The sequence below is a fragment of the Clostridium sp. MCC344 genome (assembly GCF_018785365.1).
In the GTDB taxonomy this organism is placed as follows: Bacteria; Bacillota; Clostridia; order Lachnospirales; family Lachnospiraceae; genus Pilosibacter.
The window spans coordinates 173,015-230,685 of sequence record NZ_WQPQ01000013.1 but is presented as its reverse complement, the minus strand read 5'-3'; the positions used below and the strand labels follow the sequence as shown (position 1 = coordinate 230,685).

43 protein-coding genes, 1 pseudogene and 1 riboswitch (2 of these 45 running past the window's edge) are annotated in these 57,671 nt (G+C 48.2%); of the genes and pseudogenes, 39 read left to right on the top strand and 5 right to left on the bottom strand.

The window, feature by feature from the left end:
- The 4 genes from mfd to GPK90_RS03370 all read left to right on the top strand — a co-directional run.
- On the top strand, positions 1-1,723 hold the 3' portion of the coding sequence (gene mfd, locus GPK90_RS03390) for a transcription-repair coupling factor (protein WP_252197336.1). 2,030 nt of this gene lie to the left of the window's left edge; 1,723 of the gene's 3,753 nt are visible here — the last part of the coding sequence; its start codon lies off the left edge, out of view; it ends in the stop codon at positions 1,721-1,723.
- Positions 1,724-1,882: 159 nt separating this feature from the next.
- A complete protein-coding gene (locus tag GPK90_RS03385; RefSeq protein WP_215702160.1) occupies positions 1,883-4,939 on the top strand; it encodes a metallophosphoesterase in 3,057 nt (1,018 codons plus the stop codon).
- 43 nt (positions 4,940-4,982) lie between these two features.
- Positions 4,983-5,858: a DUF3990 domain-containing protein gene (locus GPK90_RS03375; protein ID WP_252197335.1), complete on the top strand. Its 876-nt coding sequence runs from the start codon at positions 4,983-4,985 to the stop codon at positions 5,856-5,858.
- Positions 5,858-6,274 (top strand): hypothetical protein, encoded by a 417-nt coding sequence (locus GPK90_RS03370; RefSeq protein WP_215702159.1) that lies wholly within the window; start codon positions 5,858-5,860, stop codon positions 6,272-6,274. The genes GPK90_RS03375 and GPK90_RS03370 overlap by 1 nt, the downstream gene beginning before the upstream one ends.
- Positions 6,275-6,412: 138 nt before the next feature.
- Here the strand turns inward: GPK90_RS03370 and GPK90_RS03365 are convergent, their stop codons facing one another.
- The gene (locus GPK90_RS03365; RefSeq protein WP_215702158.1) at positions 6,413-7,249 is read right to left on the bottom strand and encodes a radical SAM protein; all 837 of its coding nucleotides are present in this window, start codon (positions 7,247-7,249) and stop codon (positions 6,413-6,415) included.
- A gap of 173 nt (positions 7,250-7,422) precedes the next feature.
- On the bottom strand, positions 7,423-9,726 hold the full coding sequence (gene pflB, locus GPK90_RS03360; RefSeq protein ID WP_215702157.1) for a formate C-acetyltransferase: 2,304 nt from the start codon (positions 9,724-9,726) through the stop codon (positions 7,423-7,425).
- A gap of 509 nt (positions 9,727-10,235) precedes the next feature.
- Positions 10,236-10,314, bottom strand: a riboswitch (ZMP/ZTP riboswitch).
- 202 nt (positions 10,315-10,516) lie between these two features.
- Here pflB and GPK90_RS03355 point away from each other — a divergent pair.
- The 10 genes from GPK90_RS03355 to GPK90_RS03310 all read left to right on the top strand — a co-directional run bounded on the left by GPK90_RS03355 (position 10,517) and on the right by GPK90_RS03310 (position 23,226).
- Positions 10,517-12,124: a response regulator gene (locus tag GPK90_RS03355; RefSeq protein ID WP_215702156.1), complete on the top strand. Its 1,608-nt coding sequence runs from the start codon at positions 10,517-10,519 to the stop codon at positions 12,122-12,124.
- Positions 12,124-13,200, top strand: coding sequence for a sensor histidine kinase (locus tag GPK90_RS03350; RefSeq protein ID WP_215702155.1), 1,077 nt, complete (start codon positions 12,124-12,126; stop codon positions 13,198-13,200). The genes GPK90_RS03355 and GPK90_RS03350 overlap by 1 nt, the downstream gene beginning before the upstream one ends.
- Positions 13,197-14,645, top strand: coding sequence for an ATP-binding cassette domain-containing protein (locus GPK90_RS03345; protein WP_252197334.1), 1,449 nt, complete (start codon positions 13,197-13,199; stop codon positions 14,643-14,645). Before GPK90_RS03350 ends, GPK90_RS03345 begins: the two co-directional genes overlap by 4 nt.
- A 118-nt stretch (positions 14,646-14,763) precedes the next feature.
- Complete coding sequence (locus GPK90_RS03340) at positions 14,764-15,627, top strand: ROK family protein (protein ID WP_215702153.1); 864 nt, start codon at positions 14,764-14,766, stop codon at positions 15,625-15,627.
- Between the two features lie 182 nt (positions 15,628-15,809).
- Positions 15,810-17,318: a sugar ABC transporter ATP-binding protein gene (locus tag GPK90_RS03335; RefSeq protein WP_142411937.1), complete on the top strand. Its 1,509-nt coding sequence runs from the start codon at positions 15,810-15,812 to the stop codon at positions 17,316-17,318.
- Positions 17,319-17,332: 14 nt separating this feature from the next.
- A complete protein-coding gene (locus GPK90_RS03330; RefSeq protein WP_142411936.1) occupies positions 17,333-18,349 on the top strand; it encodes an ABC transporter permease in 1,017 nt (338 codons plus the stop codon).
- Between the two features lie 164 nt (positions 18,350-18,513).
- Positions 18,514-20,352 carry a substrate-binding domain-containing protein gene (locus GPK90_RS19495; protein ID WP_142411935.1) on the top strand — a complete coding sequence of 613 codons (1,839 nt, stop codon included), beginning with the start codon at positions 18,514-18,516 and terminating at the stop codon, positions 20,350-20,352.
- A gap of 184 nt (positions 20,353-20,536) precedes the next feature.
- Positions 20,537-21,223 (top strand): D-lyxose/D-mannose family sugar isomerase, encoded by a 687-nt coding sequence (locus GPK90_RS03320; RefSeq protein ID WP_215702152.1) that lies wholly within the window; start codon positions 20,537-20,539, stop codon positions 21,221-21,223.
- Complete coding sequence (locus GPK90_RS03315; RefSeq protein ID WP_215702151.1) at positions 21,224-22,270, top strand: aldose 1-epimerase family protein; 1,047 nt, start codon at positions 21,224-21,226, stop codon at positions 22,268-22,270. It begins immediately after the preceding gene.
- Entirely contained in the window at positions 22,258-23,226 is a 969-nt protein-coding gene (locus tag GPK90_RS03310; RefSeq protein WP_215702150.1) for a carbohydrate kinase family protein, read from the top strand. Before GPK90_RS03315 ends, GPK90_RS03310 begins: the two co-directional genes overlap by 13 nt.
- A 345-nt stretch (positions 23,227-23,571) precedes the next feature.
- Here the strand turns inward: GPK90_RS03310 and GPK90_RS03305 are convergent, their stop codons facing one another.
- Positions 23,572-24,462 (bottom strand): AraC family transcriptional regulator, encoded by an 891-nt coding sequence (locus GPK90_RS03305; RefSeq protein WP_215702149.1) that lies wholly within the window; start codon positions 24,460-24,462, stop codon positions 23,572-23,574.
- A gap of 223 nt (positions 24,463-24,685) precedes the next feature.
- Here GPK90_RS03305 and GPK90_RS03300 point away from each other — a divergent pair, with 223 nt between their 5' ends.
- From GPK90_RS03300 to GPK90_RS03285, 4 genes are all read left to right on the top strand, one after another.
- Positions 24,686-25,579: a DMT family transporter gene (locus GPK90_RS03300; protein ID WP_215702148.1), complete on the top strand. Its 894-nt coding sequence runs from the start codon at positions 24,686-24,688 to the stop codon at positions 25,577-25,579.
- 661 nt (positions 25,580-26,240) lie between these two features.
- Positions 26,241-27,638 (top strand): magnesium transporter, encoded by a 1,398-nt coding sequence (mgtE, locus tag GPK90_RS03295; RefSeq protein WP_215702147.1) that lies wholly within the window; start codon positions 26,241-26,243, stop codon positions 27,636-27,638.
- A gap of 454 nt (positions 27,639-28,092) precedes the next feature.
- Entirely contained in the window at positions 28,093-29,388 is a 1,296-nt protein-coding gene (gene eno, locus GPK90_RS03290) for a phosphopyruvate hydratase (RefSeq protein WP_118530385.1), read from the top strand.
- A 598-nt stretch (positions 29,389-29,986) separates the two neighbouring features.
- Positions 29,987-31,843, top strand: a complete 1,857-nt coding sequence (locus tag GPK90_RS03285) for a subtype A tannase (protein ID WP_215702146.1) — start codon at positions 29,987-29,989, stop codon at positions 31,841-31,843.
- A 163-nt stretch (positions 31,844-32,006) separates the two neighbouring features.
- On the opposite strand, the gene GPK90_RS03280 is transcribed toward GPK90_RS03285, so the two are convergent.
- A complete protein-coding gene (locus tag GPK90_RS03280) occupies positions 32,007-32,744 on the bottom strand; it encodes a TMEM164 family acyltransferase (RefSeq protein WP_486463660.1) in 738 nt (245 codons plus the stop codon).
- Between the two features lie 401 nt (positions 32,745-33,145).
- On the opposite strand from GPK90_RS03280, the gene GPK90_RS03275 reads away from it, so the two are divergent.
- The 13 genes and pseudogenes from GPK90_RS03275 to prfA all read left to right on the top strand — a co-directional run bounded on the left by GPK90_RS03275 (position 33,146) and on the right by prfA (position 45,657).
- On the top strand, positions 33,146-34,327 hold the full coding sequence (locus GPK90_RS03275; RefSeq protein WP_215702144.1) for an acyltransferase family protein: 1,182 nt from the start codon (positions 33,146-33,148) through the stop codon (positions 34,325-34,327).
- 604 nt (positions 34,328-34,931) lie between these two features.
- Positions 34,932-35,255 (top strand): annotated as a pseudogene (tenpIN, locus tag GPK90_RS19735) (type III toxin-antitoxin system TenpIN family toxin); the annotation flags it as partial.
- Between the two features lie 48 nt (positions 35,256-35,303).
- Positions 35,304-35,735 (top strand): C-GCAxxG-C-C family (seleno)protein, encoded by a 432-nt coding sequence (locus GPK90_RS03270; protein ID WP_215702143.1) that lies wholly within the window; start codon positions 35,304-35,306, stop codon positions 35,733-35,735.
- 288 nt (positions 35,736-36,023) lie between these two features.
- Positions 36,024-36,917 carry a LysR family transcriptional regulator gene (locus tag GPK90_RS03265; RefSeq protein ID WP_215702142.1) on the top strand — a complete coding sequence of 298 codons (894 nt, stop codon included), beginning with the start codon at positions 36,024-36,026 and terminating at the stop codon, positions 36,915-36,917.
- 217 nt (positions 36,918-37,134) lie between these two features.
- Positions 37,135-38,160, top strand: coding sequence for a FecCD family ABC transporter permease (locus tag GPK90_RS03260; RefSeq protein ID WP_118600149.1), 1,026 nt, complete (start codon positions 37,135-37,137; stop codon positions 38,158-38,160).
- Positions 38,157-38,981 carry an ABC transporter ATP-binding protein gene (locus GPK90_RS03255; protein ID WP_215702141.1) on the top strand — a complete coding sequence of 275 codons (825 nt, stop codon included), beginning with the start codon at positions 38,157-38,159 and terminating at the stop codon, positions 38,979-38,981. The genes GPK90_RS03260 and GPK90_RS03255 overlap by 4 nt, the downstream gene beginning before the upstream one ends.
- The gene (locus GPK90_RS03250) at positions 38,978-39,925 is read left to right on the top strand and encodes an aldo/keto reductase (RefSeq protein ID WP_118600147.1); all 948 of its coding nucleotides are present in this window, start codon (positions 38,978-38,980) and stop codon (positions 39,923-39,925) included. Before GPK90_RS03255 ends, GPK90_RS03250 begins: the two co-directional genes overlap by 4 nt.
- A 54-nt stretch (positions 39,926-39,979) precedes the next feature.
- Positions 39,980-41,095 carry an ABC transporter substrate-binding protein gene (locus tag GPK90_RS03245; protein WP_215702140.1) on the top strand — a complete coding sequence of 372 codons (1,116 nt, stop codon included), beginning with the start codon at positions 39,980-39,982 and terminating at the stop codon, positions 41,093-41,095.
- Between the two features lie 35 nt (positions 41,096-41,130).
- Positions 41,131-41,643 (top strand): hypothetical protein, encoded by a 513-nt coding sequence (locus GPK90_RS03240; protein ID WP_215702139.1) that lies wholly within the window; start codon positions 41,131-41,133, stop codon positions 41,641-41,643.
- A gap of 284 nt (positions 41,644-41,927) precedes the next feature.
- Positions 41,928-42,137 carry a 50S ribosomal protein L31 gene (rpmE, locus tag GPK90_RS03235; protein WP_015552500.1) on the top strand — a complete coding sequence of 70 codons (210 nt, stop codon included), beginning with the start codon at positions 41,928-41,930 and terminating at the stop codon, positions 42,135-42,137.
- 260 nt (positions 42,138-42,397) lie between these two features.
- The gene (locus tag GPK90_RS03230) at positions 42,398-43,399 is read left to right on the top strand and encodes a DUF1385 domain-containing protein (RefSeq protein ID WP_118530175.1); all 1,002 of its coding nucleotides are present in this window, start codon (positions 42,398-42,400) and stop codon (positions 43,397-43,399) included.
- Positions 43,396-44,571 carry a HemK/PrmC family methyltransferase gene (locus GPK90_RS03225; protein ID WP_252197333.1) on the top strand — a complete coding sequence of 392 codons (1,176 nt, stop codon included), beginning with the start codon at positions 43,396-43,398 and terminating at the stop codon, positions 44,569-44,571. The genes GPK90_RS03230 and GPK90_RS03225 overlap by 4 nt, the downstream gene beginning before the upstream one ends.
- Positions 44,572-44,583: 12 nt before the next feature.
- Complete coding sequence (gene prfA / locus GPK90_RS03220; RefSeq protein ID WP_118530173.1) at positions 44,584-45,657, top strand: peptide chain release factor 1; 1,074 nt, start codon at positions 44,584-44,586, stop codon at positions 45,655-45,657.
- Between the two features lie 222 nt (positions 45,658-45,879).
- On the opposite strand, the gene GPK90_RS03215 is transcribed toward prfA, so the two are convergent.
- Positions 45,880-47,217: an MATE family efflux transporter gene (locus GPK90_RS03215; RefSeq protein WP_215702138.1), complete on the bottom strand. Its 1,338-nt coding sequence runs from the start codon at positions 47,215-47,217 to the stop codon at positions 45,880-45,882.
- A 511-nt stretch (positions 47,218-47,728) separates the two neighbouring features.
- On the opposite strand from GPK90_RS03215, the gene rfbA reads away from it, so the two are divergent.
- The 8 genes from rfbA to uvrA all read left to right on the top strand — a co-directional run.
- Positions 47,729-48,631, top strand: a complete 903-nt coding sequence (gene rfbA, locus GPK90_RS03210) for a glucose-1-phosphate thymidylyltransferase RfbA (RefSeq protein ID WP_015552504.1) — start codon at positions 47,729-47,731, stop codon at positions 48,629-48,631.
- A gap of 162 nt (positions 48,632-48,793) precedes the next feature.
- Complete coding sequence (gene rfbB / locus GPK90_RS03205; RefSeq protein ID WP_117483303.1) at positions 48,794-49,831, top strand: dTDP-glucose 4,6-dehydratase; 1,038 nt, start codon at positions 48,794-48,796, stop codon at positions 49,829-49,831.
- A gap of 73 nt (positions 49,832-49,904) precedes the next feature.
- Positions 49,905-50,753 (top strand): dTDP-4-dehydrorhamnose reductase, encoded by an 849-nt coding sequence (gene rfbD, locus GPK90_RS03200; RefSeq protein ID WP_117483302.1) that lies wholly within the window; start codon positions 49,905-49,907, stop codon positions 50,751-50,753.
- A gap of 271 nt (positions 50,754-51,024) precedes the next feature.
- Entirely contained in the window at positions 51,025-52,383 is a 1,359-nt protein-coding gene (glmM, locus tag GPK90_RS03195; protein ID WP_215702137.1) for a phosphoglucosamine mutase, read from the top strand.
- Positions 52,384-52,863: 480 nt separating this feature from the next.
- Positions 52,864-54,537, top strand: a complete 1,674-nt coding sequence (gene leuA, locus GPK90_RS03190) for a 2-isopropylmalate synthase (protein WP_015552509.1) — start codon at positions 52,864-52,866, stop codon at positions 54,535-54,537.
- A gap of 337 nt (positions 54,538-54,874) precedes the next feature.
- Positions 54,875-56,119 (top strand): hypothetical protein, encoded by a 1,245-nt coding sequence (locus tag GPK90_RS03185; protein WP_215702136.1) that lies wholly within the window; start codon positions 54,875-54,877, stop codon positions 56,117-56,119.
- Positions 56,120-56,225: 106 nt separating this feature from the next.
- Positions 56,226-56,717, top strand: a complete 492-nt coding sequence (locus GPK90_RS03180) for a hypothetical protein (protein ID WP_215702135.1) — start codon at positions 56,226-56,228, stop codon at positions 56,715-56,717.
- 280 nt (positions 56,718-56,997) lie between these two features.
- On the top strand, positions 56,998-57,671 hold the beginning of the coding sequence (gene uvrA, locus GPK90_RS03175; protein ID WP_215702134.1) for an excinuclease ABC subunit UvrA. The gene runs 2,176 nt beyond the window's last position; only the first 674 of its 2,850 coding nucleotides appear in the window; the start codon lies at positions 56,998-57,000; the stop codon falls past the right edge of the window.

Sequence of the window (57,671 nt, the reverse complement as noted above, 5' to 3'; positions counted from 1 at the left end):
GGAAGGATTCCAGTACGGGCCGGATACGGTGTGGCAGAAGGAATTCGAGGAGATGTTCCCCTATGATGAGACGGACGATCAGCTCACTGCGATCGACGATACGAAGCGGGACATGGAGAGCAAGAAGATCATGGACCGCCTGATCTGCGGGGATGTGGGATACGGAAAGACGGAGATCGCACTCCGCGCGGCGTTCAAGGCGGTGCAGGAAGGAAAACAGGTCGTGTACCTGGTCCCGACAACGATCCTGGCGCAGCAGATCTACAATACGTTCGTCCAGAGAATGAAGGATTTCCCGGTCCGCGTGGACATGATGTCGCGGTTCCGGACGCCCGGAGAGATGAAAAAGACGATCGAAGGTCTGAAAAAAGGATATGTGGACATCGTGGTCGGCACGCACCGGGTGCTTTCCAAGGATGTGCAGTTCAAGAGTCTGGGACTTCTGATCGTCGATGAGGAGCAGCGGTTCGGCGTGACACACAAGGAGAAGATCAAGCAGATGAAGCAGAACGTGGATGTTCTGACTCTGACGGCGACGCCGATCCCGAGAACGCTGCACATGAGTCTCATCGGGATCCGCGATATGAGTGTTCTCGAGGAGCCGCCGGTGGACCGTGTTCCGATCCAGACGTACGTCATGGAGTACAACGACGAGATGATCCGCGAGGCGATCCACAGAGAGTTAGGACGCGGCGGGCAGGTGTACTATGTATACAATCGTGTCAACAACATCGACGAGGTGGCAAACCATGTGGCGTCGCTCGTTCCGGAGGCAAATGTGGCATTCGCTCATGGTCAGATGAATGAGCACCAGCTCGAGAAGATCATGCTGGATTTCATCAACGGTGATATCGATGTGCTCGTCTCCACGACGATCATCGAGACGGGACTCGATATCCCGAATGCCAACACGATGATCATTCAGGATGCGGACCGGCTGGGCCTCTCCCAGCTTTACCAGATCCGCGGGCGGATCGGGCGTTCGAACCGGACATCCTATGCGTTCCTCATGTACAAGCGCGATAAGATGCTGAAGGAGGACGCGGAAAAGCGTCTCCAGGCGATCCGCGAGTTTACAGAGCTCGGCTCCGGCATCAAGATCGCGATGCGGGACCTTGAGATCCGCGGTGCGGGAAACATCCTCGGTGCGGAGCAGCACGGACACATGGAGGCGGTCGGATACGACCTCTACTGCAAGATGCTCAATGAGGCAGTCATCGCTCTGAAGGGCGGACAGGAGGAAGAGGAGACGTTTGAGACGGTCGTGGACTGCGATATCGACGCGTTTATTCCGGATGGATATATCAAGAATGAGTATCTGAAACTGGATGTGTATAAGAGAATTTCCGCCATCGAGACGGACGACGAGTACATGGATATGCAGGATGAACTGATCGACCGCTTCGGCGATATCCCGAAATCTGTGGATAACCTGCTGCGTGTAGCGGAATTAAAAGCCCTGGCCCACCGCGCCTACGTGACCGAGGTGGACATCAACACCCAGGAGATCCGCATTGAACTTTACCCGAAGGCAAAGCTCGATGTCACCGGGATTCCGGCCCTCATCGCCGGGTACAAGACCGCTCTTCGCTTTGCACAGGGCGAAAAGCCAGTGCTGTTCTATCAGGATAAGGGAAAGAAGTATAAGGATTGCGAGCCGATGATGGAGAAGGCGAAGGAATTGCTTGGGAAGCTGGGGGAGTTGGCTGAGAGCAGGAAATAAAAGCATATGATATTAATAGCGCATTATACATAAGCAGGAAAATGAATGTAATGCGCTATTTTTATGGATAAATCCTCTTTATGTTACGGGACAGGTTAGTGTATAATATAAATGTAAGCGAACAATTTGACGAGTATGATCTAAAAGAGGTGTTTCAATTTGAAAAAGCAATCAAGTTCAGATATATTATTAAATGAAAAATGTGATAAGAGAAAAGAAATTGAAAGCATCATAGGAAAATTGAAATATAGTGAATTATCAATAAATGAAATTCCATTTGAATATCAACAGAATATGGATATTATTAGAGAAGAAAGAAAACTCAATTTAAGAAGATCTGGTAGACGCGGATTTGATGTTATTAGACAAGTGTTCTTTGTCAAAGAATGGGAAAATACAGGCGACAATGGAGATGAACTTCATCAAGATGAAAAATTGTTTGGTTCATTTGAAGAATTTTATAACTTTTTAGATGGTGATGTGTACGATAACGCTTGTTACTATCAATATAAATTTCCGAAAGATATTTTGAAGAAATATCACTTAAATATAGAAAAACTAAAAAGTAAGATATGCTTTCAAACTGAAACGATTGATGATTATGCGGAGCTTGTATTACAAAGAGATATTGATGAATATAACAGATGTGAAAAAAATAAAAGAGAAGTTAAACAATGGATAAATACCTTCAATGATTGCACTAATTACGATGAGTTGAAAGTTGTATGTAAAGAATATGAAAAAACAGCATTGTCTCAGAACCTGTTGATTTACTTTTTCTTTTATCAATATGCTTATTGCAACCAATATAGTAAGTCAAAAATGAGAATACTTATGAAGTATTTATCGGATGACTGTTATATTGATTTTAATACAGTTCAAGGATTATGCTTTATTTTTGACCCTAAGGATGTGATTGCAGAATATAATTATTCTCAGGGTACGGAAGTCACTAATGCAAAACATAAAAAGCAATTAAAAGAATTTGTAAAAGATATCAATGATAATAACATTGAAAAAGATATTAAATGCATTTTTGACAATTTTACACACTATTATTATGAAATAACATGTATTAGTAGATATACAAATAGTAATAGTGGACAACGTTTAGAAAAGGGATATCCGATTTATATATGCCGCGCTTTTGAAAAATTTAATGATTTTATTAACTATAGAAATGGAGATTTGAGAAATTGTGATTTATCAAATGCATTTGAATTGAATGAAGAATTTGATAAATATAAAATAGATATAACAACAAAACTACCGATGAAAAACAAAAATGTAAGTTACAAAATAAATAAGATATATAAAGATGGATATTTCTGGGTTGAACAAACTTGGTATAATACTGCCAAACAAGTGGTTAAAGAAAGGACCCATAAATTTAAATATTTCTTTGATTTTGTATATTTTCTCAAAGGAAATTTATCAAATGCCAATCTTATTTTATGTATTGGATTAAAATACTTGAATGATATATCGAATTTAAATTTACATGATGCCCAGATGACTAGTGAACTTTGTGATAAATTTAAAATTCCATATGATGAATTTAAATATAATAAGAATGTTATTAGAAGTTTCTCTGAGGTTGTGAAAAATGAAAAGGATACAGCGTTAATACTACAGACATCGAGAGATGAGTTTATAGGAACTGAGAATTTCTATTTAGGTAAAAGCAGAAGAATTAGTTATATTTCGGATTTACATTTGATGCATAAAATTATGGATGCGAAGTGCAGATCAAAGGAAGACGTTATTTATTTAGTGCAAAAAATTATTGATAGAATATTGTGTGAAAGTAGTGAACTAACACTTATTGGAGGAGACGTCTCTGCAGAATTTTCTGTATTCGAATTATTTGTAAGGATGTTAAGAAAAAATATAGTTGATAAACACATGGGGAAACAGTTCATATTTATTCTTGGTAATCATGAACTGTGGGAATTCCCAAATTTCACATTGGACAAAATTGTAGAAAAATATAGAAAACTATTAAAAGAAAATAATATGTATTTATTACATAATGAATTATTTTATAGAAATGAGCATGCTGATGCGAAAATTATATCCTATAATGAGCTATGCCAAATGAGGAATACTGATATTTCAGAAATGCTTCGATGGGCAAGATTAGTTATATTAGGTGGAATTGGATTCTCTGGATATAATGAGAAGTTTAATGCCAATATCGGATTATATAGAAACACGATTGATAGAACTGTAGAAATTAAAGAAAGTAAAAAATTTGAAAGTTTATATAATAAGTTGATCAATATTCTTAATGATAAGAATACTATCATATTGACTCATATGCCTAAAGAGGACTGGTCAATGAATAGTGATTACCATGGCAAGTTTGTATACGTAAGTGGTCATACGCACAAAAATATATTTTTTGATGACGGAGAACAAAGAATATATGCGGATAATCAAATTGGATATAATAATCAGGATGTACATTTAAAGAATTTCTTGATAGATAATGACTATGATTGCTTTTCGAGTTATAAAGATGGGATTTATAAAATTACAAGTCAAGAATATCAAGATTTTATGCATGGAAAGAATATTCAAATGACCTTTACAAGGGATATTTATGTACTTTATATGCTGAAGAAAAATAATTATTATTGCTTTATTCATAAATCAAAGAAGAATCAATTATGTATTTTGAATGGTGGAGCATTAAAGAAATTATGGATAAATGATATACAATATTTCTTTAGTAACATGGATCGAGTGATTAAAATCATCAAGGAACCTTTAGATAAATATACACGTTATCAAGAAAAAATCGCAGAGAAAATTAAAAAAATTGGTGGTAGTGGAAATATTCATGGATGCATTATAGATATTGATTTTTTTAATCATGTGTATATCAATCCAAATGATATGAAAATTACAGGATATCGGGCATCTGATATGGTTAATAAAATAGTGTATCCTAATGTAGTGGCTTTGTTAAAGGCTGAGTGTCCTGTATTGTATAGTAATTATGTAAAAATTATAGAAGAAGATAAAAACAATTTATTAGTTCCAGATATAAAACATAATGAGGTATCAGAATTACCCCTAAAATATTTAGAAACGGATATTTATCGTGTTTCGAGAGAAGTAAAAAAGATGCAAAGAATAAACGACAATATATTGACTGCATGGTATGAAGTGGATTCCGGTAGATACATTGACATAGAATATAATATTTGATATATTTAATTATATATATAATGTTATATTTTGGAGAAATAGCATGAAAAATTTGATAAAAAAAATTAGGCTTTATTTGAACATGAGTCAAACCGAGTTCGCAGAACATATGAATGTGTCTTTTGCAACAGTGAACCGTTGGGAAAATGGTCGGGCTGTTCCTAATAAACTGGCGCAGATGAGATTGTTTGAGTTGTGTAAGGCACAGGCAGTTCCAGTTTATGATATGACGTTGGAGAAAATTACGGAAGCGGCAAAAAAAATAGAAGTTGTTAAAGGAATGGTGCTGCTTTATCATGGATCGAAATCCGGTATAGAGGGAATGATCGAACCGAAAAGCCGGAAGCAATGTGATTTTGGCAGAGGTTTTTATGTGGGAACGGATCCAAGTCAGGCACTGACGTTGATTTGTGACTATGAAAAATCAAAATTTTATATTGTCTCTGTCGATACGAATAAACTTGAAATGTTAACGATACCAGCAGATATTGAGTGGGCAATGCTTGTAGCATATAACAGGGGAAGAATGGAGAGTATAAAGGGTACTGAATTTTATAACAAGTATCGAAATATGGCAGCAGGAAAAGATCTGCTTATTGGAAGCATTGCGAATGACAGAATGTTTTATGTGATTGATAATTTCTTTATTGGAAATATCACAGATGCAGCATTGGTGCACAGCCTTTCTGCATTGCAATTAGGAAGTCAGTATGTTGCTGTCTCGCAGCGAGGATGTGATGCAATTCATATCGAAGCGGAAATAGAACTTTCATATTTAGAGAGGGCATTTATTAAGGAAGTTGCTGAGGAAAATCGTGCAAGGGGAGTTTCTCTTGCGAACGATATCTGCAAGAACTACCGCCGTGAAGGTTTATTTTTTGATGAGATTCTGGATAATGCAAAAACCGGAGGAAGATAATGAATGAGATAGCTTTGAAACTTTGTGATATACAGGGAAGACTTTTTGAACTGTCGGCGGATCATAATTACGGCAGCATGGAGTTTATTAAACTGTTTATGAATTCTGAGACGGCAAAAGCATTAGATTCCGAGTATAATCGTATGCAATGGGCAGGAGAAGAATATCTTTTAGATGAGGTTATCGGAAATTCCAAGACAGAAAGCTTGATTGGCGGAGAAGTATTTTCAAAAGATGTCCTGTATTGGATCGGTTATATTTATCGTTATTGGCATTATTACAGCGGTGAGGACAGCAAAAAGATATATAAACAAGCAGCAGTCGAAGTTATGAAACGAAATTATATGATGTTTCATACGATGGATCCGGTTCTTGCGATTGAGGATTTAAAAGAAATTTATAATCAGAAAAGATAAAAGAAACACGTACTGATTGAAGTAAGGTAGAATCAACTTCGGGCAGTACGTGTTTTACTTATGTGAGCAATAGTCAAAGATTGTGTTTGCATGAGAACCTGACGTTGACAGGTATCGGTGGTGCTGGGCTGGCAAAATCTATTTCTGGCACCCAAGTATCTCTTCCGCCCGCTTCACAGATTCCGCAGTCGGCGGATCCACATCTTTTAAGGTATACGGGATCCCGAGGGACTCCCATTTGTAGATGCCGAGTGTATGGTACGGAAGAACTTCCACTTTTTTTACATTGGACAGTGTATCTAAAAACGCACGGATGCCGTGAAGATTCTCATTGTCATCGGTCACGCCGGGGACGAGGACGTGGCGGATCCACATGGGTTTGCCGATCTCATTCAGGTATCTGGCGAAAGCCAGAATATTTTCGTTGGAATGGCCGGTGAGAGCGCGGTGCTTTTCCGGATCGATGTGTTTTAAGTCCAGCATGACAAGATCGGTATTTTCCATGAGATTGGTGAGCTTTGAGAAAAATGGATCTTCTCTTGTAAACGGCTGTCCCGCGGTGTCAAGCACTGTGCCGACGCCGTTTTCTTTTGCAAGACGGAAAAGTTCATTCATGAAATCGATCTGTAAGAGCGGTTCGCCTCCACTGACCGTGATGCCGCCCTCTTTGCCCCAGTAGCGCTTGTAGCGGAGCGCCTGTCTGATCAGGGCAGAGGGGGTCATTTCCTTATAATTACAGACGGAGGAAGGTGCGGCGCTGTCAGAAGCTGTATTTTGGACAGTATTCGCATGAGCTGCGTTTTCGGAGGTCTGTGGTCCGGAAATGGCAGCAGTGTTTGCCAGCTTCCACGTATCCGGATTATGACAGTACCGGCACCGCATATGGCAGCCCTGAAGAAAAGTCACAAAGCGGACGCCGGGTCCGTCTACGGAACCAAAACTGTCGATGGAGTGAATGTAGCCTGTTGTTTCCATATAAAAGTTTCCCTTCTCCCGGAATCTGCCGGGGATAAAAATAAAGATAAAATGAGCAGTGCGGTGCAAAAGTGCAAACATTAAAACCCTAATGCCAAGCCAGAAAAAACCTTCATAATTTAGACTCAGCCGGGAACAAACAACATTCCCGGCTGATTTTTAAATGGATAAATTTACATTGCCTCGTGGCAGGTTCTTGCGATGACATCCAGCTGCTGCTCTCTTGTCAGATCAATAAATTTAACCGCATACCCGGAAACACGGATCGTGAAGTTCGCATACTCCGGTTTCTCCGGATGTTCCATCGCGTCTTTTAACTTATCAAGACCGAAGACATTCACGTTGAGATGATGAGCGCCCTGGTCAAAGTATCCGTCGAGAACATGAACCAGGTTGTTCTTTCTCTCGTCCTCGGAATGGCCGAGTGCACCAGGAGCGATCGTCTCGGTGTTGGAGATTCCGTCGAGTGCGTACTCATACGGAAGCTTTGCGACGGAGTTTAAGGAAGCGAGAAGACCATTCTGCTCCGCACCGTAGGACGGGGTAGCGCCCGGGGCAAACGGAGTGAACGCTGCACGTCCGTCTGGAAGAGCGCCTGTCGCCTTACCGTAAACCACGTTGGAAGTGATCGTAAGGATGGAAGTTGTCGCCTCGGAATTCCGGTAGGTATGGTACTTTTTCACTTTCTTTAAGAAAGTCTTTAACAGCCAAACTGCGATATCGTCGGCGCGGTCATCATCATTTCCGTAGCGCGGGAAGTCGCCCTCTGTGATGAAACTGGATGCCATGCCGTTCTCGTCGCGGACAACCTTGACCTTTGCGTACTTGATCGCGGAGAGGGAATCCACCACGTGGGAGAAACCTGCGATACCGGTCGCGAAGGTGCGGCGCACGTCGGTGTCGATGAGAGCCATCTCGGCTGCCTCGTAGTAATATTTATCGTGCATGTACTGGATCAGGTTCAGGATATTCACATAGATTCCTGCGAGCCAGTCCATCATGAGATCATATTTGTGCATGACCTCGTTGTAGTCGAGATACTCGGAGGTGATCGGCGCATACTCCGGACCAACCTGCATCGGTTTTCCATCCTTTGTCATGTACTTCTCGTCCTTACCGCCGTTGATTGCGTAGAGCAGGCACTTTGCAAGGTTTGCACGGGCGCCGAAGAACTGCATCTCTTTACCGGTCTGGGTAGCGGATACGCAGCAGCAGATGCTGTAGTCGTCTCCCCAGATCGGACGCATCACGTCATCGTTCTCGTACTGGATGGAGGAAGTATCCACGGAGATCTTCGCCGCGTACTTCTTAAAGTTCTCCGGAAGACGGGAAGAGTAGAGCACGGTCAGGTTCGGCTCCGGGGACGGTCCCATGTTCTCTAATGTGTGGAGGAAACGGAAGTCTGTCTTTGTGACCATGTGGCGTCCATCCTGTCCGAGACCTGCAACCTCAAGAGTCGCCCAAACCGGGTCACCGGAGAAGAGCTGGTTGTAGGACGGGATTCTCGCGAACTTCACCATACGGAATTTCATGGTCATATGGTCGATCAGTTCCTGAGCCTGGGACTCGGTGAGAGTTCCCTCTTCCAGATCACGGTTTACATAAATATCAATAAAGGTGGAGATACGTCCAACGCTCATCGCAGCGCCGTTCTGGGTCTTGACTGCTGCGAGGTAGCCGAAGTACAGCCACTGGATTGCCTCTTTTGCGTTTGTCGCTGGGCCGGAGATATCGTAGCCGTAGATCTTTGCCATCTCCTTCATGCCCTTTAATGCACGGATCTGCTCCGCGATCTCTTCTCTCTGGCGGATGATCTCATCGTACATCGCACCGTTTCCGCAGAGATCCAGGTCTTTTTTCTTCTCCTCGATCAGGAAATCGATTCCGTAGAGAGCCACACGGCGGTAGTCGCCGACAATTCTTCCACGGCCGTAAGTGTCCGGAAGACCGGTCACGATATGGCAGTGGCGGGCAGCTTTCATCTCCGGAGTGTAGGCGTCAAAGACAGCCTGGTTGTGTGTCTTATGGTATTCGGTGAAGATTTTGTGGAATTTCTCGTTTACTTTATATCCGTAAGTCTCAGCGGCTTCCTCCGCCATCTTGATCCCGCCGTAAGGCATGAATGCACGCTTTAACGGCTTGTCCGTCTGGAGGCCGACGATGGTCTCGAGCTCTTTTAAGCTCTCGTCGATGTAGCCAGGACCGTAGGAAGTCAGGCTGGATACGACCTCAGTCTCGCACTCTAAAACGCCGCCTTTTTTGCGCTCCTCTTTCTGGAGTTCCTGAAGACGACCCCAGAGCTTATCGGTCGCCTCGGTCGGAGCGGCGAGGAAATCCTCGTTTCCGTCATACTGGGTATAGTTATTCTGGATGAATTCGCGGACATTGACCTCATCGGTCCATTTTGCACCCTGGAATCCTCTCCAGGCTTTTTTGAAAAGGTCAGCAGTACCGTTCGGGGTATTCTGTTCAGACATGATGGTTCCTCCTTATATGTTTCAATCTCATGTGCTGCGGAAATCCTGTGGTTGTCAGGGATTCCGGTTTCCCGGTCCGGGAAAAGCAGGTGATCATTCACCAGTACATTTTGTCGGATCGGATAAATTTTGAAATCTTCCGTTGTGAAGAAATGCTTTGCCATTATAACAGAGGGAAAAAAGAAAAACAATAGATTATATGAGAATGATTATCAGAATCATTTTCATAAGAAATTTTCTCATTACCTTGTATTTTTTAAAATACACGTGACTGTTCAGTACCTTCACATTTACAGGAACCTCCCCCGGAGCTTCCCTTCGGATACATGGCAGGTTACGAGCAAAAATCCATTCCAGATCGGCTTCGTCGATGGGATTTTTACCTTTAAGTCTGTGTTTTATAAGGCGGCGAGATCACTTTGGAAAATTTCGCTGTTACAGAATCACAGCGCGGTGCGAGAGACGTCGATAGACTGAAAAAGGGTAAAAAAATAACCCACAGTCTGCGCTATGATCGCCCAGACGGTCGGCTTTCTTCGATCATACTTCACGTGGTTCACCACTTATCCGTCAGTCATATGATCGGTATGACATATATATACCAGATGTTGTGGTGTGTGTCAAGTGGAAAAGAATGGTCGGACCAGATATGGGGAGAGAATGCTGGTCCTTTTTGGCAGATGTCAGCAAAAAAGCGTGAAGAGCGTCGCTCCATACCGGTTGACGGAATCATGCCCGGCGGGGTACAATAACCTTAATATGACTTTGGGGGAAACAGGGGGGAACGAGGATGTTAAAGGTACTGATCGCGGATGATGAGAGCAAGGTCTGCCAGCTGATCGAAAAGCTGGTGGACTGGGATGCTCTTGATATGGAGGTCGGAGCGGTCGCGGAGAACGGGATCGATGCGCTGGAAAAGATAAAGGAAGTTCATCCGGATATCGTGATCACGGACATCCGGATGCCGGGATATGATGGGCTGGACTTGATCCGGCTCGGAAAAGAGGAAGCTCCGAATGCGGAGTTTGTGATCATCAGCGGCTACCGCCATTTTGAGTATGCGCAGATGGCGATCCGGTACGGGGTGAATGCGTATCTCTTAAAGCCGATAAAAAAGGACGAGCTGACGGAGACATTAAAACGCCTCAGCACCCGTTTCCGGGCGCAGACGGAACAGCTGAGCCAGGAGGAGAAGACCAGACTGGCGATCAGGAGCGACGAGAAGAACCTGAGACAGGCCTTTTTACAGGATCTTGTGGGGAGAAGAAATAAGGAGACCCTGTCGCAGCCGCTTTTGGAGATCAACCGGGAATTTCACTATCGTTTTGAGCCGGGGGAATTCTGCATCGCCATCTTAAAACTGGATGGGCGTGTCTGCGATGAGGAGCAGAATGTCCAGTTTATGGCGGAGAAAGTCCAGTCTGCGGCGGAAAGATTTTTAAAAGACTATGTCATGGAGACAGAAAATACGGAGCTCAACGGATTCCATTTCTTTCTGCTGAACTATGACGCAGAGGACCGGATGCAGATCCGGAGACAGATGAAAGCCCTGCTCTCGGAGATCCGGGTCCAGGGGGACATTTTAAAGAACCTGTCGGTGACGCTGGCGCTCGGCGAGGGCGTGGGAAGTCTCCCGGAGATCGGCAGTTCCTTAAAAAATGCCAGACTCCTCATCGAGGAGCGGCTGCTCGCAGGAACGGGAAAGCTGATGGAAGGAAAGATCGAAAGCGGGGAGTCCTTCGCGGACAGTGAGATCTTTGCAAAGTTTAATGACCGGATCGCCCACACGCTGGAGAGTCTGGATTCCTTTGCAGTGCGGGAAGAACTGATCTATCTGAAGACGAAAATGCTGGCGGAGAAGGAGATCAGCGGTCATGAGATCCTTCAGATGACGAAGGAGATCTGCAACCAGTACCTGTTTTTCATGAAAAAGTACCGTCTTCCGGTGGAAGAGAACTTTATGGAGAACTTCAGCGTCAGCGCCGATAACTGTGCAGATGCGGCGGAGCTTTTCGATTATCTGACGAGACGGATCACGACTTCCTACGAGAAGGCAGCAAGGTTAAAGCGGCAGGATGAAAACCGTCCGATCCGCGTGGTGAAAAAGTATGTGGAAGAACATTTTGGAGAGCCGCTGACGCTGGAAGAACTCAGTCGGGTTGTGGATCTCTCCCCGACGTACCTCAGCACGATCTTTAAGAAGGATACGGGGATGACGTTTCTGGAATACCTCTCGAAGGTTCGCATGGACATGGCAAAAAAGCTCTTAAAGGAGACAAATGACACGGTGGCCGATATCTGCGGGAAGGTCGGCTACAGTGACGTGCGGTATTTCACAAAATCCTTTACAAAATATGCGGGCTTAAAGCCCAAGGAATACAGAAAGCTGTACTCGTGATGGAAAAGAAACATACCGATGAGAGAAATTACCTGTCCGTCCGGATCAAATGGTGCGCACTTCTCGCAGCCGGGCTGATCGGGGCATTGCTTGTGAGAATGTGGGTGGTGTGCATCCGGGAAATGCAGTCCCTGATGGTCCCGGCTGTATTTACGGCGCTTTCCGCTGCTCTGGCGGTGATCGTTTACCGGACGGTGCTGATCCCATACCGGGAGACTCGGAAGATCTATGAGCAGTTTGTCATGGGCTATGTCATGGAGGACCTTTTTAAGGTCCGCTATCCGTTTTCACCGGAGAGTGAGCAGGCAGTCCTGCGCCTGAACGAGATCATCGACCGGAACAACCTGATCGCGATCTCGAAGAAACAGGCGGAGTATCTGGCGCTTCAGAACCAGATCAATCCCCATTTCCTCTACAACACGCTGGAGGGGATCCGGAGTGAGGCGCTGATCGCGGGGCTGGACAGCATCGCGGAGATGACGGAGGCGCTGGCGACCTTCTTCCGCTACACGATCTCAAATCTGGAAAATCTCGTGACGCTGGAGGACGAACTTGCCAATATCGAGAATTATTACTATATTCAACAGTTCCGATTCGGTTCTAAACTGGACCTGAAGATCCAGTATGACCGGGATCCGGACGACGATTTCACGGAGATGGATTTTCTGCAGTGCAAACTTCCGAAGCTGACACTGCAGCCGATCGTGGAAAATTCCATCTACCACGGGATCGAGCGAAAGATCGGAAAAGGTCATCTTGTGATCCGGATCAGTGCGAGTGAGGAACGGCTCTACATCAGGATTTCCGATGATGGGCGCGGAATGACGGACGAAAAACTGAAGGAACTGAATGAAAAACTGCGCCGTCTTGATGTGGAGACAGATGTCCCGGAAAAAGAGGAGGAGAAGAAGCCGGCCCGCGGCGGGATCGCGGTGGTGAACGTGAACAGGCGGATCAAGCTCCTCTTCGGCGAGGAGTACGGAATCCATGTCTACAGCAAAGAGGGGATCGGAACTGATGTCATAGTGGAGCTTCCGCTGGTGCGCGACGGGGATCGTCAGGGAGGATGGCGATGAGAAAAGAGCTTCTTCGGATATCGCATGTTGATCTTGAACGGGACGGAGAGCTGCTCCTGGATGATCTGGAATTCCAGATGTTTGCCGGGGAGATCGTTGGCCTGGTGGCGCGGAACCGGAAAGGCCAGAAAGAGATGGTGGATCTGATCTGCCGGAACGATCCGATCAGCCTGGGATCCGTGTGGTATGACGGAAACGTTGTAAATAGCTACGCCTACAGCAGCGGGGCGTCCAATAAGGTGGCGCTCATCGAACAGAAGAGCCATCTCGTGCAGGGCTTAAGCGTTGTGGACAACCTTTTTATCCTGCGGGAAGGTTTCCGGAAATATTTTATCAATGAGCAGGTGATCTTCAGCCAGGCGATCCGCTTTTTTGAGGAAAAAGGGCTGAAAGTGGACCTGGAAAAGAGAGTGGAGAACCTGACAGAGCTTGAGAGATGCTTTGTGGAGCTCGGAAAGGCGCTGCTTTCGGGCTGTCATCTCATTATCGTGGACAACCCGGCGAACTATCTGAGCCAGTATGAGCTCTTCGAGTTCCAGCAGATGTTAAAGAAGATCCGGAAAGAGGGGATCTCCGTGCTCTATGTGGGAAACCACCACCAAGAGCTCTTTAAGATCGCGGACCGGACCGCACTTTTTTCGGACGGTCACATCTACAAGGTCTTTGAACGGGATGAGATGACGGACGAAAAGATGGCACCGTACATCTCAGAATGGAAGATCATGTCCACGGAGAATGATCAGGATGCCGAGGATGACGGGATCCTGCACTTTCACACCGTGGGAGTTGGAAATTTAAATGGTCTTCGCTTCATCCTGCACCGCGGTGAGTGTATGACGATCCTCGACAAGGAAAATAAGATCGCAGGGGACATGATGGATCTGATGACCGGAAAAAAGCGGTGCAGATCAGGATGGATCACGGTGGACCATGTGACCTACACACAGAAAAAAGCGGCGGATTATCTCGATGAGGGGATCGCCGTGATCCCGGCGGACGGGGTGAACCGGCTGCTGTTTCTGGATGAGAGCTACATGGAGAACCTGACATTTCTCCTGGACCGGAAACTCAGAAAAAGCCTGATCCCGCGGAAAATCTACAGGAGTATCCATTCAGAATATCTGCCGCTCGTGGGACCGGTGATCGATGCGCCCTGTGTGCGCGACATTCCACAGGAAGACCAGTTTGCCCTGCTCTATCATAAGATGAATCTTCTGCGCCCGCGGATCATGGTCTGCATCCAGCCGCTCGCAAAGGGCGACATGTTCTGCCGGATGAGGATCTTAAATGTGCTGCGCCAGATTCAGAAACAGGGGACGGCGATACTCATGATTACCGCGAGTATCTCCGATACGCTTGATATCTCAGACCGCCTGCTCGTCGTGGAGCAGGGGAAGGTGGCGGCAGTATATGAGAAGAGTGAGTTTAAGAGAATTGTGAGGTAGGATTGGAGCTGCCCCGTCCTGTTGTATACATCAAAATATTGTCCCCCATAACCGTAGGATTGTCCTCTGTTATGGGGGACATTTTTCATGTAAGATGGAACTAACAGGGGAGGTCTATATGAACGAGTACATAGGAATCGATATCGGCGGGACGAAAACAGCCATCGTTCGTGGAGACGAGAACGGAACAATCCTTGAAAAGAAGCGATTCGCAACGACAACGAAGGAAGAAACTCTGGAAATGATCTTTCAGAGCGTTGCGGATCTGAAAACAGATCAGACGAAAGCAATCGGCGTCAGCTGCGGCGGGCCGTTAAACAGCAGGACGGGCGTGATCCTGGGACCTCCGAATCTTCCGGGATGGGACGAAGTTCCGATCACGGATATGCTGACGGAGCGGTTCGGACTTCCGGCATATTTAAGAAATGATGCGGATGCCTGTGCCGTGGCGGAATGGCAGTTCGGAGCCGGAAAAGGCGCGGAGAACATGATCTTTCTTACCTTCGGAACCGGGATCGGCGCGGGGCTGATCTTAAACGGAAAGCTTTACGAAGGAACATGCGGGATGGCCGGGGAGATCGGTCATGTACGGCTTTTTGAGGATGGACACGTTGGCTACGGAAAGTCCGGCTCGTACGAAGGATATGTGAGCGGCGGCGGGATCGCCCAGTACGGAAAAGGAACCGCGGCGGAGCTCGGAAAGCGGGCGGAAGAAGGAGATCCGGAGGCGCAAAAGATCTGGGCGCAGACAGGAGAACATCTTGGAAGCATGCTGTCGATCCTGATCGATCTGTTAAATCCGGAGGTGATCGTCATCGGAAGTATTTTCGTCCGGGCGGAGAAGTATCTGAGAGCTTCCATGGAAGAAAAGATCCGGAAAGAGGCACTGAAATCTGGCGCAGAGATCTGCCGGATCGTTCCGGCGGGACTCGGGGAATCGATCGGAGATATCGCGGCACTCTGTGTTGCCATGAACCTGTAAAAAATGAAAATGCCGGGATTTGCGGAGAAACCACAAAAAGAATGTAACTGTCCGGAATCCCTGCAGTTACAGGAAAAACATTAGAAATATAGCCACAAAAGGATGTGCAGGACACATTTTCGCACACATAAAAAATGAACCGGGAGACCGGATCAAAATAGAACTGGAAAGCGGGGGAGAAGATGGGCGAAGTAATTGTTTCAATGAAAGACATCGTCAAGACATTCCCGGGTGTCAAAGCCCTGGATCATGTAAATTTCGAACTCCGGTCGGGAGAGGTCATGGCGCTTCTCGGGGAGAACGGAGCAGGAAAATCTACACTGATGAAGATCTTAAGCGGTGTTTATACAAAAGACAGCGGAACGATGACCATATTCGGAACGGAATATGACAATCTGACACCGAAGCAGGCACAGGCCGTCGGCGTTGCGATCATCCACCAGGAGTTAAACATGTGCCGCCACTTATCGGTTGCGGAAAATATGTTCCTCGGAAGAGAGAAGGTCAACGGGATCGTCTTAAATGACCGGGAGATGGAGGCAGAGGCGGCAAAGATCCTCGGAGATCTGAAGATCGACATCGACCCGAGACAGACCGTCGGCGATCTTCCGGTATCCAAACAGCAGATGGTCGAGATCGCGAAGGCACTTTCGATCCACGCGAAGATCCTGATCATGGATGAGCCGACTTCTTCCCTGACAGCGAAAGAGATCGAGGAGCTCTTCCGGATCATCCGCCAGTTAAAGGCAGACGGCTGCGGAATCGTCTATATCTCCCACCGCCTGGAGGAGCTGAAGGCTATCGTGGACCGGGTAACGATCATGCGTGACGGTCAGTATATCACAGACGGAAATTTCGCGGATATGACGATGGATCAGATCATCGCGAATATGGTCGGCCGTGAGATCAAAGAACAGTTCCCGAGAGTCTCCTGCCCGAAAGGAAAGAAGATCTTCGAGGTGAAAAACTTAAATGCCGGACATCTCGTCCGCGACATCAATTTCTCCCTCTATGAGGGCGAGATCGTCGGATTCGCGGGACTGATGGGAGCGGGACGTACCGAGACAACGAGAGCGATCTTCGGAGTTGACCCGAAGACCAGCGGGGAGATCTGGCTGGACGGAAAAGAAGTGAAAATCACCTGTCCGATGGACGCGATCAAAGCCGGGATCGTACTGGCGCCGGAGGACCGGAAAAAAGACGGTCTCTGCACGAAACTCAGCATCCGTCATAACCTGGCACTCCCGAACCTGGACCTCATCTGCAGCAAGCTCGGCGTGATCAGCAGTAAAAAGGAGGACGACCTCTGCGAGAAGGCGGTGAAGGACCTCCTGATCAAGACCCCGACGGTGGAGGTCAACGCGGGCAATCTTTCCGGAGGAAATCAGCAGAAAGTGGTTGTTGGAAAGTGGCTGGCGAGAAATTCCAGAGTCGTGATCTTCGATGAGCCGACACGAGGCATCGATGTAGGAGCGAAGGTCGAGATCTACAACCTGATGAACCAGTTAAAGAAGCAGGGCATTGCCGTTATGTTCGTCTCCTCAGAGATGCCGGAAGTCCTGGGGATCGCGGACCGCGTCATCGTCATGTGCGACGGAAAGATCACCGGCGAAGTCATGGCGAAGGAGACAAGCCAGAATGAGGTTCTGAAGTTCGCTACCGAATTTGAGAAGAAACAACAGGTTAGCTGAGGGAGGACAGGGGAATGAATGAAAAGAAGCACAGTACAGTAAAGCGGATCCTGGGGACACGCGGAATGGGCGCGGTCATCACGGCATTCGCGGGACTGATCATCATCTATGTAGCATTCGGTCTCATCGACCGTAAAGTATTTGCCGGACAGAACGTCATGAACCTTCTGCGTTCCATGTCAAAGTACCTTCTGATCGGCGTCGGACAGAGCTATCTTCTGATCACCGGAAACATCGATCTCTCGATCGGTTCCATGGTCGGAATGAGCGCCATGATCTCGGCAACCCTGATGGCGATGGGCGTCAATCCGTTCGTTGCGATGGCGGTTGCGATGGCGTGCTGCCTGGTTACCGGAGTGATCAACGGAATGTTAGTCGGAAAGTTCAAGCTTCCGCCGTTCATCGCGACACTCGGAACCATGTTCGTGACACGAGGCGTTGCCTACATGGTCAACAACAACCGAAACACGGACGCGATCGCGACCGGTATCGGAAAAGAGGCTGGCGATAAGTTCCAGAACTTCTTCTACTATGGAAAGACACTCGGTGTTTACAACACCTTCTGGATCGCGCTTGTGATCTTTCTGATCTTCTTCTTCCTGCTTTCCAAGACCCGCACAGGAAGACATATCTACGCGATCGGTTCCAACGTGGACGCTGCGAAATTATCCGGTGTCAATGTTGTAAATACAACAATTAAAGCGTACCTGGTCAGCGCTGTCTGCGCATGTGTCGTTGGTTACATCCTCTGCGCACAGGCCGGTATGGGCAACATGGAAGCAGGAAACATGTACGAGATGTACGGCGTTGCAGCCGGCGTTATCGGCGGCATCTCCCCGCTCGGCGGGACAGGACTTCTGCTCGGAACCTTTGCCGGTGCGGCTGTATGGCAGACACTGGAGAATGGTCTGAACATGATCGGTGCACAGGTCGGCATCCAGAGACTTGTCATCGGTATCATCGTTGTATTCTCTGTACTTCTTGATGTTGTCGTTCGTTCCGGAAACTTCGGAAAGAAAGCATCCAAATAAGACAGAAAAAAAACTGTTTTGTGTCTGCGGCATTTTGCAGCAACAGTCGGTCCGCGGTCCTGCATGAGAATAAGCAGGATGCTGGTCCGGAAATATCGTTACATGGATATCTAACTCCCATGGTATACGGGGGTTACATATAAGAAATCTTAAGGAGGATTTTTATGAAAAAGAGATTGTTCGCACTGTTAAGCTGTGCAGCCCTTGCGGCAGCCAGCATCACCGGCTGTTCCAGCCAGAAACCGGCAGAATCCGCAGCAGCCAGCGCGGAAGCCACAGAGACTACAGGAGCTCCGTCCAAGGAGGTCGGCGACTGGAAGATCGCGCTGATCACGATGGACTCCATCGACCAGCACTGGGTAACCTTAAATGAGGGCGCTCAGGAAGCTGCAAAGGAACTTGGAGTAACCGTAAGTTTCATGTCCCCGAACACAAAGGACGATGCACAGCAGATCGAGTGCGTGAACAACGCAGTTGCAGGCGGTTACCAGGCGATCATCGTAGCGGCAAACGGTCCGGATGCGATCTCTTCCGCCCTGAAGGAAGCGAAGGACGCAGGTGTTAAGATCGTTTATGTTGACTCTCCGGCAAACGTGGAGGCAGAGGCAACCTTCTCTACCGATAACGAGGCAGCTGGTGAGACAGCCGGTAAAGAGATGCTCAAAGCTCTTGAAGAGTCCGGCATCACATCCGGTAAGATCGGTATCGTAAATGTAAACGCAGCAACAGACTCCACAGTCAAGAGAGAAGCCGGATTCCGTAAGGCATTCGAAGGAAAAGGCTTTGAGCTCATGGAGACCCAGTACGGCGAAGGCGATGCAGCGAAGTCCCAGACGATCGCTGAGAACTACATCACACAGGGCGTTGTCGGCATCTTCGGCTGTAACGAAGGTTCCACGACCGGTACCGGTAATGCGATCAAGGCATCCGGCAAGACTGATATCATCGGAGTCGGTTTCGATAAATCCGATGCGATCATGAACCTCATCAACGATGGATATCTCCTCTGCACAATGGCTCAGAACCCGGATCTCATGGGTAAAGACGGTGTTGATGCAGCAGTCAGAGCTCTTCAGGGTGAGACACTCGGCGGCTTAACAACAGACACAGGCGTTTCTGTCATCAAAGCAGACAATGCGGAAGATGCAGCAGGCACAACAGATGTGACAGCAACAAAAGACTGGAAAATCGCACTGATCACAATGGACTCCATCGACCAGCACTGGGTAACCTTAAATGAGGGCGCTCAGGCAGAGGCAAAGGCACTCGGCGTTACCGTAAGCTTCATGTCCCCGAACACAAAGGACGATGCACAGCAGATCGAGTGCGTGAACAACGCAGTTGCAGGCGGCTATGAGGCGATCATCGTAGCGGCAAACGGCCCCGATGCGATCTCTTCCGCATTAAAGGAAGCCGCTTCCACAGGCGTGAAGATCGTGTATGTTGACTCTCCGGCAAACGTAGAGGCAGAGGCAACCTTCTCCACAGACAACGAGGCAGCTGGTAAGACAGCAGGCGATGAGATGATCAAGGCTCTCGAGGCAGCAGGCATCACATCCGGTAAGATCGGTATCGTAAACGTAAACGCAGCAACAGACTCCACCGTTAAGAGAGAAGCAGGCTTCCGCTCTGCATTCGAAGGAAAGGGCTATGAGCTTATGGAAACTCAGTACGGCGAAGGTGATGCAGCGAAGTCCCAGACCATCGCTGAAAACTACATCACACAGGGCGTTGTCGGCATCTTCGGCTGCAACGAAGGTTCCACGACTGGTACCGGTAATGCGATCAAGGCATCCGGAAAGACAGATATCGTAGGCGTTGGCTTCGATAAATCCGATGCGATCATGAACCTCATCAATGACGGATATCTCCTCTGCACAATGGCTCAGAACCCTGATATTATGGGTAAAGAGGGCGTAAAGGCAGCTGTCAGAGCGTTAGAGGGCGAAGAGCTCGGCGGCGCTGTCAGCGATACAGGCGTATCTGTTCTGAAGAAGAATTAAGATCAGTGGTAACTGTGAAGGTACTGAACAGTTACGATCAGTGAAAATAAACTGTAACTAACTGAAAAAATGAATTAAAATAATGGCAGTTGGAAAGAAAACGGCTGCTGGACATGCAGGATCAGGGAACGCCGGGCCGAAAGGATCGGCGTTCCCTGCATATCAAGGACAGGAGGAATTTTTCATGAAACGCAGTGAGATCAACGCAGCTTTAAAAGAAATGGAACAGATGATTAGGGAGTATCGCTTCGCGATCCCGCCATTCTGCAATTTCACACCGGAAGAGTGGAAGGAAAAAGGCCATGATTACGATGAGATCCGCGACAACATGTTAGGATGGGATATCACGGACTACGGTCTCGGGGACTTCGATAAGGTCGGATTTTCCCTGATCACGATCCGCAACGGCAACCTGAAGATGAAGGACAAATACACAAAGACATATGCGGAAAAACTCCTGTACATCAAAGAGGGACAGTACTCCCCGATGCACTTCCACTGGTCAAAGATGGAGGACATCATCAACCGCGGCGGCGGAAATGTGCTGATCCGTGTATACAATTCCACAAAGGATGAGGACCTTGATAAGGTAAATGATGTTCATGTCCATGTTGACGGAAGAGAAATGGTCGTTCCGGCAGGAACACAGGTGCGCCTGACACCCGGTGAGAGCATTTCCATATACCCATATATGTACCATGATTTTGAGGTGGAAGAGGGAAGCGGTCCGGTTCTCTTAGGTGAGGTCAGCCAGTGCAACGACGATAACGTGGATAACCGTTTCTATGAGAAGATGGGAAGATTCCCGGAGATCGAGGAGGATGAAGCACCGTATCGTCTGCTGTGCAACGAATATCCGGAGGCAAAATAGATGGCGGATCAGAGAACACTGATGGCGGTCTGCGGGAACATGGAGCAGATCGCCGGAGTCCGCCGGATCGAATTTCAGGACGGGCGGGCGTCGGGACTCCGCTGTGCGCTTGTGGAAAACGGACCGGTGGAGATGTCGTTAATGATAGATAAATGCCTGGATCCGGCGTGGATCCGGTATAAGGGGATCAATTTAAGTCTTCTCACAAAACCGGGACTTCAGGGGCGGAATCCCTACGATACGGCGGGGGATGAGGCGGTGCGCTCGATCATGGGCGGTGCGATGTTTACCTGCGGTCTCGGGAACGTCCACGGAAACCGCGTGGTGGACGGTGTGGAATATCCGACGCATGGGAGAATGCGGACGACTCCGGCTGAGAAGGTGTCCATGGACGCATTCTGGGAGAACGGAACGTATAAGATCCGGGTGTCCGGGGAGATGCGGGAGGCGCGGATCTTCGGAGAAAATCTCGTGCTGAGGAGAACAGTGGAGACGGTTTACGGAAAGCGGGAGATCGTGTTCACGGACGAGATCGAGAACCAGGGATTTGAGGAGCAGCCACTCTGTTTTCTCTATCACTGCAATGCCGGATATCCGTTTCTTGTGCCGGGGCTGCGGGTCGTGATGCCATCGATCATGACCGGACCGCGCGACGCGGCTGCAGAGGCAGGAAAAAGCCGCTGGAACGTCATGGATGAGCCGGAACCGGGAGCTCCGGAGCAGGTATTCCAGCATGAGCTGGCGGCAGATCAGAACGGAAATACGTTCGCGGCTTTCGTGAACGAGGAGCTTCAGATCGGGCTCTGCATCCGGTTTGAAAAGTCAGCGATCCCCTACCTGACCCAGTGGAAGAGCACGGCGGCCGGGGATTTTGCGATGGCGCTGGAGCCGACAAACTGCGGATTTGACGGACGGGCCGGAAAGACGCAGATCTTAAAACCATTTGAAAAACATGAGAACCGGATCCGGTTCCAGATCCTGGACGGAAAAGACGAGATAAAACGACTGGAAGATGAGTGCAGGGAGGTATTGAAATGTACGATGTGATCGCTCTTGGTGAGCTTCTGATCGATTTTGCGGCGAAGGAGACGGATGCGGACGGATATCCGACGATGAAGGCGAATCCGGGCGGAGCGCCGGGAAATTTCCTTGCGGCATTGAATAAATATGGGGCGAAGACGGCATTTCTCGGAAAAGTCGGGGATGATGCGTTCGGAAGGCTCCTCTTAAAGACATTTGAAAAAGCTGGGATCGAGACGAAGGGAATCGTGACAGATCCGTCGGTGTTTACGACGCTGGCGTTTGTGACCTTCTCTCCGGAGGGAGACCGGTCCTTCAGCTTTGCGAGAAAGCCGGGAGCGGATACGCGACTGAGCTTTGAGGAGATCGACCTGAACATGATCGATGAGTCGTCGGTCTTCCATTTCGGAACCTTAAGTCTCACGGATGATCCGGTGCGCAAGGCAACGAAAAAGTGCGTGGAATATGCGAAGGAACACGGAAAACTTATTACCTTCGATCCGAACCTCCGTCTTCCGCTCTGGGAGACGCCGGATGCGGCAAAGGAGCAGATCTTATGGGGACTCGCCCATGCCGATGTGGTGAAGATCAGTGATGAGGAAGTGGAGTTCTTATGGGGCATCACGGATGAGAAAGAGGCGGCGAAGAAGCTACTTGATGAGTTCGGGATCCGTCTCGCGATGGTCACGATGGGACCGAAAGGGGCATACCTGGCGAACCAGGATGGCGCGGCGTACGCAAAGTGCCCGGAGGTAAAACCGATCGATACGACAGGAGCCGGGGATATCTTTGGAGGAAGTGCGGTTTCAAGACTCTTAAAGACCGGGAAAGCGCCGGAAAAACTGACGGAAGAAGAACTTGCCTTTATCGGTCAGTTCGCCTGCACGGCGGCGAGTCTTTCAACAACGCAGTCGGGCGGGATCCCGAGTATTCCGGAGGAAGAGGATGTTCTGGATTACTTTTCAAAGGTAGGAATTTTCTGAACTGAAAATTCCGTACAATACAGTGGTGGTAGCAGATTTTGCCGATTCGGAATGCGAAGCATCGGCAAAATCCCGTTACAGGGCACGGACACGGAGTGCCCGTGTGCTGTAACAGTTTTGGAGAGAATGCAGGCTTAAATGGAAAGCCGCATCTATGTGACGAAGCTGGTATTTAGAGCAGTTCTGGCTGGATAGGAATCCGGAACTGCCGGGATACCGGCTTTGTTGCTTTTGGGGAATTGTTTGGGAAATGCGCCCAGAAAGACCATGTTTAGGTGGAAGGTGATTCCCGGGATTTCCGACATCATTGAAATTGTCGGAATTTTGCTGGAAGAGATCACCAACTCACTGCTTCCGGTATTTGTTTGGCGTGCATCCAACGATCTTTTTAAAGCAGCTTGTAAAATAACTCTGTGAGGAAAAGCCGGTATTCTGGGCGATCTCAGCAATTGCGAGACTGGGATCTGCCAGGAATTCCCGGCTTTTTGCGATCCTGTATTCCAGGAGATACTGAAAGGTCGTCATGCCGGTCATGCGCTTAAAAAAGCGCTCACATTCCTCCGGGCAGAGACCGATGGATGCGGCGATCTCGGACAGGGTGAGCTTTTCTGAAAAGTGTGCATGGAGAAATTCCATGGTCTTAGTGAGCCGCTCGTTTGAGGTACTGTTTCCGGGCGTGTCCGGCATCACGGAACATCTGGCAAGTTTTAGAATGTCCGGCCAGGCAGAGAGAATCTCTCCATGGAGCAGGAGTTCCCAGCCATCGAAATGTTCGCCCTCTGAGATGTTCACGATCCGTCTTACGGTCCTGGTGAGGCGGACACCGGCAGGATGGCTGGCGTCAAAGAGAAAGGCCGGAGGCAGATTTCCGGATAAAAATGGGGCAATAACAGCCTGATAGAGAGCCTGATTGTCTTCCACGGCAATCAGGCTGGGAAGAAAATCAACACAATAGTAGGCAGAATCCGGTTCGACAGGTTCTACAAAATGAGCGGACCGGCTGTTGATAAAAAATCCATTTCCTTTGCTGACAAAATAAGACTTTCCGGCAGTATGAAAACGAATTTTGCCTTTTGTGATAATACAGAGCTGGAAATCCTCATGCCAGTGCCAGCGCACAGTGGGATAATTCCGGTCTGAAAAATCGGTCATATAGACAGAGACTGGAAGCAGATCTGAAATCCGGATCGTATCTTCTTCCTGATTTTCTTTTATAGACAGTCTATTTCGGATCATAGGGAAAACCTCACGTTATAAAAAACGAGAATCTCAATATATTGATAAAATATATGGATATTTTGATATACAGAACCATTTAAACCCGATATACTGAAAAAGTCAAGTGAATCATACAATCGGTGAATGTGTGAAGAGTTACGATTGTGCCATGTGGAATTTTCAGAACAAAAATTACTGTTGATGAAAAGTAATATTACAACTAAAAAATTGGGAGGAACTTATGACAGAAACAAAGGAAAAGAACAGGCAGAAGCTGGGAATTTTCTGCTGTATTGCCGGTGGAGTCGGCTGGGGACTTTCGGGGACATGCGGGGAGGCGTTGTTTTCCCAGTATCCGATCGATACGTCCTGGGTGACGGCTGTGCGGATGACTGTGGCGGGAACGTTACTGTTACTCTTTGCGCTTGCGAAGCACAGTCTGGATTTTAAAGCGCTTGGAAAAGATAAAAAGGGGATCATGGAGATCGTTCTGTTCGCTCTGGCGGGACTTGCACTCTGTCAGTACGCGTACCTCAGTGCCATCAAATGGACAAACTCCGGAACGGCGACGGTGATCCAGAATCTCTCCATCGTATTTATCGCAGTTTATGTCTGCCTGACGACAAGAACGAAACCGGATAAGAAGACGGTATTCTGTATTCTGCTTGCACTCATCGGTGTCTGGCTCCTCGCGACAGGAGGAAAACCAGGAAATATGGAGCTGACACCGAGAGGACTCTTCTGGGGACTGATGGCGGGCATCGGCGCGGCGAGTTACTCGCTGCTTTCCAGAGCTCCGGTGGGACGTTTTGGAAGTATTCCGGTGACCGGACTTGGGATGTTGATCGGGGGAGTCGTGCTCTGGGGAATTGCCCAGGTATGGAAGGTTCCGGCTGGACTTGATGGGCGTGTGGTCCTCTATCTTGCGGTCATTGTTTTGGTCGGTACGGTCGGGGCGTTTACTTTATTTTTACAGGGAATTGCCCTGGTGGGACCGGTGAAGGCGGCGCTCTTTGCGTGTCTGGAGCCGCTGACAGCGGCAACGTTGTCGGTCGTCTGGCTGCATGCCAGTTTTACGGCGGCGGATCTGGTTGGGTTTGCGTGTATTCTGGCGACGGTGGTGTTGATGAGATAGGATATGTAGAATCAATGTACTCCTGCCCGGAAGCTCTCCGCTGGGGAATGGAAATGTGCTTTCCGGCAGGGAGGTCCTTTACATGATTTTTGCCATATTTTTACTTTACAATTCCCATAGAAAAATGTTATACTGCTGTGGGCGGAAATGGTATCCGCACACAGCAGTTTTTATGAAATTTAACGGAGGTGAATTGCATGGATAGTTGCGATAGTACAGGGCGAAGTACGAAATGCGGTGTAACATACAGACAGACGCAGAATGCGGCTATCGGTTTGCTTTTCACGGGTAGGAATTTTCTGAACTGAAAATTCCGTATGATCCGTTTTCCGGTAACTGTTCAGCAGATCCGCGCAGTGGATACGCAGACCTGCTGAATGGTTACAGATCCCGAAAGCTGGATTCCATATTGTTATGTCTTTTGAAACACCGCATGGGAACAGCCTGTCCATCACAGCGATGACGGTTGAACCCCGCCGGGGATGTCCCCCCGGGCGGTGTTCTTTTGTTGCCGGAATTATAGCGGCATGTAACCGGAGAAAGTAAAAAAGAGATGTTTCGTGAACGGAAGCAATCCGATGATTCACGAAAAAACAGCTCACTCCGGTAAAAAAAAAGACCGGATCTTTATGAAACGGTCTTAAAAGAAAAGGAGGCAGACATGGAAACAGAAGTTTTAAAAGAACAACACTACGTGGAAGAACTGGTCGATATCATCCGCAGCGGACTTCCGAAAGAGGAACTGATCGACCGGTTATCCGATTATCATGATAACGATATCGCAGATGCGCTCACAAAGCTGACGCCGGATGAGAGACGGGAATTATACCCGCTGATTGGTGTGGAGCGTGTCGCAGAGATCTTCGCATATTTGGATGATGCGGAGCCGTATTTAAAAGAACTCCCGATCGAGAGTGCCGCAAAGATCGTCTCCGAGATGGACTCCGATGATGCGGTCGATGTCCTCGAAGAGATGGATGCGACGACGAAACACAAGATCGTCGGCATGTTGGATAAGGAAGCCAGCGATGACGTCAGACTCCTGTTCTCATACGATGATGACGAGATCGGTAGCCGCATGACGACCAACTTCATCATGATCCACAACCATCTGACGATCCGCCAGGCGATGCGCGAACTGGTCGAGCAGGCGGGAGAGAACGACAATATCTCGACGATCTATGTGATCGATGAGGAAGATAAGTTTTACGGCGCGATCGATCTGAAAGATCTGATCATTGCGAGAGAGTATACGGATCTTGAGGACATTATCAGTCACTCTTACCCGTATGTCATGGACCATGAAAAGGTCAGCGACTGTATCGATAAGATCAGGGATTATGCCGAGGATTCCATTCCGGTGCTGCAGGAAAACGGAACCATTGCCGGCATCATCACCTCCCAGGACATCGTTGAGGCAGTCGATGATGAGATGGGCGATGATTACGCGAAGTTAGCCGGCTTGACCGCGGAGGAAGACTTAAATGAGACGCTGCCGCAGAGTATCAAAAAGAGACTCCCGTGGCTGATCGTGCTGTTATTCCTCGGAATGATCGTCTCCTCGGTTGTCGGCGCATTTGAGTCTGTCGTAGCCGTGATCCCGATCGTCATGTGCTTCCAGTCCCTGATCCTCGACATGGCAGGAAACGTTGGAACCCAGTCCCTGGCTGTTACGATCCGTGTCCTGATGGATGAGCAGCTCACAACAAAGCAGAAGCTGATGCTGGTTGTGAAGGAGATGAAGATTGGTTTTGCGAACGGTCTGTTCCTTGGATTTATGGCATGGATCTTCCTGGGGCTTTACATCTGCGTGATCAAGGGATATCCGATTCATCACGCGATGATGGTTTCCGGCTGTGTTGGTATTTCACTTGTGACAGCGATGGTGATCTCCAGTATGGTGGGAACATTGATCCCGATGTTATTTAAAAAGATCAATATTGATCCGGCGGTCGCTTCCGGTCCGTTGATCACGACGGTGAATGACCTTGTTGCGATCATTGTTTATTATGGTCTTGCGATGCTGTTCCTGATCGATCTGCTGCATGTGTCGGGCTGATGAAAATGTCAGAAGAAACTGTCGGCAGGTAGAATGCCGGATTGTTATAAAATATGAATATTGACGGGAAAAAGGGCTATCCTAGGAATGTAGGGTAGTCTTTTTTATATGCCGGAAAGAGTTTACAGTCAGATTTTTAGGACGGCACATCAAGAGAAAACAGGCGTGGAGAAAGTTGTTGATGTAGGATTTCAGCATGGATTTTCTGTACTTATGACAATTTTTCTCAATCTCTCCTTTTTTAGATGCGCTCCCTTGAAATGAAAAATTGAGTATGATAAAATTATAACGGTTAGTATGTACTAACCTGTGCGCGATGCAGTATTAAATGCTTCATGCAAAATTCGCAGGCTCCTGCCGTGAGCAGAAGCTGCAGACAAGATCATGTCGGTGCGTGCCCGCCTGACTTGACAGGAGAGCGGCCTTCATGAATACCCGAAAGGAGTTTATGATGATGAATTATCTGGAAATCGAGAAAGTCATTGGAAGAGAAATTTTAGATTCCCGCGGAAATCCTACGGTGGAAGCGGAAGTATATCTGGCGGACGGAACGATCGGGAGAGGAACCGCGCCGAGCGGGGCATCCACCGGTGAGTTTGAGGCGTTGGAATTAAGAGACGGCGATAAGGCACGTTACGGCGGAAAAGGCGTGACAAAGGCGGTTGAAAATATCAATACGATCATCAATGAGACACTGACAGGAATGGACGCGTCCGATATTTACGCGGTTGACCGGGCCATGATCAAGGCGGACGGAACAAAAGACAAGTCAAAGCTCGGAGCAAACGCGATCCTTGCAGTATCGATCGCATGCGCACGTGCGGCATCGATCTCCTTAGATATCCCGCTGTACAGATTCCTCGGCGGGATCAACGGAAATCGTCTTCCAGTCCCGATGATGAACATCGTGAACGGTGGCTGCCATGCACTTTCTTCCGGACTTGATGTTCAGGAATTCATGGTCATGCCGGTCGGCGCTTCGTCCTTTAAGGAGGCGCTGAGATGGTGTGCGGAGGTTTTCCATGCGCTGGCTGCGATCTTAAAAGAGCGCGGACTTGCGACATCGGTCGGCGATGAAGGCGGCTTTGCTCCGGCGTTAAAGTCCGACGAGGAAGCGATCGAGACGATTCTTGAGGCGGTAAAGAAAGCCGGATATGAGCCGGGCAGTGACTTCCGGATCGCGATGGACGCTGCTTCTTCCGAGTGGAAGACCGGAAAAGTCGGTGAGTACAAGCTCCCGAAGGCGGGAACTGTTTACACATCCGAGCAGCTCATCGAGCACTGGAAGAAGCTTGTGGAGAAGTATCCGATCGTTTCTATTGAAGATGCGCTGGATGAGGAAGACTGGGAAGGATGGAAGAAGCTGACGGCAGAACTTGGAGATAAAGTGCAGCTGGTCGGCGATGACCTCTTTGTGACGAACACGGAGCGACTTTCCAAAGGGATCAAGCTCGGCTGCGGAAATTCCATCCTGATCAAACTGAACCAGATCGGCTCGGTATCCGAGACCCTAGAAGCGATCAAGATGGCACACCGTGCCGGATACACCGCGATCGCGTCCCACCGCTCCGGTGAGACCGAGGATACAACGATCGCCGATCTGGCCGTTGCTCTCAACACCTGCCAGATCAAGACTGGTGCTCCGTCAAGATCTGAGCGTGTCGCGAAATATAACCAGCTTCTGCGGATCGAGGAAGAACTCGGTGAGAGCGCTGTTTATCCGGGAATGGACGCGTTTCATGTAGAGTAAGGAAATAGCGGAAGATATGTCTGATCCGGGCGATCTGCCCGAAATTTCATTTCATAGATTGCACAGGGAGCTCCCCGGTGGCTGATGAGGCTGCCGGGGAGTTCTTTTATTACGCGAACAACGAGCCAAAGTCCGCGGTTGCGCGAGATCTTGGCGACTGTCGCGATAACAAGGGGAAACTCGCGAAGCGTGTTTTTACTTGTTTTATAGGAAATCCAGATGGAACTTACTATGAAATAAAAGGCACTGCGTGCCTAAGATGCGCACTCGCGCGAAGATGAAGATCGTCGCAAGCGACCGCGCTCGGTGCGAGAATGTGACGCGGCACATTTTTTTTAACTTTGATACAAAAAAGACACGATTATTAGAAAATTTAACACAATATTTTCACAGGATTTTCACAAACTGCTTTTAAGCTATAAAAATAACAGAATCAGAGAATGAGATCATTGTCCTGTGAATATATTGAGCATATTGGGCGTCAGAGACGCCTGTTTGAAATTGAGCAGAGAAACGCGCGGATGTGAGAGTGTGAAGTACGTCATGATCCGGTTTCAGAAACATGGAACATAATGATGTGGGAAAAGGAGAAAAGATCATGGTGAGAGTTGGAAGAAGGATCGGGTTATTCTTAGCGGCGGCGCTGGTATTGTCCGGATGCAGCAATAATGCTGCAGGAAACGGAAGCAGCGCGGCGCAGACGGAAACGGAGACGAGTCAGGCAGCGACTGAGCGGGCCGGGGAGACGGCGGTGACATCACTGCCGCAGATCGACTCTACGAAGTGGAAATATAATTCTGACGATAAGGTGTACTGGCAGACAGGGATTTCTTACTGTGCAGATCCGGCGGATGAGAAATATGAAACGCTGGGAATTTTTGTCCCGGCGGCATATATGAATGCGAAAGATAATGGGGACGGAACCTTTACATGTACGATCAATAACCAGGCGGCAGTCAAAGGATACACAGCGGATTCCGCACCGATCGTGATCCCGGTCAACACGCCGGGATATTCCGCGATGGCAGCTCCGACAGACTATGTGGCAGATTCCGCGTCCTACACGGATGCCGGATTTATCTATGTGGCAGCAGGATGCCGCGGACGCGATGCAGGAGCTCCGGCGGGTGTGACAGATCTGAAAGCGGCGATCCGGTACATTCGCTACAATGACGGCGTGATCCCGGGCGATGTGGACCGGGTATTCTCCTTCGGAATGAGCGGCGGCGGAGCACAGAGTGCACTTTTGGGTGCAACCGGCGACAGCGAAGATTATGAGCCGTATCTGACCGTAATCGGGGCAGTTTCCGGCGTCAGTGATGCAGTGACAGGTTCCATGTGCTGGTGCCCGATCACGGAACTTGACTACGCGGATGAGGCGTATGAGTGGAACCTTGGAAATACGAGAACAGACCTCACGGAGAAGGAACAGACACTGTCGAACGGAATGGCAGAGGCATTTGCGCAGTATATCAATGATCTGGGACTCAAGGATTCTTCGGGAAATGTGCTGACATTGACGGAGTCTGAGGAGGGAATCTATCAGTCTGGCACATATTATGAGTATCTGAAAGGTGTGGTGGAGACATCACTGAATAATTTTCTGGAAGATACCACGTTCCCGTATACGGTGGAGACGAAAAAAGGACGCCAGGGCGGCGGCAGAGGTCAGGGCGGACAGAAGCCGGATGGAGCGTTGCAGGACGGAAACGGAATGCCTGATGACATGCAGAAAGGCGATGCTCCGGCAGACGGAAAACAGAGCGGCAGACCAAACGGAAATGCTGGCCAGGGAACTCCTGACTTTTACGCCATGGACGGTGTTGACCGGAATCTCTCTACCGGAGGCGTGACACTTTCTGGCACCTATGAGACAGCACAGGATTACATCGATGCTTTGAATGCGGATGGAATATGGATCAACTATGACAGTGTGGCCAACACGGCAACGATTACCAGCATCGCAGATTTTACAAACGCATGCAAACGTGCCTCTAAGGGAATCGGCGCATTTGATGCCCTGGATGAGAGCCAAGCGGAGAATACCTTATTTGGATACGGCGATGGAACGACGTCCCACTTTGACGCTACGCTGGCAGACCTTTTAAAGAATGACGAGACCTACGGCGCGGCATTCACGGAAGCAATGGAGAAGACAGATTCTGAGGGAAAGACGGTGACTGAGAGGGGAAACATGTACAATCCGCTTTATTACCTCTCAGGCTATTATGATGGTTATCAGAAATCTGCGGTTGCCGATTACTGGCGTATCCGCACCGGAATCGCCCAGAGCGATACCTCTCTCACGACAGAAGTAAATCTGGCGCTGGCGCTGAAAAATTATGGCGCAGATGTGGATTTTGCGACGATCTGGGGGGAAGGCCATACGATGGCAGAGAGTGCCGGGGACTCTGTGACGAACTTTATTGAGTGGGTTAATAAGTGCTTGAAATAAAAGTCTTAGATTAGGATATGATCAAAAAGACTGATATGTCAAACCATTATGATGGAATGAGATATCGGTCTTTTATTTTCGCAGACATGCATCAGGTAGACGCTGCCAGTGGAAGGTTCTGCATGTGATTAACAAATCAGAGCCTAAGCCAGAGGAGGGGGTGTTAGTTATAAAAGCGCGATGAAATTTTGTGCATTAGAAATCCACCAGCAATCATGGATACGACATACAGCAGATTTCCCCAGAAGATACCAGCCGTACACGCGATCTCGTGGAAAACCGGCTGCGAGGACGGATGAAATGGGGATATGTAGAACATGTCAGCGTCAGCGGTGGGACCTACGGCGATGTTGATCACGCAGGCGATTACACAGCATAGGAAAAAGAACGGAAGAATATTCATATAATCCCGCCGTTCATGTCTGGCGATGCCTGACATACAGGATAAAAGTCCAAGGAAGAGCAGAATAAAATGCCACAGGAAGCCATGGAGCGTCATCGTCCAGTACGGATGCATGAGTCCTGGCGGCACAGCCAGAGCCATGATTCCACCCAGCAGCCCGAAATCCTGAAGGAAGGTAGCGGCGCGGCGAAGTGTTTTTTCGGAGTGAAGGAGCGGTGCAGCAAGACAGATGTACATGGGAATGCTGCATAGCTGGAATGGAAAATACCACCAGTCGAAATGCCCATGAAATTCGATGACATATAAAAATGCCTGCTTATAGAGTTCCATGAGTGCGAGAAGTACTCCACAGGAAAAGAAAATATGGCGGAAATACGGTTCAGGCGATGCCATGGACCGTATTTTTTTGCCGAACAACCGCGCAAAAAAGACCGCAAATCCTGCCCCAAAGACGGTCAGCAGAATGTGAAAGGCAGAATAAGGCACCGGGGGTGTCATCGGCCATGCGGTCATGCGCAGGATGGACTGGAGAAAAATGTACATATAAGGACCTTCTTTCAAAAGGATAGTTTTGAAAAACGCGCACCGCATTCTCGTTACTTCAGTGATGAGTTAGGTGCGCTATTTATTTACTAAGACTTCCCACACCGATACGGTGTGTTGAAGCTTGAAAAATGGCTGCTTGCACATGTTTGGGCGGGGATCAGGGTTAAAATCCTCCTGCAAGCAGGCTTGTGTCGGGCTTCGGACCTTTTGCCCCTGACATCACAAATATTAATGCGAAATGAGAGATCTGTCAAACCTCACGGACGTTCAACTTGATTTTGGATTCTTTGATAGTCTGTCTGGAAATGTCATATTTTATATGATAAGATAAAAGAAAACTGCGGGGAGTGCGTATGGTGACAGGAAGTGGAGAAAAACGATTTCATGACCAGATATCATGGCTGATGTTTCTATTCAGCATATTTGTGATATGGGTCCACTCTTATAATGTGGATCTGTTTTCCGGTGGGGCGCGGGATGGGATATGGAGTCTTGCGGACCGGATCGAAAATTTCGTGTCGGTGGGACTGGGACAAATCGCCGTTCCTGGCTTTTTCCTGCTGTCCTCCTACCTGTTTTTCCGGAATTTTTCCTGGGAGAAGCTGACCGGAAAATGGAAGAGCCGGGTATTCAGCGTCCTGATCCCTTATGTAGTCTGGAATATCATCTACTATCTGGGCTATATGGCAGCATCCCGGTTTCTCGCCATACGATCCGTGGTCGGACGTGACATCATTCCATTTTCCGTGCAGGAGATCTGGCGGGCGGTCTCACAGTATGCATACGCGCCGATTTTCTGGTATCTTTATCAGCTGATCTTCCTGATCATCGTGTCACCGCTGATCTACGCACTTGTTAAGAATCGGGCGATCGGTCTTTTCTGGATCGTGGGACTTGTATTTGCAGTTCATCTCCATCTGGATATGCGCCATCCGAATACGGACGCCCTGCTTTACTATTCGGTTGCTGCATACTTTGCAGTCCATCGGCGCGGGCTGGTGGAGAGAAGTATGGAGGAAGAAGCAGCCGGGTGGGAGGAAGATCATGGAACGAAAGAAAAGAAAGCTGCTCCAGAGGACAAAGATGGAAATACAGCCAGTGTCATCCCGGACTATGTGAGAAGGCGCTGTTTTGCAGAAGGTCTGGCGGGAGTCGTGATCTCTGTATTTTGTTACCGGAGGACGATGGCACCTGAAGCAGCCGTCCTTTGGACCTGCTTTTATCGTATGGCTGTGCCGATGACGTGCTGGGCCTTTGCCTGCGGAGTGCGTCTTCCGAAGATCCGTCCATGGATGCGCCAAAGCATGTTCCTTTATGCGATCCATTATATCGTTGTACGATTCGTAAACAAAGGAATAGCTGTTGCGGCAAGACAGCTTGCCGGATCTGTATCCGCTGCGGGAATCGCGTTGATTGTTTATTTCCTGCTTCCTGCGATCGCCGTGATGGTTTCTTACATCCTCGCCAAATTCTTTGTCCGCTTCCTGCCGGGAGTGTGGAGAGTGCTGTCGGGAGGGCGAAAGTTGGAAGGATAGGGAATAAGAAATGCAGAAAATCCGTTACTGTCGGCGTACCGCATGGACAGCAGCATGTAAAATTCAAGTGTTCTTTTTTGTAAAAAATGCTAATAGTATTTCGATAAGAAATCCATTATACTATCAGTGAAAGAGTTAATCTTTCCTTCGCAGATGAGACGAGTGACGGTTCCGACTCGTCGGTAAAATAAAAAGTGACCGAACAATGAGACGAGTGACGGTTCTGACTCGTCGGTAAAATAAAAAATGACCGAGCGAAGAATCTTTGAGGGAGGAGAAATCCTCCCTTTTCTATACCAGTCTATTTTTCTTAGGGGGTTCTTACCATGAGTACATCAACTAAATTTTATATAAAGAACTATAAATGAGCAAATTTGAAAAACTGCACTATTAAGTCTATCACATGCAGACATAAAGAATACTAAGCGGACCAATGTCCATGTTACGTGCACAATAAGTTATAATTTTTGTGCACTTTTCGGTATTTGCTCATTTATAGTAAAGAAATTAAGCAAAGAATTCTATCAGAGGTATTCACCTAAAATATATGAGGAAATTTTAAGCAAAGAGGATAGACCATATTCATGGCTTCTTGTTAAACAACATGGATACTTTATATGTGTACCGTTTACGGACTGAAATACGTCATAAATATGCGTATCATTTCCAGGCATCAGAAAGATCGGGAAAGCATCATTCAGGGCTGGATTTTACAAAGTTGGTAATTGTCACCAATCAAGAATTTATAAATGAAGGTATCGTTGTTGTTGATCAGGACGAATACAAAGAAATTATATATAATATTGGAAAGATAGTAGATTCTGTGATAAAATTTGTTGATGATTATGTCGAACATATAAAAGGAATAAAAAAGCTTCATGAAAGAGAATTTGAACGTCGATATCATTTTTCATCATTAAAGTACTTTAAGAGAGAATTGGGACTCAGTCAGAAAAAAGAACCGGAGGAAGAGAATATGCTGAGAGATAACGTAAAAAAATACTATCTGGAACAGGATTATAATTGTGCGGAGGCGATCTTACGATGTATTGACGAGGAATACGGGATCGGTCTTACGGAAGACGATTTCAAGCTGGTCAGTGCGTTTGGCGGCGGAATGGGATGCGGATCATCCTGCGGCGCATTATGCGGTGCGATGGCAGCACTGGGACGGCTGACGGTAAATACCCGTGCCCATGCGACCGATGGTTTTAAGGATACGTGCGCGGACCTTGTAGAGGAATTCCGCAAGAAGCTTGGAAACACAGACTGCTCAGAGCTGGTAAAGATCTATAAGAAAGACGATGTGCGCTGTCTGGAAACCGTCTGTCTTGCAGCAGATGTATTTGAAGAGTTCTATAATACGTATATTGCAGAAAATAAGATTGGGAAAATTAAAGAAATGTGAACGGACGGAATAGGTTACTGCACACGGGTAGGAATTTTCTGAACTGAAAATTCCGTACAATACAGTGGTGGTAGTGGATTTTGCTGATTCGGAATGCGAAGCATCGGCAAAATCAGTTACTGTTTGCGCAAGGCGTGTACAGTAACCGGAATAGAACTGATATACTGTGAGAATTGTTCAGAGACTTGCAACATCAAAAACCATGTAGTATAATATATACGGTTAGCAAGAACTAACTTATATATTTTAAACATTTATAGTCCTAATAGATCAATACATGGTGAAAAAATGACATTACAACAACTGAAATACTACTGCATGGTCTGCGAATGCCACAGCATTACGCAGGCCGCGAAAAAATCTTTTGTGACGCAGCCCGCGGTCACGGCTGCGATCCGTGAACTGGAGAAGGAATATGCGGTCCGCCTGGTGGATAAGGAAGGAAAAAGTATCCGACTCACGAAGGCGGGGGAAGGATTTTACCAATATGCGTCTCAGATGCTGGATCACGCGAAGGAATTCGATGACCAAGTACATAGTATGGTAAAACTTACGAGAAATCTGCGGATCGGACTGACAAAATCTGCGGGTTCTGCCGTCTACATGGAGTATTTTTCAAATGAGGCCGAAAAGTATCAGAATGTGGAGATAAAAGTGACCGTGGATTCTACATCAGAGCTGATCGAGAAACTGCGGGACAAGAAGCTGGATGCCGTTCTGGTCCTGAATCACGGTGGAGATCCAATGGAAAATGATTTGGAATGGGCGGAACTTAAGACTACAGAAATGCTGTACTGTGTCTCGAAAAACCATGCGCTGGCACACGAAGAGCGGATCACAGTACCGATGATTGCGAAAGAAAAGATGGTATCCACAAAACACGATCATCACAAGACAGAGGCATTACGGCAGCTGTTCTTACAGGCAGGTTATGAGGAGGGGCCGCAGGTCTTATGGAGATACGATCAGCAGAGCACGGCGCTTCAGATGATCGCCGCAAATATGGCGACAGGGTACTTTCCGGCGGAGGCAATCTGTCAGAATGATGGAATCGTTGGAAAACAGCTGGAAGGCGATAAGTCTGTTCCAATCTGCATTGCCTGGACAAAAGATAGCTGGAAGCAGGAAGAAGTGCAGCAGTTTATAAAAGAAATCATGAAATTTTACGGGGCGGTCCGATAGCGGGCCGTCTTTTTTGATGCGCACTCGCGCAAAGATGTAGATTGTCGCAAGCGACCGCGCTCGGCGGAAGAATGTGCCAGGCTCATTTTTAATATATCATAGCTTTTATTTATAAATGAATAATTTAATTTATTTTACAAAATTCAGAAAATGATGTATAGTTAGCCATATCTAATTAGTCACAACTAACAGATAAGCCATGTGTAAGGAGACAACAATGGATCGAGGAATTCTGGAAAATAAAAAAAGACCGGCGATGTTCATCATGATCATCGCTCTGATCGCCCTGTTTCTGGTACTGATCTGTGTAGGACGCTATCCGATCAGTCCGTTTCGGGCATTCGAAATTATAGGGAGATCGTTCGTCGGAAAGACCGATGGAATGGATGTATACGAGTCAAGTGTGATACTGAGTATCCGTCTTCCGAGAATCCTTATGGGAATTCTGGTGGGAGCCGGGCTTTCTGTTTCCGGCGCGATTTATCAGGCCGTTTTCGGAAATCCGCTCGTAAGCCCGGATATTCTCGGAGTTTCTTCGGGAGCTGGATTTGGCGCGGCATTGGCGATCCTGTTATCGTGCGGCATGGCTGCCACACAGGTGACCGCACTCGGCTGCGGCCTTCTGGCAGTGGTGGTCGTTCTGAACCTGTCACGCATCAAGAGGCGCAGCGAACTGTTCGTGCTGGTGCTATCGGGCGTTATTGTGAAGTCCATGTTTGATGCGCTAGTTTCTTTTATCAAGTACATCGCGGATCCGGAGGACAAGCTTCCGACGATCACCATGTGGCTGATGGGAAGTCTGGCAAATGTCTCATACAGGGATGTCCTGCTCTGCGCAGCAATTGAGATTCCGTGTCTGGCAGTGGCCATGATCCTTCGCTGGAAGATGAACCTGCTTTCACTGGAACAGGAGGAAGCCAGATCTTTAGGAATCAACGTCAAAAAGCTTCGTCTCGCCGTGATCCTGATCGCGACGATCATGACTGCGGTCACCGTGTCCGTCTGCGGCATTATCGGATGGATCGGGCTGGTGATTCCCCATATTGCGCGACTTCTGATCGGAAATGACCACCGGACACTGATTCCGGCAAGTGCTCTTATGGGTTCGATCTACCTGCTGTTGATCGATACGGCAGCCAGGGCGGCAACAGCGGGAGAGGTTCCGCTATCCATTCTGACAGCGATGGTCGGCGCTCCATTTTTTGCCGTGATCCTCAGAAAAACGTCAGGAGGCAGGGAATGATACTGGAAGTAAACAATGGCAGTTTTTCTTATGGACAAAGGGAAATCTTGAGGAATGTCTCATTCTGCCTGGAGAAGCAGAAGATCATGACGATCTTAGGTCCGAACGGTGTGGGAAAAACGACTCTTCTAAAATGCATCATGGGTTTTTTGCCATGGAACAGGGGAGAGGCGCGGATCCTTGAGAAGAATTTAAACGCATATTCCGATAAAGAACTCTGGAAACAGATCAGCTATGTGCCGCAGGCAAAACGGAGCGCATTCTCCTATGGAGTTCTGGAAATGGTCGTCATGGGGCTCGACAAAGAGAACAGTTTCTTCTATACCCCGAAAAAAGATCATTTTGACCGGGCTAATGAGATGCTAAAGGAACTGGGTGTCGGAAAACTTGCTGGGAGGTACTGCAACGAACTGTCCGGCGGCGAGCTGCAGATGGTAATGCTTGCGCGGGCATTGGTCTCAGGACCGAAACTTCTGATCTTAGATGAGCCGGAGTCAAATCTGGACATGAAGAACCAGCTGCGGGTTTTGGACGCGATCTCGTATATCAATCAGGAAAAGAATACGGCCTGCATCATCAACACACATTTCCCGGCCCATGCGCTGCAGCTGTCAGATAAGACGTTGCTGCTGGGACAAAATTATCGGCAGAAGTTTGGAGACACGGCGGAGATCATTACCGAAAACAATGTGGAAGAATTTTTCCAGACGCATGCCAGAATTCTGGATTTTTCAGCGGAAGGAAGAACCTACCGAACGATCGCACCTTACCGGATCACTGACAATGACCGGGAAGATGAGGAAGAGAGGAGAGAAAAATGAAGTATACAGTTTTAGGACGTTCAGGAATTTCCGTGTCCAGAATTTCCATGGGGACCCATCATCTGAACGATCCGGCAGATATGGACAAACATGTTCAAAACTTCTTATATGCCTATAAAAAAGGAATCAATTTTTTTGAGACATCCGTCACCTACGGGGAAGGATATTCGGAACTGATACTGGGAGAGGCGGTAAAAGAAATGAAAAAGGAAGGCCGCCCGTTCTTCATCATGTCAAAGACACATGCAGGAGATCATGAAACATTTAGACGGGATCTGGAAAATTCCCTGAAACGGCTTGGTGTGGACAGCATCGATGCGTTTACCTGCCTCTGGGGCGTTAAAAGCGGCGTAGAATGGAGCGGCGCGAAGGCATATGGAGCACTCAAAGAGATGGAGAGGGCCAGAGAAGAGGGACTGATAAAACATATCGCGATCTCCGCGCATATGAAAAATCAGGAACTCGAACCGATCGTAAAAGAGTATCCCTTTGACTACAGTGTGCAGGGGTTCAATGTGGTCAACAGCGCGTACCGGGCGGACGGACTGAAAGCAACATGGGAAAGCGGGGCGGGAACCATAGCCATGAATCCGCTGGCAACGGGAGATATTCTGAAATATTCCCATATTTTTGACGCGATACGGATCCGGGAAGATCAGAGTCTCGTGCAGGCGGCTTACAGCTATGTGCTGTCGATCCCATGGGTACATTCCGTTCTGGGAACCTTTAATTCAAAGGAACAGATCGATGAGGCATTATCTGTTCTGGAAGAAGCGCCTTACAGTGAGGCGGAACTGAAAAAAGTGCAGACATGTCTGAAAGAGAGAATTAGAGGTACTTCTCTTAAAGAGCGGATCGACACTGGAAAAGGATTGCGCCAGAGACCGTATATCCTGCGGGAAGAGGCGGCAGATCTGATGGAGGTTTATCCTTTAAGTGTTTAAATAAGGTATTCATATAGCATTATAAATTTAGAAAACTAACGGAGGAATAAAGACATGAGAAAAATGATGGGATTCGTTTTAGCGGGAGCTGCTGCATTTGTGCTGACTGCCTGCAGCGGAAACAATGCCAGCCAGAGTACGGAGGCGGCTGCGACAACAGTTCCTGAGACGCAGACAGAAGCGGCAGCTGAGACGGAGAGCGGAAGCTATACAGTCACAGATGTGCGCGGAAAGGAGATCGAATTTGACGCGGTTCCGGAGCGTGTTGCCACAGTCGGCAAGCCGTTCCCGTCCATCTACTATGCGATCGAGGGCGCAACGGACAATATCGTCGGCTGCAACCCATCTTCCATCACAGCGTACAATGAAAGCGTGCTGAAGGATATGTACCCGCAGCTGGAAAATGCAGAGACAGACTGGTGCACAAAGGATTCCACCGTAAATGTTGAGGAACTCCTGAAACTGCGCCCGGATGTTGTATTCATCTATTCGACGAATGACAAGGAAATCGAGAAGATGGAAAACGCGGGACTTAAAGTTGTGGCACTTCGAAGTGCGGAACTGGACAGTGTAAAAGAAAATCTTCAGATCATTGCAGCTGTTTGCCAGAAAGAAGAGCGCGGAGAGCAGCTGGTGCAGTATATTGACGAGGGAATCGAGGAGGTCACCTCATGCCTTGCCGATGTGTCAGAAGAGGACAAACCGACAGTCGTTGAGCTTTACAGTGATATGAATGTGTCCGTAAAACAGTATGACCACTGGATGATTCCGAGTGGAGCTAAAAATCCGGCGGAAGATCTGACGGGAAAAATGGCAGAGGTTGATATGGAGCAGATGCTTTTATGGAATCCGGATATTATCTATATTGGAAACCATTCAGATCTGATGCCGTCTGATCTTCTTGAGAATAAACAGGATGGAAGAGACTGGTCCGTTATCAATGCAGTGAAGAATCATCAGGTCTATAAAATCCCGATCGGCGCTTACCGTTGGGATCCGGCAGGTGTGGAGACACCGCTCATGGTCAAGTGGGCTGCAAAGATCCAGTACCCGGATATTTTCGCTAATATGGACATGAAAGAGGAAGTGAAGGAATTCTTTGAGCTTGTTTATCAGTATGAGTTGACAGATGAACAGGTCTCTGAAATCCTGGACAACAGACAGAAATAATACATGAGGAATCTTAAGAAAAAGGAGAAATAAAAATGGAAAAGATTACAGTGCTTGAAAAGGGACAGAAACTTGAATTCAGCTTCGAGGACCTGTTAAAGTATCACGGAGTAGGATATCCGGGCGGTGTAGCACACGCGTTTCAGGTCATGCAGAGAGCGTTTCCGCTGCTTGATGACGGAAAACTTCTGGAGCGCAGGGAAATCGAGCTCGTCACCGCATTTCCGGGTCCTGGAGGACGGGATGCTTTCGAGATGGTGACCCGCTGCGTTACTGACGGACAGATCCATGTGGACAAAGATCTGCCGGAGGCAGCAGGCATTCTGGAAAGCCCCCATGGAAGATATTATTTCCGGTTCAGCTACAGAGGAAAGACGGTGGTTGTCACCATTCGCCCGGGCTTTGTACGTCAGGATTTTATTGAGATGGCAAGAAAACCAAACCGCACCGAGGAAGAAGAGGTGATCCTGGCACAGATGAAGCGGGATATGGCAAAACGTCTTCTTGATGCAAAGCCGGAAGAGGTTTATGACGCAGTGATTTTATAGGAAGGCAAAGGCTGGCTGCCGGTGGAAAACTCTGCCCGCGGTCGGCCTTAACCTGTTTTACGGGGAGATAATGGGGAAAAAGCAGGACTCGTGAGAACAATTGTGGATAATCCACTAAAATCACAAAAAATCAAGGAAAATCCACTTGCATTAGCAATATGTATATGCTATAATTATTAAGCTGTTCTGGCGGAACAGGACATATGGCTGTAAAGCTGTATTATTTTTTATTAACGTAACGTGACTGTCAGTCATGTACCAAAAATTTTAAAGAGGTGAAAATCATGAAACAGGGAATCCACCCAAATTACTATCAGGCCAAGGTCGTTTGCAACTGCGGTAATGAATTTGTAACTGGTTCTACCAAGAAAGACATTCACGTAGAAATCTGTTCCAAATGCCATTCATTCTATACTGGTCAGCAGAAGGCTGCTTCCGCTCGCGGACGTATCGAGATGTTCAACCGTAAGTATGGTATGAAAACAGACAAATAAGGTTTGATTAGTGAAAGGTTGAGCTTTTGGATAACTCTGAAAACTCAGCCTTTTTTGTCATACAGGGAATCAAGGAGAAAAAATCAACGCAAGCTTGCTTGCAGGGGATTTTTTCTCTTTGATTCCCGCACAAACATGAACAAGCAGCCATTTTTCGTAAGAAAAATGAGCGGATTGTGAATGTTTGTGGAGAATCGCGGGAGCACGCAGTGCGGAGCGATTCTGGTATGACACTATGAGACATATATGGAGGTAAAATCTTGAAATATTCCGGTATCGGGGGACAGGCAGTATTAGAAGGTATCATGATGAAGAATAAGGACAATTATGCCACGGCTGTCAGAAAGCCGGATGGTGAGATCGTCGTAAAAAAAGATACCTATGTGAGTATGACTGAAAAAGTAAAGTTTTTCTCCCTGCCGTTTGTGAGAGGAATCTTTAATTTCGCGGACTCCATGATCCTGGGAATGAGATCGTTGACTTGGTCGGCCAGCTTTTTTGAGGACGACGAGGAAGATGAGGAACCGGGAAAGTTCGAGAAATTTTTAATCGATACATTTGGCGAAAAAGTGGACAACATCGTCATGTCGGCGGTGATGGTATTCTCCGTCCTGATGGCGATTGCGATCTTTATGGTGCTTCCGCTCCTGATCGCGGGGATTTTCCGGAAATTTATCCACTCTGAGACTGTGATGGCAATCCTTGAGGGTTGTATCCGGATCGGGATCTTTATCACATATATCAAAGTGATCTCCCGGATGAATGACATCAAGCGGACGTTCATGTACCACGGGTCAGAACATAAATGCATCAACTGTCTGGAGCATGGACTCGTGCTCAACGTGGAAAACGTCAGAAAGAGCTCCAAGGAGCACAAGCGCTGCGGAACGAGCTTCCTTCTGATCGTCATGGTGATCAGTATCCTGTTTTTTATGGTGATTCGCGTGGACACGATCTGGCTGCGCATCGTCAGCCGTATCGTTCTGATCCCGGTGATCGCAGGCGTTTCCTATGAGGTTCTCCGCCTTGCGGGAACGAGCAACTCGAAGATCATGGACATCGTCAGCCGCCCGGGCATGTGGATGCAGGGACTTACGACGAAGGAGCCGGACGATTCGATGATCGAGGTGGCGATCGCTGCGGTGGAGGCAGTGTTTGACTGGAAGAAATATCTGGAAGAGAATTTCCCGGAGCAGTATCCGGACGGATACTTCGAAAAGGAAGGCCGGAGCGGAGAGAATGCGCAGGAGATCACGGCATGAGTGAGCACATAAAAAACATGGCGGACAGCTGTGGGCAGACCGCAGAAAACGAGAGCCTGGCGACGTCCCGAGATTCATTAAAAATCTGGGCTGATGTCCTGAATTACGGAAAGCAGGTTTTAAAGGACGCCGGGATCGCAGAGGCAGATCTCGACTCCTGGTACCTGTTTGAGCAGATCTTCGGGATCTCCAGGGCACAGTACTTTATGTGTGCGAGAGACCGGATCACGGATCGTGCAGCGCAGGGGAAAAGTGTGCCGGAACATAGTGCTGATCGTGTGAAATGTGGAAATAGCTCAGAAGAGAACCCGGATTCTCTGAAGCAGAAGCTGGACGCCTACGACGCAGCGTTAAAGAAGCGCGCATCCCACATCCCGCTCCAGCAGATCATCGGACAGCAGGAGTTCATGGGACTCTCATTTTTCGTGAATGAGCATGTGCTGATCCCGAGACAGGATACGGAGACACTGGTGGAGCTTGTATTGAACGAGCAGAAAGACAGGAATTGTTCCATTCTTGACATGTGTACCGGCTCCGGGTGCATTGCGATCAGCTTGAAAAAACTCGGTGGATACCGGCATGTGGAAGGTGCGGATATTTCGGAGAAAGCGCTGAAGGTCGCAAAGAAAAATGCGGAAGATATCTTAGGGATGGACAGAGATACTGAGCTGGTCAGCGTCAAAAACTGTGCTGACACTCCAGAACAAAATTGGCAAAATTTATCAGACAGTCAAAATAAATATGATAATTTTGCAAATTCCAAGTTATCTGGAGCATTAGATATAAGCAACTCTTCGGAGACAGTAAATTTCCGCCGTACGGACATGTTCCGCGCATTCCAGCCGTCGGAGAAGTTCGATGTGATCGTCTCCAACCCGCCCTACATTCCCAGCGCTGTGATCGAGGAGCTGGAACCGGAAGTGCGGGACCATGAGCCGCGGGGCGCATTGGACGGAACCGCGGACGGACTTTATTTTTACAGGATCCTGGCAGAAGAGTGCGGAAAGCATCTGACGCCGGGCGGACATGTATATTTTGAGATCGGATATGACCAGGGAGCCGCAGTGAAGGAACTGTTGGATGCCCATGGTTTTCAGGATACAAAAGTGATCAAGGATCTGCCGGGAAAGGACCGCGTCGTGTGCGGAACCTGGCAGGCTGCAGGTGTATGAGGAGGTATATCAATGTTTGACCGTTTGGATGATATGCTGCGGCATTATGAGGAACTGATGCTGGAGTTAAACAACCCGTCGGTGGCGGAGGACCAGAGAAGATTCCGCAAGCTGATGAAAGAACAGGCTGATCTGGCACCGATCGTTGATGCGTACAAGCAGTACAAGCAGGCGAAACAGGATGTCGAGGACAGCCTGGCACTTCTCGACGAGGAGAGCGACGAGGAGATGAAGGAACTTGCGAAGGAAGAGCTTGCCGACGCGAAGAAGAGGATCGAGGAGCTGGAACAAGAGTTAAAGATCCTGCTTCTCCCGAAGGACCCGAACGATGAGAAAAACGTTATTGTTGAGATCCGTGCCGGTGCAGGCGGAGACGAGGCAGCGTTATTCGCTTCCGAGTTATACCGCATGTATGTGCATTACGCGGAGAGCCAGCACTGGAAGACAGAGATGATCAACGTCAGCGAGAGCGGGATCGGCGGCATGAAGGAAGTCGAGTTCATGATCACCGGTCATGGCGCGTACTCCAAGTTAAAATACGAGAGCGGTGTTCACCGTGTACAGCGTGTCCCGGAGACCGAGTCCGGAGGAAGAATCCATACGTCCACTGCGACGGTTGCAATCATGCCGGAGGCAGAGGAGTTCGATGTTGTGATCGATGACAAAGATATCCGTATCGATGTCATGCGTGCGTCCGGTAACGGCGGACAGTGTGTCAACACCACAGACTCTGCGGTTCGTCTGACCCATATCCCGACCGGAATCGTGATCTACAGCCAGACGGAGAAGTCCCAGCTGCAGAACAAGGAGAAAGCATTCCGCTTACTGCGTTCCAAGTTATACGATATGGAGCTTGAGAGACGCCAGAATGAGGAGGCGGAGGAGCGCCGCAGCCAGATCGGTACCGGCGACCGTTCCGAGAAGATCCGTACCTACAACTTCCCGCAGGGACGTGTGACCGACCACCGGATCAAGCTGACACTCTACAAGATCGACGCAATCATGGACGGCGATCTCCAGGAGCTGATTGACAGCCTGATCGCGGCTGACCAGGCGGCGAAGCTTGCGAAGATGAGCGAGAACTAAAAAGCAGGAAATCATGCAATCGAAGATTCAGTGATCCTTCAGATATGTTGAGAATGCAAGGAAACTGAGGGAAAAATGAATCTGAGAGATAAAAAAGACTTTTCGAAAACAGGTCGTTTTATCGAACTGGATAAAACCAGGAAACGGTGAAACGAACTGATTCGAAAAGTCTTTTTTGGCTTATATGAAAGAAATCAGCCTGATTCTGAAAGATAGCCTCATTTACGAGAAAATGATCTTCTGCCACCGCCCGCTCTTATACCTGCAGAAGAAGAAGATCCCGCGCACGAGCCAGTCGATCGTCATCGCAACCCAGACACCGAAGATTCCCATATGAAACTCCATAGTCAGCAGATAGCTGAAACCGAACCGGAACACCCACATGGAGATGATGGAGAGGACCATGGTCACCTTTACATCGGCCGCGGCGCGCAGGGTGTTCGGCAGCGTGAAGGACAGCGGCCAGATTGTCACAACGCAGGCGGCATGGTACAGGATGATGTCGTTTGTGTACATCGCAGCCTCATCGGAGAGGTTGTAGATCGAAAGGATGAATGGCAGGGAAAGAATCACGATCAGGTTGGACGCGATCAGGCACAGATACTCGACGCGCATCATGTGCCTGGTATAGTACTTCACCTGCTCGAAATCACCGGCGCCGACACACTGGGCGCAGACTGTGAGGAGGGCAAAGCCGAAGGACATTCCCGGCAGGATCGCAAAGTTTGCAATATTGTTGCTGACTGCGTTTGCCGCGAGTGATGCAGTTCCGAGACCGGAGACAAGACTCAGCACGGCGATCTTTCCGAGCTGGAACATACTGTTTTCCAGACCGTTCGGGATCCCAATGTAGAGGATCTTTTTCAGCACATCCCATTTGATCTTAAACGGATACGGGTGCAGGATGTGGAGCGCATGTTCTTGGTTATTTAACAGGACAAGAATTACTACGCACGCCACGCCGCGGGATACGACCGTCGGGATCGCAACACCCTCAACGCCGCAGTGAAATCCGAAGATCAGGAGCGCGTTTCCGAACACGTTGATGGAGTTCATGAGGAGCGAAGTCTTCATCGCGATGTTGGAGTTTCCCATCGCGCGGAAGATCGCGGCTCCGGCGTTGTACATGGCGATCATCGGGATCGAGGCGAGAACGATCAGAAGATATGTGCGGCTGTCCTTCATGACTTCCGGTTCGATCTTTCCGAAAACATGGTACAGGATCACGTTCTGCCCGAGGTATCCAAGGATCATGATGAAGATCGAGAACAGGAACGTAAAGTTGAAGAGCTGGGCGGTCGCCTCACATCCGGTCTTCGGATCTTTTCTGCCGAGATACTGGCCGGCGATGACGGCGCCGCCGGTGGCGAGAGCCGTGAAGATATTGATGATGAGCAGCATGACCGTGTCGACTAAGGAAACTCCGGAGACGGCAGCTTCCCCGACACGCGCCACCATGATCGAGTCGGAAAGTCCCACGGCAACCTGAAGAAACTGATCTACGATCAGCGGGATGATCAGGCACACCAGGTCTTTTTGGCTGAAAAGACGGTTATTCATATGTAGATACATCCTCCTGAAAATAAATGAAATTGCAGAACATGGAGATCTTTCCATGTAAAGAAAAAATATAATACACGTTTTAACATATTTTTTTAAGTTATGCAATTAGGAAAAGTTCTGATTTTTAAGCGGAAGATGGGGAAAATATTGTGACTGTTCAGCAGACGGAGCAATGTATGTAAGAAGAAAATACATCGCATGATCAGGAAAAGTGTCCAGCATTTTGGGTACAGCGTGTAAAATACAAGGTGGAGAGCGAAAACATGGAAAAGTGGGCGGTTTTCTGGTGAAAAATGTGGACACAGGGCGGACTGACAATATGTTAGCGGGAGCATGGAGGACTCTCGGCGGGCTCCAAAGCACATCATTTTGTAAAAACTAACAAAAATCTTCCTGTTTTTTAAGAGATTTATAAGAGGAAGTCCCTTTAAAATATAAGTCACTTATGCTATAATGTCCCTAGTATAGGGCGTAGTGTGCCCAAAAACAGATGAGAAAAGGAGAGCATATGAAAGGAATCATACTTGCCGGCGGAAGCGGCACAAGACTGTATCCGCTCACGAAGGTAACTTCCAAACAGCTTTTACCAATTTATGATAAACCAATGATCTATTATCCGTTATCCGTACTGATGAATGCGGGAATCAGAGATATCCTCATCATCTCCACACCGGATGATACCCCGAGATTCGAGGCACTGTTAGGTGACGGAAAGCAGTTCGGCGTGAACTTATCCTACGCTGTACAGCCGAGCCCGGACGGACTTGCCCAGGCGTTTATCATCGGTGAAAAATTCATCAATGGTGACTCTGTTGCGATGATCTTAGGAGATAATATCTTCCACGGACAGGGCTTAAAGAAGCGTCTCCGCGCAGCCGCAGAGAAGGAGAAAGGCGCAACCGTATTCGGCTACTATGTAGATGATCCGGAGCGTTTCGGTATCGTTGAGTTCGATGAGACTGGAAAAGCGATCTCTATCGAGGAGAAGCCGGAGAAGCCGAAGTCCAACTACTGCGTAACCGGTCTTTATTTCTACGACAACCGCGTTGTGGAGTACGCAAAGAACTTAAAACCATCCGCAAGAGGCGAGCTTGAGATCACAGACCTGAACCGGATCTATCTTGAGAACGGGGAACTTGACGTAACCCTTTTAGGTCAGGGCTTCACATGGCTGGATACCGGTACCCACGAGTCCTTAGTTGAGGCCACAAACTTCGTCAAGACCATCGAGACCCACCAGCACAGAAAGATCGCGTGCCTGGAAGAGATCGCCTACACAAATGGCTGGATCTCCAAGGAAGAGGTTATGGCCGCATACGAGATCTACAAGAAGAACCAGTATGGCCAGTACTTAAAGGATGTTATCGACGGAAAATATATCGACAAACTGCCGGGACACGCAGATAAGTAAAACGAAAAGAAACAGCAGGATTTCAGCGCACTCACGCCCAAACACAAAGCGTTTGAGTGAAAGCTTCTGAATTGATACAGGAAAGGATGGAACATGAGCTGAGTGTATTCCTGTATGGAAATTTTGCAGTCAGAATCATGTTCATGAAGGAGAAATAAACACATGAAAATCATCGTAACAGGCGGCGCCGGATTTATCGGCGGCAACTTCATCCACCATATGGTAAACAAATACCCGGAGTACCAGATCGTAAACCTCGATCTCTTAACATATGCCGGAAACCTTGAGACATTAAAACCGGTCGAGAACAAGCCGAACTACAAGTTCGTAAAGGGTGATATCGCAGACCGCAAATTCGTATTCGACCTCTTCGAGAAAGAGAAACCGGATATCGTCGTAAACTTCGCAGCGGAGAGCCATGTAGACCGTTCCGTTGTAGATCCGGAGAGCTTTGTACGCACAAACGTTATGGGAACCACAACGCTGCTTGACGCATGCCGCACCTACGGAATCAAGCGTTACCACCAGGTTTCCACCGATGAGGTTTACGGAGACCTTCCGCTTGACCGCCCGGATCTCTTCTTCACAGAGGAGACACCGCTCCACACATCCAGCCCGTATTCTTCCTCCAAGGCAAGTGCAGACCTCTTTGTTCTCGCTTACCACAGAACATACGGACTTCCGGTGACGATCTCCCGCTGCTCCAACAACTATGGTCCGTACCACTTCCCGGAGAAGCTGATCCCGCTGATGATCAGCCGCGCTCTTGCTGATGAGGCACTTCCGGTATACGGAACAGGCGAGAATGTCCGTGACTGGCTCCACGTTTCCGACCACTGCGAGGCGATCGACCTGATCATCCACAAGGGCCGTGTCGGTGAAGTATACAACGTCGGCGGACACAACGAGCGCACAAACCTTGAGGTTGTCAAGACGATCTTAAAGGCATTAAATAAGCCGGAGAGCCTGATCAAGTTCGTAACAGACCGTCCGGGTCATGACAGACGTTATGCGATCGATCCGACAAAGCTTGAGACAGAGCTTGGCTGGAAGCCGAAATACAACTTTGATACCGGTATTCAGCAGACGATCCAGTGGTATCTGGACAACGAGGACTGGTGGAAGCATATCTTAAGCGGAGAGTACAGCAACTACTTCGACAACATGTACGGCGACCGTCTTGGAAAAGATTTAAAGTAAGTAAGATCATAAATCAGCCCTGCACCGAGGATTCTGGGGCAGGGCTGATTTTTTACGAAAGGAACAGACAGATATGAGAGTTTTAGTGACAGGCGTAAAAGGCCAGCTTGGTCATGACGTAGTAAACGAGATGGAAAAACGCGGGATCACTCCGATCGGAGTGGACCTCGCTGAGATGGATATCACCGATAAAGAGGCATGTGACCGCGTGATCACGGAGGCCAATGTCGATGCAGTGATCCACTGCGCAGCTTACACTGCTGTCGATGCGGCTGAGGACAATGTGGACGTGTGCATGAAAGTCAACGCAGGCGGAACGAGAAACATCGCGGAAGTCTGCAAAAAACTCGGCATCAAGATGATGTACATCAGCACGGACTATGTATTCGACGGACAGGGAACCCGCCCGTGGGAGCCGGATGACGAGAGACATCCACTGAATGTCTATGGACAGTCCAAATATGAGGGAGAGCTTGCAGTCGAGGAGCTGGTAGAGAAATTCTTTACCGTCCGTATCGCCTGGGTATTCGGCGTAAACGGAAAGAACTTCATTAAGACCATGCTCCGGATCGGAAAAGAGCGCGGAGCTGCTTCGGTCGTTGACGATCAGATCGGTTCCCCGACCTACACTTACGACCTCGCAAGACTTCTCGTGGATATGATCCAGACGGACAAATACGGCAGATACCATGCGACAAACGAAGGACTCTGCTCCTGGTATGAGTTCGCCTGCGAGATCTTCCGTGCAGCAGGAATGGATGTCAAGGTGACACCGGTCCACTCCGATGAGTACCCGGCTGCAAAGGCAAAACGCCCGATGAACAGCCGTATGAGCAAGGAAAAACTCACAGAGAACGGCTTTGAGCGTCTTCCGGAGTGGAAGGATGCCGTTGCAAGATATCTGAAGGAAATTACCTGGTAGGAACTGCCGTTTTGTTACAGTACACGGCACTCCATGCCCACGCACTGTAACAGGTTGTTGCCTATAAAAGGCATATGGCTGCCGGCGATGATATATTTTCGGCAGCCTGCTTATCTGAGAAATAAAACATCAGAAAAGCAAAAGACTTTTTGCTCTCAGTAGAATAATCTGTATATAGATAGAAAACTGCGGACCTTATAGAGAACCGGGATATCAGACAACGGCAATATCCGGTTCTCTATAAGGTTCGCGGGTCATGGAGGATTGAGGAATGGGAAAATATTTTGGCACCGACGGCTTCCGCGGAGAGGCGAACGTAAATCTGACCGTGGAGCATGCATATAAAGTCGGAAGATTTCTTGGATGGTATTACGGAAAACAGGCAAAGGGAGACCGCTGCAGAGTCGTGATCGGAAAAGATACAAGACGTTCCAGCTATATGTTTGAGTATTCCCTGGCAGCGGGACTCACAGCGTCCGGAGCGGACACTTATCTCTTACATGTGACGACAACTCCGAGCGTGTCTCATGTGATCCGCACGGAAGATTTCGACTGCGGGATCATGATCTCTGCCAGCCATAACCCGTACTATGACAATGGCATCAAGGTCATGAACGGAAACGGTGAAAAGCTCGAGGAGAGCGTCATCGAGGAGATCGAGAAGTACTTAGACGGTGAGATGGAAGAAATTCCGCTCGCTAAGAGAGAAAATATCGGAAGAACCCAGGATTTCGCGGCAGGAAGAAATCGTTATATCGGCTACCTGATTTCCATCGCGACAAGATCCTTTAAGGGCAAAAAGGTCGGTCTCGACTGCTCCAACGGAAGCGCTTCCTCCGTTGCGAAGAGCGTATTTGACGCTCTCGGTGCAGACACTTATGTGATCAACGACCAGCCGGACGGCCTCAACATCAACCGCGACTGTGGATCCACGCATATCGGAAATCTTCAGAAATTCGTGAAGGAAAAAGGTCTGGATGTCGGATTTGCATACGATGGTGACGCAGACCGCTGCTTGGCGGTGGATGAGAACGGAAATGTCGTGGACGGCGACTTGATCCTCTACATCTGTGGAAAGTACATGAAGGAACAGGGACTTTTACGCAACAACAAGATTGTCACGACGGTCATGTCAAACCTCGGTCTCTACAAAGCGCTGGACCGCGAGGGTATCGGCTATGAGAAGACAGCGGTCGGTGACAAGTATGTGTATGAGAACATGTCAAAGACCGGAAACTGTCTCGGCGGTGAGCAGTCCGGACACATCATTTTCAGCAAGTATGCGACGACCGGTGACGGTATCTTAACTTCCTTAAAGATCATGGAAGTCATGCTGGAGAAGAAGGAGACACTTGGAAAGCTTGCTTCTGAGGTTACGATCCTTCCGCAGCTTTTAAAGAATGTCCGTGTAGCAGACAAAGCGGCGGCGTTAAACGACCCGGATGTACAGGCAGCCGGAAAAGCCGTTGACGAAGCGCTCGGAAATGACGGAAGACTTCTTCTGCGCCAGAGCGGGACTGAACCGCTGATCCGCGTGATGGTCGAGGCGGAGACACCGGAGATCTGCGAGAAGTATGTGGATCAGGTGATCGATGTATTGAAGAAAAAAGGTCATGTGACAGAAAGCTGATCGCTTGAAATATAAAATATGAAGGATGAGGCAGTGAAGAAAATTCGCTGCCTCATTTTATATATGGTGGTAGTGGATTTTGCCGATTCGGAATGCGAAGCATCGGCAAAATCCTGTTACAGTGCGCGGGCATGGAGTGCCCGGGTACTGTAACACTGCATATCTCCCATATCTAAATGTTATGGTATAGATTCTTGCGATTCCTTTTTCGCAGTGATATAATGAAGAAACGAAAAGGAGGCGGCCGAAAAACGCGGCCGCCGCCAGAATTTCACAAAAAAGGACTGATGAAAATGGGGTTAGACCTAAAAGCGTAACATTGTTTATAATTGAGAAGTACAGCGTGGTTTACCGACTCCGTGGCCTGCGACTATGAAGCTGGAGGGAAACTGCAGTGCCTGGAAAGACTGCATGATTACAAAAATTCATGAAATGCAGGAATGAAAATGACTTTTATCAGAAAAGCGGAGGAAAGAAACTATGATGAACTATAAGAGATATCAGAGAGTACCGGTCATGAATTACCCGGAGCGGGAGTGGCCGAATAAAGAGATCGAGAAAGCACCGATCTGGTGCAGTGTGGATCTGCGCGACGGCAATCAGGCACTTGTAGAGCCGATGGTCGTTGAAGAGAAGATCGAAATGTTCAATATGCTGGTGCAGATGGGCTTCAAGGAGATCGAGATCGGTTTCCCGGCCGCTTCCCAGATCGAATTTGACTTTTTAAGACAGCTCGTTGAACGCAGGCTGATCCCGGACGATGTGACGGTCCAGGTTCTGACCCAGTGCCGTGATCACCTGTTAAAGAGAACCTTCGAGTCCATTCAGGGAATCCCGAAGGCAGTTGTGCATATTTACAACTCTACATCCACCTTACAGCGTGATGTTGTATTCCATATGGACCGCGAGGAGATCAAGCAGATCGCAATCGACGGTGTCGATATGGTAAAGAAGTACATGAAAGATTATGACGGAAAAGTGATCCTGGAGTATTCCCCGGAGAGCTTTACCGGAACAGAGATGGACTATGCGCTTGATATCTGCAACGCGGTCCAGAGAGCATGGGGACCGACACCGGACAATAAGATGATCATCAACCTTCCGTCCACTGTCGAGATGACGACACCGAACGTGTTTGCGGACCAGATCGAGTGGATGAGCAAACATCTGGAGAACCGCGAGAGCATCGTTTTAAGTGTTCATCCGCATAATGACCGCGGAACAGGCGTTGCTGCGGCAGAACTTGCAATGCTTGCAGGCGCTGACCGCGTTGAAGGAACCCTGTTCGGAAACGGTGAGCGTACCGGCAACGTGGATATCCTGACCATCGCCTACAATATGTTCTCTCAGGGAATCGATCCGGAACTTGAGATCGGCGACATCAAGAAGATCGCGGAGGTTTACGAGCGCTGCACAAAGATGCATATCGATCCGCGTCATCCGTACGCTGGAAAGCTGGTATTTACTGCATTCTCCGGTTCCCATCAGGATGCTATCAACAAGGGAATGCATGCGCTTATGGAAAGAAAGAGCGAGATCTGGCAGGTTCCGTATCTGCCGATCGATCCGTCCGATATCGGAAGAGAGTACGAGCCGGTGGTCCGTATCAACAGCCAGTCCGGAAAGGGCGGTGTTGCTTTCGTTATGGACAGCTTCTTTGGATTCAAACTTCCACGCGGCATGCACAAGGAGTTCGCGGATGTGATCCAGAAGATCGCAGAGAAGCAGGGTGAGGTTGCACCGGATCAGATCATGGAAGAGTTCCGCATCGAGTATCTCGACCGCAAGGAACCGTATCACTTCCGCAAGTGCAAGATTACAGATTTCGAGTCCGGAGACCAGTTCACAACCGTTGCTGTTGTTACCTACTCTGACCACGGCGAGACAAAACAGTTTGAAGGTGTCGGAAACGGCCCGATCGATGCTGTGAAACGCGGACTGGAGGAGGAGCTTGGTATCTCGATCAAGGTTCTCGATTACAGCGAGCATGCGCTGACATCCGGTTCCGGGGCACAGGCGGCTTCCTATATCCACCTGATGGATCAGAAGACCGGCAAGGTGACATACGGTGTCGGCATCAGCTCCAACATCACGAGAGCATCCTTAAGAGGTATCTTCAGTGCAGTTAACCGTCTGTTTGGAGATGCAGAGTAAAATAAAAATGTCGGATATACGTTCAGTGCTGCGGTAAGGCATAGAGAGAAACTGCAATGTCCGGCGGCAAATCATAAGAAAATTTTAAATGCGGCAGAAATGGGAATGCAATCCTGTTTTTGCCGCATTTTTGCGTCATATTTTTAATGAAATGTAAGGAAAAAGAGAAGAGTTTTTAGGAAGTTTTCTGTATAATACAAGTACAAACAAAAAACGAAAGATATCTAACGGAGATATCGAAAACAAATAGCCACCGTGGGAACGATGAAAAGGAAACCGGTGGGAAAGTGAAAAAGTATATTCCGGAAACGGAAATATTTAGAAGAGGAGGGTTTCTATGAAGAAGAGATATTTTGCAGGTGCAGCAGTTGCAGCGATGATTTTAACCGCAGGAATGGCGATGACCTCCTTTGCGGACTGGTCACAGCAGAATGGAAAATGGTATTACTACAATGACAACAACGGACGCCTCGTTCGGAATGACTGGGTATGCTCCAAAGATGCATGGTATTATATGGATTATAATGGAGTGATGCAGACAAACAGCCTGATCGATGATACCTATTATGTAAATGAGAATGGTGTCATGATCACAAACACATGGAAGTACATCAACAACAGCCGCTGGAACGAAAGTGGATGGAGATATTTCGGAGCAAACGGAAAGGCGTACACAAACGGCTGGAAACAGATCAATGACGTGTGGTACCACTTTACGGATTCCGTTTTGGATATCGGCTGGGTGGAGATCGATGGTAAGATCTATCATTTAGAAGATTCCGGAGCTATGACGACGGGCTGGAGAAAACTGGCGGACAGAGAGGATGACTGGGGTGAGTACTGGTACTACTTTAATTCCAGTGGAAAGCTGATCTATGATGGTGAGCTGAAGATCTCCGGTGAGACCTATATCTTTGACCACAGCGGAAGAATGCTGACTGGCTGGGTAAATGAGTCTGATTACACATCTACAGGACGTGACGACCTCTCCAACAGCGATGTCAATGCCCTTCGCTACTTCCGCAGCGGCGGACAGCAGATGAACGGCTGGAGATATATGGCATCCCCGGATGACGCTGAGGAAAACTGGTACTACTTTAAAGATGGCCGCGCATATTCCACATCCTATAAAACAACGGAGGCCTGCGGATACGGAATAGCGAAGATCAAGGGAGAGACCTACTGCTTCGATAAGAAGGGCCGCATGAAGACAGGTCTTGTGGAGCTGAGTGATGGCAGAAAGTTCTACTTTGATAGTGACGGAAAGATGAAGACCGGACGGATCGTGGTCAACGACGATAACCATGACAACGAAGTATTCTACTTTACGACTTCAGGCAGTATCGGAAAGAGAGGCGACGGATTCACGGGTGTGAAGGACGGAAGTCTCTACGAGAACGGACGCCTTGTGAGTGCGGAAGAAGGAATGAAGTACGAGAAAGTCACCGTTGACGGAAAGACATATGTAGTCAATGAATCCGGTAAGGTAAAGACCAGCGGAACCGTGACAGATGCGGATGGCGTGAAATATAAGATCACGAAGGATCAGAACGGTGGATATAATGTAGAAGTTTCCTGGTAGGAATGGATACAAAAAGCTTGATTATATAAAGGATGATGACGGCGATGTTTTTATTGAATTGAAAAGAAAGTGTGCCTATTACATTATCTCATATGATTAGGAGGGAATGAATAGCTATGAAGAAAGCATATTTTTTTATTTATCATCTTTGACAGTTATTTTGTTTAATATATTCTTTATTGGTTTTATTCTGAAAAACGGACATAAAGAATATATCCCTCCGGCAGGAGTCATTACATATGAATATTGGAATGAGCTGGTAAAAAATCCAGAATTAGTCGATGAAGTACTGGCAAGTAATGTTGCGAATATTTCAAGCGTATCATGCATTATATTTGTGCTTGAAATTCTATATGCATTGGCTGTTTACGATAGTTTAAGAAGTAGAGACGGACGATGGATACTACTCATAGTTTCTATAGCTTTTATCTCATACAAGATATGTCGACAGCTTTTCATAACGTATATCCCGGTGTACCATATGTTTATGCTGCTTCTACCGACTGAATTTGTATCAATAGTTCTGGAAGTCTTAAATTTATATGCGTATAGAAGATCTCGTAGCAGGGAAATGCTGAAAAACAGTACACACAGATAATGTAGAATTTCATAGAAACCTATAAAGAGAGACCCTGGCGGGCAGCTGCCGGGGTCTTTCGCGTTTTTTGGGGAAAAGACAGATGGATATGCCGATTGAAACGGTCTGCGCAGATGAAAAGTGGTAAAATATGAAACGAACAAATGTTTGCATATAAAATGGAATTGTGGTATACTGACCGTAACACGGGACAGTAACCGGAATCCATGGAAAACGTATAGTCCCGGAACTCTGTGAGAATGATAAAGCAAAAGCAGACATGGCAAAGAGGAGAGACACAATGCCGAAGCAATATATAAAAATACGAGGTGCCAACGAGCACAACTTAAAAAATATTTCCCTGGATATCCCGAGAAATGAGCTGGTGGTCCTGACCGGACTTTCCGGATCGGGAAAATCCTCCCTGGCATTTGATACGATCTACGCGGAGGGACAGAGACGCTATATGGAGTCTCTGTCCTCCTATGCGCGTCAGTTCTTAGGCCAGATGGAAAAACCGGATGTTGAGAGCATCGAGGGACTTTCCCCGGCAATCTCCATCGACCAGAAATCCACGAACCGCAACCCGCGTTCCACCGTAGGAACTGTGACGGAGATATACGACTATATGCGTCTTCTGTACGCGAGGATCGGTATCCCCCACTGCCCGAAGTGCGGCAGGGAGATCCGGAAACAGACCGTGGACCAGATGGTGGACCAGATCATGACACTGCCGGAGCGGACGAAAATCCAGCTTTTAGCGCCAATGGTCCGTGGAAGAAAAGGACGTCATGAGAAGGTTCTGGAACAGGCGAAACGCAGCGGTTATGTCCGTGTGATGATCGACGGAAATCTCCACGAGCTGTCTGAGGAGATCACGCTGGAGAAGAATATCAAGCACAATATCGAGATCGTTGTGGACCGTCTCGTTGTGAAGCCGGGGATCGAGAAACGTCTGACGGACTCCATCGAGAC

Bases quoted from the DNA above. Each gene is read 5' to 3' on its own strand.
- mgtE (WP_215702147.1), top strand. From the start codon at position 26,241: ATGGAAACAGAAGTTTTAAAAGAACAACACTACGTGGAAGAACTGGTC.
- GPK90_RS03275 (WP_215702144.1), top strand. From the start codon at position 33,146: ATGGTGACAGGAAGTGGAGAAAAACGATTTCATGACCAGATATCATGG.
- GPK90_RS03370 (WP_215702159.1), top strand. From the start codon at position 5,858: ATGAATGAGATAGCTTTGAAACTTTGTGATATACAGGGAAGACTTTTT.
- GPK90_RS03280 (WP_486463660.1), bottom strand. From the start codon at position 32,744: ATGACACCCCCGGTGCCTTATTCTGCCTTTCACATTCTGCTGACCGTC.
- GPK90_RS03265 (WP_215702142.1), top strand. From the start codon at position 36,024: ATGACATTACAACAACTGAAATACTACTGCATGGTCTGCGAATGCCAC.
- GPK90_RS03330 (WP_142411936.1), top strand. From the start codon at position 17,333: ATGAATGAAAAGAAGCACAGTACAGTAAAGCGGATCCTGGGGACACGC.
- GPK90_RS03350 (WP_215702155.1), top strand. From the start codon at position 12,124: ATGGAAAAGAAACATACCGATGAGAGAAATTACCTGTCCGTCCGGATC.
- GPK90_RS03225 (WP_252197333.1), top strand. From the start codon at position 43,396: ATGAGTGAGCACATAAAAAACATGGCGGACAGCTGTGGGCAGACCGCA.
- GPK90_RS03335 (WP_142411937.1), top strand. From the start codon at position 15,810: ATGGGCGAAGTAATTGTTTCAATGAAAGACATCGTCAAGACATTCCCG.
- GPK90_RS03300 (WP_215702148.1), top strand. From the start codon at position 24,686: ATGACAGAAACAAAGGAAAAGAACAGGCAGAAGCTGGGAATTTTCTGC.
- rfbD (WP_117483302.1), top strand. From the start codon at position 49,905: ATGAGAGTTTTAGTGACAGGCGTAAAAGGCCAGCTTGGTCATGACGTA.
- GPK90_RS03215 (WP_215702138.1), bottom strand. From the start codon at position 47,217: ATGAATAACCGTCTTTTCAGCCAAAAAGACCTGGTGTGCCTGATCATC.
- rpmE (WP_015552500.1), top strand. From the start codon at position 41,928: ATGAAACAGGGAATCCACCCAAATTACTATCAGGCCAAGGTCGTTTGC.
- GPK90_RS03310 (WP_215702150.1), top strand. From the start codon at position 22,258: ATGTACGATGTGATCGCTCTTGGTGAGCTTCTGATCGATTTTGCGGCG.
- GPK90_RS03250 (WP_118600147.1), top strand. From the start codon at position 38,978: ATGAAGTATACAGTTTTAGGACGTTCAGGAATTTCCGTGTCCAGAATT.
- GPK90_RS03340 (WP_215702153.1), top strand. From the start codon at position 14,764: ATGAACGAGTACATAGGAATCGATATCGGCGGGACGAAAACAGCCATC.
- rfbB (WP_117483303.1), top strand. From the start codon at position 48,794: ATGAAAATCATCGTAACAGGCGGCGCCGGATTTATCGGCGGCAACTTC.
- leuA (WP_015552509.1), top strand. From the start codon at position 52,864: ATGATGAACTATAAGAGATATCAGAGAGTACCGGTCATGAATTACCCG.
- GPK90_RS03365 (WP_215702158.1), bottom strand. From the start codon at position 7,249: ATGGAAACAACAGGCTACATTCACTCCATCGACAGTTTTGGTTCCGTA.
- GPK90_RS03260 (WP_118600149.1), top strand. From the start codon at position 37,135: ATGGATCGAGGAATTCTGGAAAATAAAAAAAGACCGGCGATGTTCATC.
- GPK90_RS03185 (WP_215702136.1), top strand. From the start codon at position 54,875: ATGAAGAAGAGATATTTTGCAGGTGCAGCAGTTGCAGCGATGATTTTA.
- GPK90_RS03180 (WP_215702135.1), top strand. From the start codon at position 56,226: ATGAATAGCTATGAAGAAAGCATATTTTTTTATTTATCATCTTTGACA.
- GPK90_RS03345 (WP_252197334.1), top strand. From the start codon at position 13,197: ATGAGAAAAGAGCTTCTTCGGATATCGCATGTTGATCTTGAACGGGAC.
- pflB (WP_215702157.1), bottom strand. From the start codon at position 9,726: ATGTCTGAACAGAATACCCCGAACGGTACTGCTGACCTTTTCAAAAAA.
- GPK90_RS03320 (WP_215702152.1), top strand. From the start codon at position 20,537: ATGAAACGCAGTGAGATCAACGCAGCTTTAAAAGAAATGGAACAGATG.
- GPK90_RS03245 (WP_215702140.1), top strand. From the start codon at position 39,980: ATGAGAAAAATGATGGGATTCGTTTTAGCGGGAGCTGCTGCATTTGTG.
- GPK90_RS03240 (WP_215702139.1), top strand. From the start codon at position 41,131: ATGGAAAAGATTACAGTGCTTGAAAAGGGACAGAAACTTGAATTCAGC.
- GPK90_RS03285 (WP_215702146.1), top strand. From the start codon at position 29,987: ATGGTGAGAGTTGGAAGAAGGATCGGGTTATTCTTAGCGGCGGCGCTG.
- prfA (WP_118530173.1), top strand. From the start codon at position 44,584: ATGTTTGACCGTTTGGATGATATGCTGCGGCATTATGAGGAACTGATG.
- eno (WP_118530385.1), top strand. From the start codon at position 28,093: ATGAATTATCTGGAAATCGAGAAAGTCATTGGAAGAGAAATTTTAGAT.
- glmM (WP_215702137.1), top strand. From the start codon at position 51,025: ATGGGAAAATATTTTGGCACCGACGGCTTCCGCGGAGAGGCGAACGTA.
- GPK90_RS03270 (WP_215702143.1), top strand. From the start codon at position 35,304: ATGCTGAGAGATAACGTAAAAAAATACTATCTGGAACAGGATTATAAT.
- GPK90_RS03355 (WP_215702156.1), top strand. From the start codon at position 10,517: ATGTTAAAGGTACTGATCGCGGATGATGAGAGCAAGGTCTGCCAGCTG.
- rfbA (WP_015552504.1), top strand. From the start codon at position 47,729: ATGAAAGGAATCATACTTGCCGGCGGAAGCGGCACAAGACTGTATCCG.
- GPK90_RS03375 (WP_252197335.1), top strand. From the start codon at position 4,983: ATGAAAAATTTGATAAAAAAAATTAGGCTTTATTTGAACATGAGTCAA.
- GPK90_RS03305 (WP_215702149.1), bottom strand. From the start codon at position 24,462: ATGATCCGAAATAGACTGTCTATAAAAGAAAATCAGGAAGAAGATACG.
- GPK90_RS03315 (WP_215702151.1), top strand. From the start codon at position 21,224: ATGGCGGATCAGAGAACACTGATGGCGGTCTGCGGGAACATGGAGCAG.
- GPK90_RS03255 (WP_215702141.1), top strand. From the start codon at position 38,157: ATGATACTGGAAGTAAACAATGGCAGTTTTTCTTATGGACAAAGGGAA.
- GPK90_RS19495 (WP_142411935.1), top strand. From the start codon at position 18,514: ATGAAAAAGAGATTGTTCGCACTGTTAAGCTGTGCAGCCCTTGCGGCA.